At 69.4% G+C, this 55,283-nt stretch carries 55 protein-coding genes and 1 pseudogene (1 of these 56 only partly in view); 15 read left to right on the top strand and 41 right to left on the bottom strand.

Features of this window, described 5'->3' with window-relative positions:
• On the top strand, positions 1-748 hold the 3' portion of the coding sequence (locus tag ACIBQ1_RS54500) for a carbohydrate ABC transporter permease (protein ID WP_397290660.1). 62 nt of this gene lie to the left of the window's left edge; 748 of the gene's 810 nt are visible here — the last part of the coding sequence; its start codon lies beyond the left edge, outside the window; its stop codon occupies positions 746-748.
• A gap of 37 nt (positions 749-785) precedes the next feature.
• Positions 786-1,799: a LacI family DNA-binding transcriptional regulator gene (locus ACIBQ1_RS54495; RefSeq protein WP_397290658.1), complete on the top strand. Its 1,014-nt coding sequence runs from the start codon at positions 786-788 to the stop codon at positions 1,797-1,799.
• A gap of 189 nt (positions 1,800-1,988) precedes the next feature.
• Here the strand turns inward: ACIBQ1_RS54495 and ACIBQ1_RS54490 are convergent, their stop codons facing one another.
• Positions 1,989-2,291, bottom strand: a complete 303-nt coding sequence (locus ACIBQ1_RS54490; RefSeq protein ID WP_397290656.1) for a hypothetical protein — start codon at positions 2,289-2,291, stop codon at positions 1,989-1,991.
• 332 nt (positions 2,292-2,623) lie between these two features.
• Here ACIBQ1_RS54490 and ACIBQ1_RS54485 point away from each other — a divergent pair, with 332 nt between their 5' ends.
• The gene (locus tag ACIBQ1_RS54485) at positions 2,624-4,000 is read left to right on the top strand and encodes a serine hydrolase domain-containing protein (RefSeq protein ID WP_397290655.1); all 1,377 of its coding nucleotides are present in this window, start codon (positions 2,624-2,626) and stop codon (positions 3,998-4,000) included.
• Positions 4,001-4,040: 40 nt separating this feature from the next.
• On the opposite strand, the gene ACIBQ1_RS54480 is transcribed toward ACIBQ1_RS54485, so the two are convergent.
• From ACIBQ1_RS54480 to ACIBQ1_RS54440, 9 genes are all read right to left on the bottom strand, one after another.
• Positions 4,041-5,300, bottom strand: a complete 1,260-nt coding sequence (locus ACIBQ1_RS54480) for an RNA polymerase sigma factor (protein WP_397290653.1) — start codon at positions 5,298-5,300, stop codon at positions 4,041-4,043.
• Positions 5,301-5,358: 58 nt separating this feature from the next.
• A complete protein-coding gene (locus ACIBQ1_RS54475; protein WP_397290651.1) occupies positions 5,359-5,733 on the bottom strand; it encodes a YciI family protein in 375 nt (124 codons plus the stop codon).
• A 36-nt stretch (positions 5,734-5,769) separates the two neighbouring features.
• On the bottom strand, positions 5,770-6,435 hold the full coding sequence (locus ACIBQ1_RS54470) for a DUF998 domain-containing protein (RefSeq protein ID WP_397290649.1): 666 nt from the start codon (positions 6,433-6,435) through the stop codon (positions 5,770-5,772).
• A 121-nt stretch (positions 6,436-6,556) separates the two neighbouring features.
• Entirely contained in the window at positions 6,557-7,900 is a 1,344-nt protein-coding gene (locus ACIBQ1_RS54465; RefSeq protein WP_397290647.1) for an FAD-binding protein, read from the bottom strand.
• A 108-nt stretch (positions 7,901-8,008) separates the two neighbouring features.
• Positions 8,009-8,695 (bottom strand): nucleoside/nucleotide kinase family protein, encoded by a 687-nt coding sequence (locus tag ACIBQ1_RS54460; protein ID WP_397290645.1) that lies wholly within the window; start codon positions 8,693-8,695, stop codon positions 8,009-8,011.
• Positions 8,692-9,561 carry a sugar phosphate isomerase/epimerase family protein gene (locus ACIBQ1_RS54455; protein ID WP_397290643.1) on the bottom strand — a complete coding sequence of 290 codons (870 nt, stop codon included), beginning with the start codon at positions 9,559-9,561 and terminating at the stop codon, positions 8,692-8,694. Before ACIBQ1_RS54455 ends, ACIBQ1_RS54460 begins: the two co-directional genes overlap by 4 nt.
• 25 nt (positions 9,562-9,586) lie before the next feature.
• A complete protein-coding gene (locus ACIBQ1_RS54450) occupies positions 9,587-10,342 on the bottom strand; it encodes an ATP-binding cassette domain-containing protein (protein WP_397290641.1) in 756 nt (251 codons plus the stop codon).
• Positions 10,339-11,313: an ABC transporter permease gene (locus ACIBQ1_RS54445; RefSeq protein WP_397290639.1), complete on the bottom strand. Its 975-nt coding sequence runs from the start codon at positions 11,311-11,313 to the stop codon at positions 10,339-10,341. Before ACIBQ1_RS54445 ends, ACIBQ1_RS54450 begins: the two co-directional genes overlap by 4 nt.
• Positions 11,314-11,367: 54 nt before the next feature.
• On the bottom strand, positions 11,368-12,420 hold the full coding sequence (locus ACIBQ1_RS54440; protein ID WP_397290637.1) for a substrate-binding domain-containing protein: 1,053 nt from the start codon (positions 12,418-12,420) through the stop codon (positions 11,368-11,370).
• Between the two features lie 132 nt (positions 12,421-12,552).
• On the opposite strand from ACIBQ1_RS54440, the gene ACIBQ1_RS54435 reads away from it, so the two are divergent.
• Positions 12,553-13,761 carry an ROK family protein gene (locus ACIBQ1_RS54435; RefSeq protein WP_397290635.1) on the top strand — a complete coding sequence of 403 codons (1,209 nt, stop codon included), beginning with the start codon at positions 12,553-12,555 and terminating at the stop codon, positions 13,759-13,761.
• 167 nt (positions 13,762-13,928) lie between these two features.
• Here the strand turns inward: ACIBQ1_RS54435 and ACIBQ1_RS54430 are convergent, their stop codons facing one another.
• Positions 13,929-14,528, bottom strand: a complete 600-nt coding sequence (locus tag ACIBQ1_RS54430; protein ID WP_397290633.1) for a dihydrofolate reductase family protein — start codon at positions 14,526-14,528, stop codon at positions 13,929-13,931.
• The gene (locus ACIBQ1_RS54425; protein ID WP_397290631.1) at positions 14,525-15,352 is read right to left on the bottom strand and encodes a metalloregulator ArsR/SmtB family transcription factor; all 828 of its coding nucleotides are present in this window, start codon (positions 15,350-15,352) and stop codon (positions 14,525-14,527) included. Before ACIBQ1_RS54425 ends, ACIBQ1_RS54430 begins: the two co-directional genes overlap by 4 nt.
• 166 nt (positions 15,353-15,518) lie before the next feature.
• On the opposite strand from ACIBQ1_RS54425, the gene ACIBQ1_RS54420 reads away from it, so the two are divergent.
• On the top strand, positions 15,519-16,835 hold the full coding sequence (locus tag ACIBQ1_RS54420) for a cellulose binding domain-containing protein (RefSeq protein ID WP_397290629.1): 1,317 nt from the start codon (positions 15,519-15,521) through the stop codon (positions 16,833-16,835).
• Positions 16,836-16,958: 123 nt separating this feature from the next.
• On the opposite strand, the gene rplK is transcribed toward ACIBQ1_RS54420, so the two are convergent.
• Complete coding sequence (gene rplK / locus ACIBQ1_RS54415) at positions 16,959-17,384, bottom strand: 50S ribosomal protein L11 (RefSeq protein ID WP_397290627.1); 426 nt, start codon at positions 17,382-17,384, stop codon at positions 16,959-16,961.
• A 45-nt stretch (positions 17,385-17,429) separates the two neighbouring features.
• Between rplK and ACIBQ1_RS54410 the strand changes: the two genes are divergently transcribed.
• Positions 17,430-18,323 carry a MerR family transcriptional regulator gene (locus ACIBQ1_RS54410; protein ID WP_397290625.1) on the top strand — a complete coding sequence of 298 codons (894 nt, stop codon included), beginning with the start codon at positions 17,430-17,432 and terminating at the stop codon, positions 18,321-18,323.
• A gap of 95 nt (positions 18,324-18,418) precedes the next feature.
• Here the strand turns inward: ACIBQ1_RS54410 and ACIBQ1_RS54405 are convergent, their stop codons facing one another.
• From ACIBQ1_RS54405 to ACIBQ1_RS54370, 8 genes are all read right to left on the bottom strand, one after another.
• Positions 18,419-19,399: an ABC transporter ATP-binding protein gene (locus tag ACIBQ1_RS54405; RefSeq protein ID WP_397290679.1), complete on the bottom strand. Its 981-nt coding sequence runs from the start codon at positions 19,397-19,399 to the stop codon at positions 18,419-18,421.
• Positions 19,400-19,407: 8 nt separating this feature from the next.
• Positions 19,408-20,388 (bottom strand): ABC transporter ATP-binding protein, encoded by a 981-nt coding sequence (locus ACIBQ1_RS54400; RefSeq protein ID WP_397290623.1) that lies wholly within the window; start codon positions 20,386-20,388, stop codon positions 19,408-19,410.
• The gene (locus ACIBQ1_RS54395) at positions 20,385-21,248 is read right to left on the bottom strand and encodes an ABC transporter permease (protein WP_397290621.1); all 864 of its coding nucleotides are present in this window, start codon (positions 21,246-21,248) and stop codon (positions 20,385-20,387) included. Before ACIBQ1_RS54395 ends, ACIBQ1_RS54400 begins: the two co-directional genes overlap by 4 nt.
• Complete coding sequence (locus tag ACIBQ1_RS54390) at positions 21,245-22,222, bottom strand: ABC transporter permease (protein WP_397290619.1); 978 nt, start codon at positions 22,220-22,222, stop codon at positions 21,245-21,247. The genes ACIBQ1_RS54395 and ACIBQ1_RS54390 overlap by 4 nt, the downstream gene beginning before the upstream one ends.
• Positions 22,204-23,751 carry an ABC transporter substrate-binding protein gene (locus ACIBQ1_RS54385; protein WP_397290617.1) on the bottom strand — a complete coding sequence of 516 codons (1,548 nt, stop codon included), beginning with the start codon at positions 23,749-23,751 and terminating at the stop codon, positions 22,204-22,206. The genes ACIBQ1_RS54390 and ACIBQ1_RS54385 overlap by 19 nt, the downstream gene beginning before the upstream one ends.
• Before the next feature lie 233 nt (positions 23,752-23,984).
• Positions 23,985-25,448: an ankyrin repeat domain-containing protein gene (locus tag ACIBQ1_RS54380; protein WP_397290616.1), complete on the bottom strand. Its 1,464-nt coding sequence runs from the start codon at positions 25,446-25,448 to the stop codon at positions 23,985-23,987.
• Between the two features lie 249 nt (positions 25,449-25,697).
• Positions 25,698-26,849 (bottom strand): sensor histidine kinase, encoded by a 1,152-nt coding sequence (locus tag ACIBQ1_RS54375; RefSeq protein ID WP_397290614.1) that lies wholly within the window; start codon positions 26,847-26,849, stop codon positions 25,698-25,700.
• Positions 26,846-27,502: a response regulator transcription factor gene (locus tag ACIBQ1_RS54370; RefSeq protein ID WP_397290612.1), complete on the bottom strand. Its 657-nt coding sequence runs from the start codon at positions 27,500-27,502 to the stop codon at positions 26,846-26,848. Before ACIBQ1_RS54370 ends, ACIBQ1_RS54375 begins: the two co-directional genes overlap by 4 nt.
• Before the next feature lie 120 nt (positions 27,503-27,622).
• Between ACIBQ1_RS54370 and ACIBQ1_RS54365 the strand changes: the two genes are divergently transcribed.
• From ACIBQ1_RS54365 to ACIBQ1_RS54355, 3 genes are all read left to right on the top strand, one after another.
• On the top strand, positions 27,623-28,702 hold the full coding sequence (locus tag ACIBQ1_RS54365) for a serine hydrolase domain-containing protein (RefSeq protein WP_397290610.1): 1,080 nt from the start codon (positions 27,623-27,625) through the stop codon (positions 28,700-28,702).
• A 35-nt stretch (positions 28,703-28,737) separates the two neighbouring features.
• Positions 28,738-30,183: a S41 family peptidase gene (locus ACIBQ1_RS54360; RefSeq protein ID WP_397290608.1), complete on the top strand. Its 1,446-nt coding sequence runs from the start codon at positions 28,738-28,740 to the stop codon at positions 30,181-30,183.
• 596 nt (positions 30,184-30,779) lie between these two features.
• Positions 30,780-31,835, top strand: a complete 1,056-nt coding sequence (locus ACIBQ1_RS54355; RefSeq protein WP_397290606.1) for an NBR1-Ig-like domain-containing protein — start codon at positions 30,780-30,782, stop codon at positions 31,833-31,835.
• Between the two features lie 55 nt (positions 31,836-31,890).
• Here the strand turns inward: ACIBQ1_RS54355 and ACIBQ1_RS54350 are convergent, their stop codons facing one another.
• From ACIBQ1_RS54350 to ACIBQ1_RS54330, 5 genes are all read right to left on the bottom strand, one after another.
• On the bottom strand, positions 31,891-32,850 hold the full coding sequence (locus tag ACIBQ1_RS54350) for a SpoIID/LytB domain-containing protein (RefSeq protein ID WP_397290604.1): 960 nt from the start codon (positions 32,848-32,850) through the stop codon (positions 31,891-31,893).
• Positions 32,851-32,886: 36 nt separating this feature from the next.
• The gene (locus ACIBQ1_RS54345; RefSeq protein ID WP_397290602.1) at positions 32,887-33,777 is read right to left on the bottom strand and encodes a peptidase inhibitor family I36 protein; all 891 of its coding nucleotides are present in this window, start codon (positions 33,775-33,777) and stop codon (positions 32,887-32,889) included.
• 56 nt (positions 33,778-33,833) lie between these two features.
• Complete coding sequence (locus ACIBQ1_RS54340; protein ID WP_397290600.1) at positions 33,834-34,679, bottom strand: peptidoglycan-binding protein; 846 nt, start codon at positions 34,677-34,679, stop codon at positions 33,834-33,836.
• 368 nt (positions 34,680-35,047) lie between these two features.
• Positions 35,048-35,692: a response regulator gene (locus ACIBQ1_RS54335; protein ID WP_397290598.1), complete on the bottom strand. Its 645-nt coding sequence runs from the start codon at positions 35,690-35,692 to the stop codon at positions 35,048-35,050.
• Entirely contained in the window at positions 35,689-36,816 is a 1,128-nt protein-coding gene (locus tag ACIBQ1_RS54330; RefSeq protein WP_397290596.1) for a sensor histidine kinase, read from the bottom strand. The genes ACIBQ1_RS54335 and ACIBQ1_RS54330 overlap by 4 nt, the downstream gene beginning before the upstream one ends.
• Before the next feature lie 112 nt (positions 36,817-36,928).
• On the opposite strand from ACIBQ1_RS54330, the gene lgt reads away from it, so the two are divergent.
• Complete coding sequence (lgt, locus tag ACIBQ1_RS54325) at positions 36,929-37,747, top strand: prolipoprotein diacylglyceryl transferase (RefSeq protein ID WP_397290594.1); 819 nt, start codon at positions 36,929-36,931, stop codon at positions 37,745-37,747.
• A 67-nt stretch (positions 37,748-37,814) separates the two neighbouring features.
• Here lgt and ACIBQ1_RS54320 read toward each other — a convergent pair whose 3' ends face one another.
• From ACIBQ1_RS54320 to ACIBQ1_RS54305, 4 genes are all read right to left on the bottom strand, one after another.
• The gene (locus ACIBQ1_RS54320) at positions 37,815-38,528 is read right to left on the bottom strand and encodes a DUF998 domain-containing protein (protein WP_397290592.1); all 714 of its coding nucleotides are present in this window, start codon (positions 38,526-38,528) and stop codon (positions 37,815-37,817) included.
• Between the two features lie 271 nt (positions 38,529-38,799).
• Complete coding sequence (locus ACIBQ1_RS54315) at positions 38,800-39,795, bottom strand: AraC family transcriptional regulator (protein ID WP_397290590.1); 996 nt, start codon at positions 39,793-39,795, stop codon at positions 38,800-38,802.
• A gap of 686 nt (positions 39,796-40,481) precedes the next feature.
• Positions 40,482-40,676 carry a hypothetical protein gene (locus ACIBQ1_RS54310; RefSeq protein WP_397290588.1) on the bottom strand — a complete coding sequence of 65 codons (195 nt, stop codon included), beginning with the start codon at positions 40,674-40,676 and terminating at the stop codon, positions 40,482-40,484.
• 240 nt (positions 40,677-40,916) lie between these two features.
• Entirely contained in the window at positions 40,917-41,471 is a 555-nt protein-coding gene (locus tag ACIBQ1_RS54305) for a M56 family metallopeptidase (RefSeq protein WP_397290586.1), read from the bottom strand.
• Between the two features lie 11 nt (positions 41,472-41,482).
• Between ACIBQ1_RS54305 and ACIBQ1_RS54300 the strand changes: the two genes are divergently transcribed.
• From ACIBQ1_RS54300 to ACIBQ1_RS54290, 3 genes are all read left to right on the top strand, one after another.
• Positions 41,483-41,839, top strand: coding sequence for a hypothetical protein (locus ACIBQ1_RS54300; RefSeq protein ID WP_397290584.1), 357 nt, complete (start codon positions 41,483-41,485; stop codon positions 41,837-41,839).
• A gap of 86 nt (positions 41,840-41,925) precedes the next feature.
• A complete protein-coding gene (gene dnaE / locus ACIBQ1_RS54295) occupies positions 41,926-45,480 on the top strand; it encodes a DNA polymerase III subunit alpha (protein WP_397290582.1) in 3,555 nt (1,184 codons plus the stop codon).
• Complete coding sequence (locus ACIBQ1_RS54290; RefSeq protein WP_397290580.1) at positions 45,477-45,818, top strand: DUF6300 family protein; 342 nt, start codon at positions 45,477-45,479, stop codon at positions 45,816-45,818. Before dnaE ends, ACIBQ1_RS54290 begins: the two co-directional genes overlap by 4 nt.
• A 149-nt stretch (positions 45,819-45,967) precedes the next feature.
• Here the strand turns inward: ACIBQ1_RS54290 and ACIBQ1_RS54285 are convergent, their stop codons facing one another.
• The 6 genes from ACIBQ1_RS54285 to ACIBQ1_RS54260 all read right to left on the bottom strand — a co-directional run bounded on the left by ACIBQ1_RS54285 (position 45,968) and on the right by ACIBQ1_RS54260 (position 50,445).
• Positions 45,968-46,702 carry an alpha/beta fold hydrolase gene (locus tag ACIBQ1_RS54285; protein ID WP_397290578.1) on the bottom strand — a complete coding sequence of 245 codons (735 nt, stop codon included), beginning with the start codon at positions 46,700-46,702 and terminating at the stop codon, positions 45,968-45,970.
• Positions 46,696-47,499 carry a TetR/AcrR family transcriptional regulator gene (locus ACIBQ1_RS54280; RefSeq protein ID WP_397290576.1) on the bottom strand — a complete coding sequence of 268 codons (804 nt, stop codon included), beginning with the start codon at positions 47,497-47,499 and terminating at the stop codon, positions 46,696-46,698. Before ACIBQ1_RS54280 ends, ACIBQ1_RS54285 begins: the two co-directional genes overlap by 7 nt.
• A gap of 153 nt (positions 47,500-47,652) precedes the next feature.
• Entirely contained in the window at positions 47,653-47,994 is a 342-nt protein-coding gene (locus ACIBQ1_RS54275) for a hypothetical protein (protein ID WP_397290574.1), read from the bottom strand.
• Positions 47,995-48,029: 35 nt separating this feature from the next.
• Positions 48,030-49,196: a hypothetical protein gene (locus tag ACIBQ1_RS54270; RefSeq protein WP_397290572.1), complete on the bottom strand. Its 1,167-nt coding sequence runs from the start codon at positions 49,194-49,196 to the stop codon at positions 48,030-48,032.
• A 4-nt stretch (positions 49,197-49,200) separates the two neighbouring features.
• Positions 49,201-49,515: a hypothetical protein gene (locus ACIBQ1_RS54265; RefSeq protein ID WP_397290571.1), complete on the bottom strand. Its 315-nt coding sequence runs from the start codon at positions 49,513-49,515 to the stop codon at positions 49,201-49,203.
• A gap of 597 nt (positions 49,516-50,112) precedes the next feature.
• The gene (locus tag ACIBQ1_RS54260; protein WP_397290681.1) at positions 50,113-50,445 is read right to left on the bottom strand and encodes a hypothetical protein; all 333 of its coding nucleotides are present in this window, start codon (positions 50,443-50,445) and stop codon (positions 50,113-50,115) included.
• On the opposite strand from ACIBQ1_RS54260, the pseudogene ACIBQ1_RS54255 reads away from it, so the two are divergent.
• Positions 50,398-50,707, top strand: a pseudogene (locus tag ACIBQ1_RS54255) (DUF6192 family protein). The gene ACIBQ1_RS54260 and the pseudogene ACIBQ1_RS54255 sit on opposite strands and share 48 nt — an antisense overlap.
• Positions 50,708-50,782: 75 nt before the next feature.
• Here ACIBQ1_RS54255 and ACIBQ1_RS54250 read toward each other — a convergent pair.
• Together ACIBQ1_RS54250 and ACIBQ1_RS54245 are read right to left on the bottom strand one after the other, a co-directional pair.
• On the bottom strand, positions 50,783-51,100 hold the full coding sequence (locus ACIBQ1_RS54250) for a hypothetical protein (protein ID WP_397290569.1): 318 nt from the start codon (positions 51,098-51,100) through the stop codon (positions 50,783-50,785).
• A 360-nt stretch (positions 51,101-51,460) separates the two neighbouring features.
• Positions 51,461-51,721 carry a hypothetical protein gene (locus ACIBQ1_RS54245; RefSeq protein ID WP_397290567.1) on the bottom strand — a complete coding sequence of 87 codons (261 nt, stop codon included), beginning with the start codon at positions 51,719-51,721 and terminating at the stop codon, positions 51,461-51,463.
• Positions 51,722-52,301: 580 nt separating this feature from the next.
• On the opposite strand from ACIBQ1_RS54245, the gene ACIBQ1_RS54240 reads away from it, so the two are divergent.
• Positions 52,302-53,162, top strand: a complete 861-nt coding sequence (locus tag ACIBQ1_RS54240; RefSeq protein ID WP_397290565.1) for a hypothetical protein — start codon at positions 52,302-52,304, stop codon at positions 53,160-53,162.
• A gap of 340 nt (positions 53,163-53,502) precedes the next feature.
• Here ACIBQ1_RS54240 and ACIBQ1_RS54235 read toward each other — a convergent pair whose 3' ends face one another.
• The 3 genes from ACIBQ1_RS54235 to ACIBQ1_RS54225 all read right to left on the bottom strand — a co-directional run.
• The gene (locus ACIBQ1_RS54235) at positions 53,503-54,000 is read right to left on the bottom strand and encodes a tetratricopeptide repeat protein (RefSeq protein WP_397290563.1); all 498 of its coding nucleotides are present in this window, start codon (positions 53,998-54,000) and stop codon (positions 53,503-53,505) included.
• Positions 54,001-54,275: 275 nt separating this feature from the next.
• The gene (locus tag ACIBQ1_RS54230) at positions 54,276-54,680 is read right to left on the bottom strand and encodes a hypothetical protein (protein WP_397290561.1); all 405 of its coding nucleotides are present in this window, start codon (positions 54,678-54,680) and stop codon (positions 54,276-54,278) included.
• A gap of 107 nt (positions 54,681-54,787) precedes the next feature.
• Positions 54,788-55,283: FG-GAP repeat domain-containing protein (locus ACIBQ1_RS54225; protein ID WP_397290559.1), on the bottom strand; the 496-nt coding region annotated here is incomplete at its 5' end.

Raw genomic sequence — 55,283 nt, 5'->3', positions numbered from 1 at the left:
CTACTACATCGTCGTCAACACGTTCAAGACGCAGCGGGAGACCTCGGCCTCGCCGCTCGCGCCGCCGACGAGCCTCTACCTCGGCAACTACGCACGGGTCTTCGAGAGCACGCCGATCCTGCAGTCCTTCCTCAACACGCTGTACGTCACCGCCGTCTCCATCGTGATCATGCTGATCATCGGGTCGATGGCGGCGTACGCGATGCTGCTGCGCAAGACCCTGGTCAACCGGGTGGCCGGCGCACTGCTCGTGATCGCGTTCCTGGTGCCGGGGCAGGCCACGCTCATCCCGGTCTACCGGATCCTCGTGCGGCTGCGGCTGGTCGACAGCCTCGAAGGGCTCATCTTCCTGTACGCCGCCGGCTCGATCTTCTGCTACTTCCTCATCCAGGGCTACCTGCGGTCGCTGCCGATCTCGATCTTCGAGGCGGCGCGCATCGACGGGGCGGGCCCGTGGCAGATCTACTGGCGGATCGTGCTGCCGCTCATCCGGCCGATCCTCATCACGGTCGGCGTGTTCCAGACCATGTGGATCTGGAACGACTTCATCACGCCGAACGTGTTCATCAGCTCGCCCGACAAGCAGACGCTGGTCCTGCAGGTCTACAAGGCGGTCGGGGAGTTCGGAGTGGACTGGCCGGCGTTCATGACGCTCAGCGTGATCGTGCTGACCCCCGTCGTGATCTTCTTCGTGGCGATGCAGCGTCACATCGTCAGCGGGCTGCTGCGGGGGAGCGTCAAGGGTTGACGCGTGAGAGGATGCGGGCCGTGCGGGTGATCAGGGAATGGTGACGATCCAGGACGTGGCCAGGGCCGCGGGCGTGTCCGCGATGACCGTGTCCCACGTGCTCAACGACCACCCTCATGTCAGGAGTGAGACGCGGGCCCGCGTGCTGCAGGCCATCACCGACCTCGACTACCGGGTCAACGTGGCGGCACGCAACCTCCGTACCGGGCGGACCGGCACGATCGGGCTCGCCGTGCCCGAGGTGGACCGGCCGTACTTCGGGCAGCTTGCGGCCGAGATCATCGCGGCGGCGGCCCGGCACAACCTCAAGGTGGCCATCGAGCAGACCGGCGCCTCGCGCGAGGGCGAGCTGGACGCGCTCGCCCTGTCGCGCAACCGCCTCTACGACGGGCTCATCCTCAGCACCGTCGGGCTCGGGCCGACCGACACCGACCTGCTCAAGGTCGACTACCCCATCGTCATCCTGGGGGAGCGCATCTTCGACGGGCCCGTGGACCACGTCGCCATGCCCAACGTCGAAGGCGCCCGCGCCGCCACCGCCCACCTGATCGAGCGGGGCTGCCGTCGCATCGCGCTCGTCGACGGCGGCGCCCAGGGCGAGGAGATCAACGTCTCCAGCCTGCGTTACGCCGGTTACCGCGAGGCGCTCGACGAGGCCGGCATCGCGTCGGACCCGCGGCTCGTGGCCCCGACCCCGCAGTTCACGATGGAGGGCGGGGCCTGCGCGGCCCGGCGCCTGGTGGACGGCGGGGTGGACTTCGACGGCGTGTTCTGCGTGACCGACACGGTGGCGATCGGGGTGCTGCGCGGGCTGGCCGACCGGGGGGTACGCGTGCCCGGCGAGGTGAAGGTCATCGGTTTCGACAACATCGCCGAAGGCGCCTACACGGTGCCGTCCCTGTCGTCGATCGACCCCGACCACCAGCTGATGGCCGGCACGGCCGTCCGGTTCCTCGTCAAGCGGATCACGGAGAAGGGCAAGAAGCGGGAGGTCGCGCGCGAGTTCGTCAGCCGCTTCACGGTCGTGGCCCGCGAGTCGACCGGGACATGAGGCCGTTGACATGATTGCGCACCGTACGTAACGTTAATTATGTCCAGTCGCTAGCGAATATATATTCATAGCCCTCTCGTTGGCCCCCACGCAGGAGAGAGCATGCGCGCGTGAGGTGACCGGGCTCGGGGCGGGCTTCCTCCGAGCGTGGTGGGGGTCCGAGGGACCCCCACGAAACGTCGTATCGGGTCAGTCCTCGCCACGATAGGCGCGCAGCTCGCGGCGCGCCTGGCGACGGCTGCGGCGGCGCTCTTCGCGACGGAAGTCGTACCACTCCCGGCCCCCGCTGATGGGGCCGCACTCGAACAGGTAGTGGTCGGTGGCACCCCAGTAACAGCCGCCGATGGTGCGGTTCAGGGACGCGCTGTCGGAGGTGATCTCGTCCGGCAGCGTGCAGCCCCCGAATCGATGATCATGTACGGGCCGGCACGTCACCATCGGGACGTCGGCCATCCCCACCCACCAGGGCCGGGTCTTGTCGGTCCTGCTCATACGGTCACCTTTCGGCTCCGTGACGCCCCTGGCTGGGGCCGTCATAAGACCGGGTGCACCGTGATCACCTCCGACTTCGCGTACGACATGCGGCTTGATCCAACGCTACCTCGCGCGAGCGGAGAGGATGGCGGAATGTCCCGCGAACGGCTGCGAGCCACCTTCGACACGGTGGCGTCCTCCCAGGAGCCGCTCACCCGGCACTGGCCGGCCGTGCTCACAGTCGGCCGCCGCGGCGGGGCGTGACAGCGCGCTGTCAGACCCGTGTCAGCGGCGGCGGCCATCGTCCTACGTGCACGCCAGAAACGTACGAGGACGAAAGGGCGAGGGCGATGTCGCAGGAGAAGCTGTCGGAGTTCGTCGAGGTGACGGCCGAGGAGTTCGGGATTCCCGGCGTGGCCGTCGGGGTGCTGGCCGGGGGCCGGGAGTTCCGCGCCGCTCATGGCGTGACGAGCCTGGACAACCCGTTGCCGGTCGATGACAGGACGCTGTTCCATGTGGGCTCGGTGACCAAGACCTTCACCGCGACCGCGCTGATGCGCCTGGTAGCGGAGGGCAAGGTGGAGCTGGACGCGCCGGTGCGCCGTTACGTGCCCGAGCTCATGCTCGCCGACGAGGCCGCCGCCGCGCGGATCACCGTGCTGAACCTGCTCAACCACACCGCCGGGCTCGACTGGAACCTGATCGACATCGAGGAGGGGGACGGCTCCCTGGCCGCGTTCGTGGCGCAGCTGTCCGGTCTGGCGCTGATCGCGCCGCCCGGCGCCCGCGCCTCCTACAGCCAGGCGGGCTACAACCTGGCCGGCCGGATCATCGAGAACGTCACCGGCCTGAGCTACGAGAGGGCCATGTCCGCGCTGGTCCTGGAGCCGGTCGGGCTGTCGAACACCTTCTTCGAGCTGGACGACGTCATGGTCCGCCGCTTCGCCGTCGGTCACAACCGCGATGAGGACGGCGCCCTGAGGTTCGCGCAGCCGTGGAAGGCGTGGCGGGCCGGCCTGCGCGGCAACGACCCCGGCGGCGGCATCGCCTCCTCCGTCAGCGACCTGCTGGCCTGGGCCCGTTTCCACCTGGGCGCGGCGGAGGGGGTGCTGCCCGCCGAGGCGCTGCGGCGCATGCAGGAGCCCACGGTCGAGCTGCGGGCCAGCACGCTCGGCGACGCCGTCGGCATCTGCTGGTTCCTGCGCGAGGTGGACGGGGTGCGCACCATCGGGCACGGCGGGTCCGGCAACGGCCAGTTCGCCGAGCTGCTCATCGTGCCCGAACGCGACTTCGCCGTCGTCTCGCTGGCCAACGCCGGCCCGGACGGCTACCGCTGCAACGAGGCCGTCGTGCGCTGGGCGCTGGAGCACTACCTGGGCGTGGTCGAGCGGGACCCCGAGCCGATCCCGTACGACCACGCGCGGGCACGGGAGGTCGCCGGCCGCTACGAGATCGCCGCCATGAACCTCGACCTCGCCACCGACGGCACCCGGCTCACCCTGGAGGTCGGGATCAAGCCGGAGATCCGCCAGGCGTCGGAGACCGAGATGCCCCCGGACTACCCGCCGGCCGCCATCGGCTTCCTGCCCGGCGGCGGCGACGAGTACATCGTCACCGAGGGCGGGCTGAAGGGGCAGCGTGGTTTCTTCACCCGCGACGAGGGCGGCACGGTCGTGGGCGTGGACCTCGCCGGCCGGCTGTTCGGCCGGACCACGACCACGTCCTGACCGACAGCCGTTCAGGCTGCCGGGCGACCCGAGGAGGGCGTCAGGGTGACAGCGTGGCGGCGCGCTCCAGGAACAGGTCGCGTTCGCGGGCGTTCCGGGTCAGCCCGGCCGCGCGCCGGAACTCGGCGGCCGCCTCCTCGGCGCGCCCGAGCCTGGCCAGGAGGTCGCCGCGGACGGCGGGCAGGAGCGCGTACTCCCGCAGGGCGCGCTCGTCCCGGAGGGTGTCGGCGATCTCCAGCCCGCGCGCGGGCCCGTACGCCATGCCGATCGCGACCGCCCGGTTCAGCTCGACGATCGGCGAGGGCGTGAGGTGGGCCAGCAGCCGGTAGAGGGCGGCGATGCGTTCCCAGTCGGTGGCCTGCGGGGTGAGCGCGCGGGCGTGGCACGCGGCGATGGCCGCCTGCAGCCCGTACGGCCCGAGCGTGCCCAGCTCCTCGGCCCGGCGCAGCGCGTCCAGGCCGCGGCGGACCAGGAGCCGGTCCCAGCGGCTGCGGTCCTGGTCGAGCAGGAGGATGGGCGAACCGTCGCGGGCGGTCCTGGCCGGGATGCGCGAGGCCTGGATCTCCATGAGCGCGAGCAGGCCGTGGACCTCGGGTTCGGCGGGCATGAGGCCGACCAGGACGCGGCCGAGGCGCATGGCCTCCTGGCACAGCGACGGGCGGATCCAGTCGTCGCCGGCGGTCGCCGCGTACCCCTCGTTGAAGATCAGGTAGATGACCTCCAGGAGGGAGGCCAGTCGCGCCGGGAGTTCGGCGGGCGGCGGCAGCTCGATCGGGATCTTCTGCTCGGCGAGGGTGCGCTTGGCCCGCGAGATGCGCTGCCCGACGGTGGGCTCGGGGACGAGGAAGGCACGGGCGATCTCGGCGGTGGACAGGCCGCCGAGCAGGCGGAGGGTGAGCGCGAGCCGGCCTTCGGCGGGCAGCGCGGGATGGCAGGAGGTGAAGATCAGGCGGAGCAGGTCGTCGCCGATGTGGTCGTCGAGGGCGTCGTCGAGCTCGGCTTCCGCGGACTCCTGGCGGAGCTCCAGGTCCCGGCCGAGCTCCTGCAGCTTGCGCTGGTAGGTGTCGCGACGGCGGAACTGGTCGATGGCCCGATGCCTGGCGGTGAGCGTCAGCCAGGCGCCCGGATTGTCGGGTACGCCCTTACGCGGCCACTCTTCGAGCGCGGCCACCAGGGCGTCCTGCGCCAGCTCTTCGGCGAGCCCGATGTCGTTCACCAGGCGGGCCAGGGCGGCGATGACGCGGGCGGACTCGATCCGCCAGACCGCCTCCACCGCTCGGTGCGAATCAGCTACCGTCATGCGTCCTGAATACAGCATCCGGCCGCGGACCGCGTCCGCGACCGGATGGAGCGCCGGGTCAGGCCGGCGGGGCGAAGTCCTCGGGGCCGAACAGCCGCAGCACGTCCGATTCGCCCTCCCAGCCCGGCCACAGGTCACGGTGGAGCTTGAGGAAGCGGGTGGCCCACTCCACGGCTTCCTCCTTGCTCCTCACCTCGTAGAGTGCGTAGCTGATCAGTTCCTTGGCCTCGGCGAACGGGCCGTCGCTGACGGTCAGCCGGCCCCCGCTCACCTCGACCCGCGCCCCCTCGGAGCTGGGGGCCAGGCCGCTGGTGTCGAGCAGGGTCCCGGCCTCGGTGGCCTCCTGGCCGAGCTTGAAGATGGCCTCCATGAGGTCGGCCGGCGGGGGCCCGTCGGGCTGGGCGGCGACTCTGAGCGTGATCAGGTAGCGCATCGTGAACTGCCTTTCTCTATGGGTCGGAAGGGGAAGTCAGGCGGTGTGGCGGGACAGGTTCAGCGACAGTAGCGACAGCCAGCCCCAGACCGCCACGATGCCGGCGACGAACAGCAGGTTGGCCCAGGCGACGCCGCCGCCGGAGGCGATGCCGACGAACGAGCCGAGGAAGAGCGTGCCGGTGACGCGGGAGTACAGGGCCCAGCCCCTGCGGCCCTCGCGGGACTGCCGGGAGGCGATGACGTAGCAGGCCGCGACCAGGCACAGGAATCCGACGCCGCCGGCGGCCAGGTGCAGGATCCCTGACAGGGTGACCGGGCCGGGGCCTTCCGGGGTGCCGGCGGGGAAGCCCATCGCGGGGTCGGCGCGGAAGATCGCGGCGCCGATCATGCTGGCACCGAACGCGCCGACCAGGATCGGCGCCCAGCGGGCGCCCCGTCCGGGCGCCAGGGCGCGGCGCAGGCCGGCGGCGGCGGCGATGGTGGCCAGGGCGGTGATGACGAAGTTGGCGGTCTGGATCCAGCCGAGTTCGCCGTTGGCCAGGAAGCTCCACGGGTGGCGGGCCAGGTCGAAGCCCTCCCGGGTGAACGCCTGCGCCAGGGCGACGGTCACGTAGAACGGGCCGGCGACGATGCCGCAGCCGAGGAGCAGGCGCTGGACGGAGATCGTACGGGCGGATGAGTGGGCGAGCTGCTGGGTCATGGTCGTCAACCTCGTATCGGCGGGGCCGGCCCGTCCGGCCCTCTGGATACGCTGCGAACGAGGAGAGGCGGTTTCGACACGCGCCCGGAAGAATTTTCAAGATTTTCTTCGACGCGAGATGTCAGGGCGAGTCCGGGAACATCCCCTGCCCGGGGGTCAGCAGATGACGCCGATCGAAGCGGGCCTTCGCGTTCTCGACGGCGGGCCACGACGGGCCGTAGTGGTCCTTCCAGTCGGCCTGCGTGAGCGCGACGGCGCTGACCGGATAGAGGTGCCCGCCGACGGCGCGGACCCGGTCGTACGCCGTGCGGTTGGCCTTGACCAGCCTTTCCGTCAGCGAGGGGTCGTCGGCGGGGAAGCGGACGAAGCCGAAGAGGAACGCGACCTCCCCCTCCGGCAGCCGCATCAGCGGCGTGCGCGCACGGCCAGGGCGGATGGGGTAGAGCAGGACGCGTCCGAACTCGCCCAGGTCCTCCTGGCGCAGGTCGGTGAGGAGCTCCGCGACCAGGTCGTCGGCGGACGCGTCCGGGACGAAGGAGTACAGCCAGGGGTGGGGATCGTGCCAGGTGCCCGCCGCCCGCAGGTTGCTCTCCAGCTTGCTCAGCCGCCGGAACAGCTCCGGATACGGCAGGTCGACACGCTCGGCCTGGGCGCGGAGGTCGGACAGGCCGGCCAGCGTCTCGTCGTCATCGGGTGGCGAGTCCGCCGCGTGCCAGACCCCTGCCTCGACCACGTGCTGCCGGCCCGACGGATGCGGCCGGATCGCGCCTTCCAGGTAGTCGACGCGGTCCGTGGACAGCAGGCGGCGCTGGTCGGCCGTCATCGCCCGGTGGTCCGGGTAGAACAGCGTGTGCAGGCGGACCAGTTCCGGGGCGCGGACGAGCCGGAGGACGGCCCGCGTGATGATCCCGTACTGGCTGAGCCCGGCGCGTACGGCGTCGAAGAGGCCGGCCTGCCGGCTCGCCGAGCACGTGACGATCTCGCCCTCGCCCGTCACCACCTCGAGTTCGACGACGTTGCAGCTCTGGAAGCCGTGGCGGAACGTCATGCCGCCCACGCCGCCCGCGGAAACGGTCCCTCCGACCGACAGGTCGAGATAGTCGGTGAGCACCGGCGGCGTGAGCCCGCGAGGCAGGGTGGCGTCGAGCACCGACTGCCAGGTCGCACCGCCGCCCACGGTCACGCGATCGGCTTCCACCGCGTGCACGGCGCCCAGCTCGCTCATGTCGATCACGAGACCGCTCTCGGCCTGCGCCCGGCCGTAGACGGAGTGGCCCTGCCCGCGCGCGGCCACCGGCATCCGCCGCCCGGCCGCCCGGCGCACCGCGGCGGCCACGTCCTGGGCCGATCCCGGCCGGCACACGGCCGCGGGCCGCCGCCTGATCAGGCGCCCGAAGTCCGCGCTCGCGGCATCCAGGCTCTCCGGATCAGAATCGGTGGCGTACGGCCACGCTTCCTCGCTCATCCCGTCCCCCCGAACCGAGCGCCCGAACCGAGTGCTGTCACTCACGGTTACCATAAACCGCCGGTGCGCAACTCGGCGGCCATGCGGACGTGGCGGCCCCTCTGAGGGTCACATGCCGCCGGGGTGCTCGATCGACCGGATGACGGCGTCGGGGACGATCAGGTCGGCCTTCGGCCTGGTGGCGGCGATCAGTTCGGCGTTGCGCTCGTCGACCTCCTCCACCCAGCTCACCGCGTGGTCGCGCGGCTTGCCGAAGCGCACGTGCCGGGTGACCAGCCGCCGCAGGCGCTCGGCGGAGTCCAGGTCGCAGTACCAGACCTCGTCCAGCCAGGGCCGTACGCGGGCCCAGTCGCCCGCGTCGAACAGCAGGTAGTTGCCCTCGGTGATGATCAGGCGGGCGGCGCGGGGGATCGGGATGCTGCCGGCGACGGGCTGCTCCAGGTCGCGTTCGAAGGCGGGAGCGTAGACCACGTCCTCCTCGTCCTCGCGCAGGCGGCGGAGGAGGGCGGCGTAGCCGGCGGCGTCGAAGGTGTCGGGGGCGCCCTTGCGGTCGCGGCGGCCGAGCCGGTCGAGCTCGACGTCGGCCAGGTGGAAGCCGTCCATGGGGACGTGCGCCACCCAGTCGGCGGTGAGGCCGGGGGGTGGCTCCTGGCGGAGCAGGCGGGTGAGGGTCACCGCGAGCGTGGTCTTGCCCGCGCCGGGGCTGCCGGTGATGCCCAGCAGGGCCCGCCGGCCGTCCCGGACGCCGGCACGGGCGCGGGCCAGGAGGTCGGCCAGGCTCTCGGAAGGCGTCATCGGGCCCGGCTGGTGTGCAGCTGGCCGGCGATGAAGGCGCGGGCGTGGCGGGCGAGGTCCTCGCCGTCGTCCCACAGGTTGCGCCAGATCGCCAGGTCGTTGGAGAGCCCCTCCATCACCACCGCGGAGGAGAACGACTCGAAGGTGATCGGCCCCTGGTACCGGATGTCGCCCAGGGCGTGGAAGAACGCGGTGAAGTCCAGGTGGCCGGAGCCGAGATACCCGCGGTGGTTCTCCCCGATGTGGACGTAGCCCAGCCGGTCGCCGACCTCGCGCACGGGGCGTACGAGGTCGTCCTCCTCGATGTTCATGTGGTAGGTGTCGAGGTGGATCAGGACGTTGTCCTCGCCGATGTCGTCGGCCAGCCGCAGCGCGTCCCGGGCGGTGTTGATGACGTTGGTCTCGTACCGGTTGCAGATCTCCAGGCCGAGCGTCATGCCGTGGCCGCTCGCCTCCTGGGCCAGGCGGCGCAGCACCGCGACCACGTTGCGCCGGCCCGCCTCGGTGAGCGGGCGGCCGTACTTGCCGAGCGCGCTGTAGAGCGCGCCGGTGAAGTGGGTGCCGCCGAGCCCGCGCGTGACGGCCAGGGAGTCGTGCAGCAGCTTCTCGCCGCGCTCGACCACGGCCGGGTCGTCGCTGGAGACGTCGGCGTCGAACGCGAGGCCGCGCGAGCAGGCCACGCCCAGCCCCGCTGCCCGCAGGGCCTCGCGCGCCGCCGCGACGTCGAGGTTCACCGAGTCGTGCAGCGAGAGTTCCAGCAGGTCGAAGCCGGTCGCCTTGGTCTTCTCGATGGCGTACGCCAGCGAGGCCGGGCTGGTGTCCCCGACCCAGACGAGAGCGTGGACGCCGATGGGGTTGGTGGTCATCTGGATGAGCTGCCTTTCTGGGGCGTCAGTTGCTGAGCGCGCCGGTGATCAGGGCGACGATCTCCTCGCCGGTGGTCTCGGCCGTACGCCGGCCGCCCACGCACTGCCCGGCCCGCATCACCCAGACCTGCTGGCTGAGCCGCATGACCTGGGCGAAGTTGTGGCTGATGAGCAGGACCGCGTGGCCCTCGTCGCGCAGTTTGAGGATCAACTCCTCGACCCGGGCGGTCTCCTGCACGCCGAGCGCGGCCGTGGGCTCGTCCATGATCACGAGCTTGGAGCTGAACCCGGCGGCGCGGCAGATCGCCACGGCCTGGCGCTGGCCGCCCGAGAGCCGGCGTACCCGGGACTTCACCGCGGGCACGTTGACGGCGAGCGTGGAGACCATCTCGCGGGCGCGGGCCTGCATGGCGCGCCGGTCGAGCAGGGCGATCGGGCCGATCCTGCGGACGATCTCGCGGTTGAGGAACAGGTTCTGCCACACCGTGAGGTCTTCCACCAGCGCGAGGTTCTGGTGCACGGTCTCGATCCCGGCCTCGCGGGCGTCCTCGGGGGAGCGGAAGTCGACCTCGGCGCCGTCGAAGACGATGCGCCCGCTCTGCGGCCGGTGGATGCCGGAGACGCAGCGGACGAGGGTGGACTTGCCGGCGCCGTTGTCGCCGACCAGCGCGGTGATCTCGCCGCGGCGCAGGGTGAGGGAGACGTCGGCCAGCGCGCGGACGCTGCCGAAGGCCAGGGAGACCCCGTGGGTCTCGAGCAGGGGAGTGCCGTTCTCGGTCATCGCTGGAACCTTGTGAGCAGGGCGGCCAGCACCACGACGACGCCGACGGCCAGCGGTTGGTAGAACTGGGAGACCCCGAGCAGGGTCAGCCCGTTGACCAGCGCGACCAGCAGCAGCGCGCCGATGACCGGGCCGATGATGGTGCCCCGCCCGCCGAACAGGCTCACGCCGCCGAGCACGACCGCGGCCACGGAGTTGAGCAGGAAGGAGGTGTTGGAGGCGGGTTCGGCCGCGCCGACGCGGGCGACCAGGAGCAGCGCTCCCAGCCCGGCCAGCGCGGCGCTGATGGTGTAGACGGCGACCTTGATCCGCCGGGTGTTGATGCCCATCGCGTTGGCCGACTCCGGCGAGCCGCCGGTGGCCAGCACATAGGTGCCGAACCTGCTGTGGAACAGCACCACGTGCGCCACGATCGCGACCACGATCGCGATCAGGAACGAGTAGCCGAAGATCCCCACCCGCCCGGTGGACAGGGTGAGCAGCGCCGGGTCAATGATCGTGACCGGCTTGCCGTCGGAGAGGATCAGCGCCAGGCCGGAGGCCGCCGAGAGCATGCCCAGCGTCACGATGAAGTCCGCGATCTTCCCCCAGGCGACGATCAGGCCGTTGGCCACGCCCGCCACCGCCGCGGCGAGCACGCCCGCCACGCAGGAGAGCGCCAGCCCCCACTGCGCCGTGTACGCCTGGCCGAAGACCACCGCGCCCAGCGTCATCGCCGAGGCGATCGACAGGTCGATGCCGGCGGTGGCGATCACGAACGTCTGGCCCACGGCCAGCACGATCAGGATCGCGGCGGCCAGCAGCATGGAGGTGATGTTGCCGGGGCTGAGGAAGGTCGGGTTGAGCGCCTGGAACACGATCACCAGGACGACCAGTCCGACCAGGGCCGCCCACTCCGCCCAGAACCCGACGTCTTTCAGCCTCGCGGCCCAGTGCTCTCCGTCACGGGCCGCGAGCGTTGCGTTTGCCATGTCTGTCACTCCTCGTCCCACCGGGCCGGACGGCCGGGCAGGACGGCATAGGCGCTACTTGATGAGGGACGGGAACGGGTCGTCGTAGCTGCCGAACGGCTTGGGCGTGGCCGCCAGCGCCTTGTCCGCGTTCTCCTTGGTGACCAGCTCGACCGGGGCCTTGACGTTGGCGGGCAGCGTCTTGCCGGTCGCCGCCGCCTGGCACGCCTCGACGCCCATCAGCCCGATCGCGTACGGGTACTGGGCGACGGTGCCGTCCAGGGTGCCGGCCTTGACCGCGTTGAGCGCGTCCTTGACGCCGTCCACGCTGATGACCCTGACCTTGCCGGTCTTGCCGGCGTTGGCGACGGCGCGTGCCACGCCCAGCCCCATGTCGTCGTTGGCGACGAAGAACCCGGCCAGGTCGGGGTGCGCCTGCAACACGTCGGTGGCGGCGGTGAGCGCGGTCTGCCGCTCCCAGTTGGCCGCGACGGTCTGCACCATCTTGACCTTGGGCCCGAGGCCCTGCTGGAAGCCCTCGACCCGGGCGCCGCTGGTCACGTCGCCCGCGATGCCGCCGATGGCCGCGACGTTGCCGCCGTCGGACAGGAGCTCGGTCATGCGCTGCCCGGCCATCTTGCCGGCCTCGACGTTGTCGGTCCCGATGTACGTCGCGAGCTTGACGTTCGCGCTCTTGGCCGCCGCCGCGTCGATCGGGCTGTCGATGTTGACCACGGTCTTGTTCTGGGCGGAGAGCTGGGCCAGGCCCTGGACCAGGTTGGTGCCGGAGATCGGGTTGATCACGTAACAGGAGAAGTCCTGCCCGGCCAGCCCGTTGAGCTTGTCCGCCTGGCCGGTCGTGTCCGTGATGGCGTTGGCCGCCTGGACCGTGACGGGCACCTTGGCCGTGGCGGCCTGGTCGTCCATGCCCTGCTTCATGGTCTGGAAGAACGGGTTGTCCAGGCCCTTGATCACAGCGGCGATCTTGGGGGTCGCGGTGCCTTCCCCGCCGGCCGCGGGGGTGGCCCCGGTGGTCCCGCCGGAACCGCAGGCAGCCAGCGCGAGCGCGCCCGCGGTAAGAACCGCGCTGAGGGCCGCGGCGCGGCGACCTCGGGTGTTGGCCATCATCGGATGCCCCTTTCAGCGTCGATGGCATGACCGTAACCAGTGTTTCCGATAGATTGCAACACCTCTTTCGACTTTTTATGTCGAAACATGGCTAACTTCCGTCTAGTGGGAGACATAGCTAAAGTGACCCCTATGGATGCACCGAGCCTGCCCGGTACGCGGCTGGGAGCCAGCTCAGGCGAGATCCTCAGCCTGTTCCGCGACGCCCCCGACGGCCTGACGAAGGCCGACGTGATGCGCCACACCGGCCTGTCGCGAACCACCGTCAACCAGCGACTCGACGGCCTGCTGGCGGCCGGCCTGCTGATCCCCGCCGAGGAGGAGGCGCGCACGCGTGGCCGCCCGGCGGGCCAGTTCGTGGTCAACCGCGACCGCGGGGTGCTGCTGGTGGCCGACATCGGCGCGACCGGACTGCGGACGGCCCTGTGCGACCTGGCCGGCGAGGTGCGGGCCGAGCGCGAGGTCCGCGCCGAGGTGACGGCGGGCCCCCAGGCCATCCTCACCATCGTCGACGACCTGTTCACCGAGGTCCTCGCCGCGGCCAGGCGCAAGCCGGACGAGGTGCTCGGCATCGGGCTCGACGTGCCGGGCCCGGTGGACTTCGAGAGCGGGCGGGTCGTCAGCCCGCCGATCATGACCGGCTGGGACCGCTACGACATCCCCGGCTGGTTCCGCACCCGCTTCGAGTGCCCCGTCCTGGTGGACAAGGACGTCAACGCCATGGCGTACGGCGAGCAGCGGCTGCGCTACCCGGACGTGCCCCACCTGCTCATGCTCAAGATCGGCACCGGCGTCGGCACCGGTCTCATCGCCAGCGGCAAGGTGCACCGCGGCGCCGACGGCGCGGCCGGCGACGTCGGCCACATCCAGGTCACGGTGGACGACGTGGCCGAGCCGCCCATCTGCCGGTGCGGCAACGCGGGCTGCGTCGAGGCGTACGCCGGGGGCTGGGCCATAGTGCGCGACCTGCGCGAGGCGGGCCGCGACGTGACCACCGTGGACGACGCCGTACGGCTGATCCGCAGCGGCGACCTCGTCGCGGTGCGGCTGGCCCGGCGCGCGGCCCGCATCCTCGGCGGCGCGATCGCCGACACGGTCAACCTGTTCAACCCGCGCGTCATCGCCATCGGCGGGCAGCTCGCCCACACCGACGAGCAGCTCTTCGCGGGCATCCGCGAGATCGTCTACCGGCGCTCGCTCCCGCTGGCCACCCGCAACCTCCAGATCGTGCGCAGCGATCTCGACCCGCACGCGGGCGTGCTCGGCCTGGCGCAACTGCTGGTCGACGGCATCTACACCCCCGCGCGGGTCCAGCAGCTCGTGGAAGGCGCGGTGGCCTAGCAGCCTGCGCGATCTCGCGCCCGTGACCCGCCCGCGCCTGTACGACAGTGCCTATGAAGGAAGACGACCTCCAGGCGCAGGGATGGGCGAATCGGCCGGTCCGGTCTCGACGGTCGCCGGCTCGGTGGCGAGACCGGCGGCGCAAGATTTCCGGGACGTTGCGGCCGTCAGCGCGCGCGGTCGTAGACCATGGCGATCTCGCCGAGCTCACCGGTCTCCTGGTGCGTGAGCGTCCACTTCGAAGCCGGCAGGCCGTCGTCGAACAGTCGCCGCCCGCCTCCCACGATCTCGGGGCAGATCATGAGATAGAGCCGGTCGAGCAGGTCCGCCGCGAGGAGCGCCTTGATGACGCCGGCGCTGCTGTTGACGAGGATGCCGCCCTCGCCGGTGGCCTTGAGATCGGTGACGACGTCCGCGGCGGGGGCGTTCACCACGCGGGTGCGTTCCCACGGCGCCTCGGTCAAAGTGGTCGACAGGACCACCTTCTCCGTGTCGACCAGCCACTTCGCGTATCCGCGGTCACGCGGGTCGGCGTTCTCGTCCTCGGCGACCGACGGCCAGAACCCCAGGAAGCCCTCGGCGTTGAGCCGGCCGAGTACCGCCGTCGTCGCGCCCTCCCAGATGCGGGCGAGGTGGTCCCGCGCGACCTCGGTGACCGCGTACGGGACGATCGCGCCCAGGTCGCCGCGGCCGCCGGGGCCGCTGTAACGCCCGTCGAGGGTGATGCTGATGTTCGCGGAGACCCTGCGGCCGGTCGAGTCGGTCATGACTGTCGTTCCTTCCCATCGGTGGTGCGCTGAGATGCGCCGACGGCCTCGGCGAAGTTGTCGAGCACCTGGCCCCAGCCGGTTTCGATCCCGGCGATGTAGGGGACGGCCTCGACGGTCGTTTCGGTGATGCGCAGGACGAGCCGCAGCCGGGTGCCCTCCGGGGCCGCCGCGAGGCTCAGGTCGTAGTGGCCGGTGAACGAGATCGCCCCCGCCGCGTCCAGCACCGAGAGGTCGAACACGAGGTGCTCGGGCTCCTTCGCGGTGTGAACGCGTCCCTCGGAGCGGTAGCGCCCTTCGGCGTCGCGGTAGTCGAGGACGGCGCGGCCTCCCGGCCTCGGCTCCAGCGCGCAGTCGGTGACCGTCATCGACGGCGGCGCCCACCAGGACGCGAGCAGGTCGGAGTCGACCCAGTGCCGCCAGACGACGTCCCGGGGCGCGGCCAGCAGGCGCTCGAACGAGAACGTGCGCCCGTCCGCCCACCGCTCCCGGTCCGCGACCGCGGAATCCGCCTCGATGGTGGCGCGGTAGCGCGCGATGACGTCCCGCTCGCCCGCGTGCGCCTCGGCGGTCTCGGCCAGCTCCCGCAGCCGGCGCTCAAGGGCCTTCAGCGGCGCCGTCTCGACTGCGTAGACGCGGCGTTGCCCCAGCGGGAAGACCGTGACGAGGCCGGCGCGGGCGAGGGTCTGGAGGTGCTTGGTGGTCTGCGGCTGCCGCAGGCCGGTCAGCTCGGCCAGCTCGCCGACAGACCGGGGGCGCTCGGTGAGGAGCTCGACGATGCGCCACCGCGCGCCGTCGCCAAGTGCTGATGCGATCTGCTCCATGGCCCAAAGTATTCACTTCAAAGAATATTCTTGTCAAGGAATATCTTCGAGTCGATGAAAGTTACAAGGTCTCCGGCGTGTTTCCCCAGGTCGCGAGCGCCTCTACTTGACCGGGCCGCCGCCGCGCGGAAAGAGTCGTTCCGAACCTTCTGGGGTTGGGAGTCCGATGAGTTACCTTCGTCGCCGCTGGCTGGCCATCCTGCTTCCCGGTCTCCTGGTCGCGCTGTGCGGCCTGGTGCCCTTGATGGAGGAGTCCGCCGGCGCGGTCAGCGACCCGCCCGGCCCCGTGACGGGAAACGCCACCTACTTCGACGGGCTCGGCATGCCGTACGGCGGCTGCGGGGTGCCCCAGGCCAACCTCGACTCGCAGGACTTCGTCGCGCTCAACGTCTACAACACCCCTGGCGACTACACCTTCTATCCCCGGCCGCTGACGGGGGCCGACCTCAGCAAGGCCGGCTTATGGAACAACGGCCTGAACTGCGGCCGCTACGTACAGGTCGAGATCGCCGACTTCTGCACGGGCACCAACGACGGCGCGCAGAACCAGCCGTTCTGCCGCGGCGGCTCCTGGGTCTCCGACGCCTACAACGGCGCGAAGCTGACCATGCTCGTCGCCGACAGCTGCGGCGACTCCAACGGCTGGTGCCGCGACGATCCCTACCACCTGGACCTGTCCAAGGACTCGCTCAACCGCTTCGTGAAGAACGGCGCCCCGATCGGGGACATGTATCCCGGCCACTGGAACAACCGGCACGTCACCTGGTCGTTCGTCCCCGCGCCCAACTACAGCGGCGACATCAATATCGGATTCCTGCAGGGCGCTCAGGTCTGGTGGCCGGCGATCTCCGTCTCGCACCTGGCCAACGGCATCCACGGCGTCGAGTACTTCGCCAACGGCGCATGGCGGACGGCCCAGATGAACGGTGACATGGGCCAGTCCTACGTCATCGGCGGGATCACGTCGGGCTCCGGCCAGTTCCAGATCCGGGTACGGGACGTCACGGACACGCTGATCAACGGCGGGCGGGTGTACAGCTTCACGCTCCCGTCGGCCTGCAACCCGCAGTGCGGCACGCCGTACACCAAGGTCGGCTACACCACCTCGGACGGCTCGACCTCCACGCCCACGCCCACGCCCACGCCCACGCCCACGCCCACGCCCACGCCCACGGGCGGCACCGGCGCCTCCTGCGACGTGAACTACCAGGTCGCCAGCTCCTGGCAGGGCGGTTTCACGGCCAACGTCACCGTGCGGAACACGGGCACCACGACCTGGAACAACTGGACGATCACGTGGACCGCGCCGTCCGGCGTGAGCCTGGTCAGCGCCTGGAGCTCCACCATCACGGCGTCGGGCGCCACCTGGACGATCAGGCCGCCGACCTGGGCGACGAGCCTCGCGCCGGGCGCGACGGCCACCTTCGGCTTCCAGGCCAACGGCCCGTCCACGGCCGGCCCGAGCAACATCACCTGTTCCTGATTAGACGGTTCGGCGCGCCGGCCTTCGTCGCCGACCCGCACCTCGGCGTGATCGACACCCCGAGCGGCCGGGTCGAGCTCCGCACCGCCGTCGGCATCACCCGCGGGTTGTCATCGCTTCGGTCTAGTCGCGGAGGGTCAGGCCCATGGAGCGGGCCGTGCCGGCGACGATCTTCTCGGCCTGATCCAGGTCGGCGGTGTTGAGGTCGGGGAGCTTGGCCTGGGCGACCTCGCGGAGCTGGGCACGGGTGATCCAGCCGCCGCTCTGGTGGCCGGGACGCGGGCTGCCGCCGTCGAGCCCGGCGACGCGGCGGATCAGCGAGGCGGTGGTCGGCTGCTTGGTGACGACCTCGAACGACCTGTCCTCGTAGACGGTGATGACCGCGGGGATCACGAACCCGCGCCGGTCCTGGGTCTGCGCGTTGTACTGCCGGCAGAACTCCATGAGGTTGATGCCGAGCGGGCCGAGGTCCTTGCCGACGTTCGCCGGGCCTGCCTCGCCGGCCTGAATGTGCAGGGTGACGACCCTGGCTACCTTGTTCTTCGCCATGCCGGTTAGGCTAAAGTCTCCAGTTACTGGAATCTCAAGGGAATTATGAGCTACACGATCGGCCGCTTGGCGAAGCTGACCGGCCTGCCGGTGAAGACGATCCGGTTCTACTCGGACGCGGGCGTGCTGCCCGAGCGCGAGCGCACTCCCGCCGGTTACCGGATCTACGGCGACGAGGATCGGGCGCGGCTGGAGCTGATCCGCACGCTCAGGGAGATCGGGGTCGACCTGGCCACGATCCGCTCGCTCGGCGACCGCCGGTTGAGGGACGTGCTCGATCTTCACCTCAAGGCGGTGGAGACGCAGCTCAAGTCGCTCCAGCGGACCAGGACGGTGCTCAGGGCGACGCTCGCGCGGGACGGCGATCCCGCCGAGGAGGATCTGCAGAGACTCCACGCGCTGGGCCGGGTCGGCGCGGCCGAGATGGAGCTCCTGCTGGACGAGTTCGTCGACGAGGTCGGCGGCGACATCGAGGCCCGGCACGAGTGGCTGACCCAGCTGCGCGACGCCATGCTCCCCGAGCTGCCCGAGGAGCCGACCGCCGCACAGCTCGACGCCTGGCTCGAACTGGCCGAGCTGCTCGCCGACGAGGACCACCGCGAGAGCCTGCGCCGGCAGAGCAGCGACTTCTGGAGCGAGGAGAGGGACTTCGACGCCTGGCACGAGATCAACGCCCAGGTCCTGCGGGAGGCGCTGACCGCCGCGCAGGCGGGCGTCGAGCCCGGCTCACCCGAGTCCGAGCCGATTCTCGATCGGGTCCTGGCGCTCCTGGGGCAGAGCCGCGAGGAGATGCTGCGCGTGTTCGACGAGCACGACCCGCGGGCGGCCCGGCTGTGGGAGCTGGTGGCGATCATCGAGGACAGGCCCTGGCCGTCGGAGCCCACCGTCGCGTACGGCTGGATCGAGGCGACGTTGCGTCGTCTGACGCGCACCGGCTGAGGCACGTGCAGACCGTGGTGCCCGGCAGCGGAGTCTGGAACCGCGCGCAGCTCCGCCTGCACGTGGGACGCCGGCGCGACGCGGATCGACGACAACTACCGGACTTTCGTCTCGGTAATGCTCTCCTCGGGGAAATGGCAGGCGACGCGGTGTCCCGCCCCGGTCAGCGCCGGCTCTTCGGCGGCGCATCGCTCCCGGGCCTTCCAGCAACGGGTACGGAAGCGGCAGCCCGACGGCGGGTCCGCCGGGCTGGGCACGTCACCGGCGAGCACGATCCGCCGCCGCTCCCCCCGCTGCGACGGATGCGAGATCGGCACGGCCGAGATGAGCGCCCTGGTGTAGGGGTGGGCAGGCCGGGCGAAGATCTCCGTACGCTCGCCCTCCTCCACGATCCGGCCCAGGTACATGATCGCCACCCGGTCGCACAGATGCCGCACGACCGACAGGTCATGCGAGATGAACAGGTAGGCCAGGCCCAGCTCGCGCTGCAGGTGGGCGAGCTGGTTGACGACCTGCGCCTGGATCGAGACGTCCAGCGCCGAGACGGGCTCGTCCAGCACCAGCACGCGCGGGCTCAGGGCCAGCGCCCTGGCGATGCCGACGCGCTGGCGCTGGCCGCCGGAGAACTCGTGCGGGTAGCGGTTGGCGTGCTCGGGCGACAGACCCACCAGCTCCAGCAGCTCGCCGACCCGGCCCCGGCCGCCGTCGCGGTAGCGGCCCTGGGTGCGCAGCGGCTCGGCGACGATCTCGTGCACGGTCAGCCGCGGCGACAGCGACGAGTACGGGTCCTGGAAGACGATCTGGATCTCGCCGCGCAGCGGGCGGAGCTCGGCGTGCGACATGGGGGCCAGGTCGCGCCCGCCGTACAGGATGCGGCCGGAGGTGGGCTCGGTCAGGCGCACGACGAGCCGGCCCGTCGTGGACTTGCCGCAGCCGGACTCGCCGACCAGCCCGAGCGTGCGGCCGGAATGCAGCGCCAGGTCCACGCCGTCCACGGCCCGGACCGCCCCGGTGCGCCTGCGCAGGACCCCGGTGCGGATCGGGAAGTGCTTGGTCAGGCCCTCGGCGGCCAGCATGGGTTCGCTCACGCCGGCTCCTCGTGGAAGTGGCAGGCCGACAGGTGACCGCCGGCCACCGCGACCGGTTCGGGACGGTTCGCCCGGCAGGCGGCGCGGCCGGCGCCGAGCGCGCAGCGCGGCTCGAAGGCGCAGCCGGGCGGCGGTGTCAGCAGGTCGGGCGGGCTGCCCGGGATCGGCACCAGTTCCCCCGCCGCCGGCTCCAGGCCGGGCCGGCTGGACAGCAGGCCGCGGGTGTAGGGGTGGCGGGGCGTGGTGAAGACCTGGTGCACGTCGCCGTGCTCGACGACGCGGCCCGCGTACATGACCGCGACCCGGTCGGCCAGCTCGGCGAGCACGCCCAGGTCGTGGGTGATGAGCACCGCCGCCGCACCGGCCTCCCGCCTGGCCGTGTTGAGCAGGCCGAGCACCTGGGACTGGACGGTGACGTCCAGCGCGGTCGTCGGTTCGTCGGCGATGAGCAGGTCGGGCTCGTTGGCCAGGGCCATCGCGATCATCGCGCGCTGGCGCATGCCGCCGGAGTACTCGTGGGGGTGGCGGCCGTACCGGTCGGCGGGGTCGGCGATGCCGACGGAGGCCAGCAGCTCCAGCACGCGGGCCCGCACGGCGGCGCGGCCGAGGCGCGGCTGGTGCAGCTTGACGGCCTCGGCGATCTGGGCGCCGACCGGGACGACCGGGTTGAGCGCCGTCATCGGGTCCTGGAAGATCATCGCGATGCGGCGGCCCCGGATCCGCCGCAGCCGGCGCGCGGGCAGGGCCAGCAGGTCCTCGCCGTCGAAGCGGACGCTGCCGCGCACCACCCGCCCCGGCGGCCGGACCAGGCCGAGCACCGACATCGCGGTGACGCTCTTGCCCGAGCCGGACTCGCCGACCACGCCGAGGATCTCGCCCGGCGCCACCTCCAGGCTGACTCCGTCGACGGCGCGCACCACGCCGTCCTCCGTGGGGAACTCGACCGCCAGGTCGTCGACCGCGAGCAGCGGCGTCATCCGCGGGCTCCCTTCGGGTCCACGGCGTCGCGCAGGCCATCGCCGACGAAGTTCACGGCCAGGACGGTCAGCGCGATGGCCAGGCCGGGCGGCAGCCACAACCACGGCATGGTCTGGATGAGGGTGAGGTTCTGGGCGTCGGTCAGCATGTTGCCCCAGCTGGCCCGGGGTGGCTGCACACCGAGGCCGAGGAAGGACAGCACCGCCTCCAGCAGGATCATCTGCGCCACCAGCAGCGTGCCGACCACCGCGACCTGCGACAGGACGGCGGGCAGCACGTGCCGGCCGATCACCGTCAGCCGCCCGGCGCCGAAGGCGCGCGCCGCCTGGACGTACTCCTGCTCGCGCAGCGACAACGTCAGCCCGCGCACCACGCGGCAGGCGGTCGGCCAGTTGCACGCGGCGAAGACGAGCACGAGCATCGCGGTGCCCGGCCCGAGCACGCCCGCCAGCACGACGATGACGACCAGCGGCGGGAAGGAGAGCACCACGTCGGCGGCGCGCATGACGACGGCGTCGACCGGCCCGCCGAACATGCCGGCCAGGGCGCCGAGCAGCGTGCCGAGGGTGGCCGCCGCCAGCGACGACAGCAGGCTGACCAGCAGCGAGACCCGGCCGGCGTGCACGAGCCTGGCGAACACGTCCCGCCCGGTGGAGTCGGTGCCGAGCAGGTGCGCCGCCGACGGCGGCTCGCGGAAGGCGGCCAGGTCCACCGCGTTCGGGTCATGCCCGGCCACCAGCGGCGCGGCCAGCGCCAGCACGCCGACGGCAGCGAGGAACACGGCGCCGGCCGGCGCCATGCGGTTGCGCAGGAAGCGCCGGGCGGCCGGCGAGCGCGACAGGGCGGGGGCGGTGGTCATGACAGGCTGATCCTCGGGTCGGCCAGCGCGTAGAGCAGGTCGGCGACGAGGTTGCAGACCAGTACGAGCACCGCGACGAACATCGCGAACCCGATCACCACCGGGTGGTCGAGCTGGCCGATCGAGCTGATGGCGAGCTGCCCCATGCCCGGCCAGGCGAAGACCTGCTCCAGGGCGACCGCCCCGGCCAGCAGCTGGGGGATGTAGATCATCACGACGGTGATGAGCGGGACCAGCGCGTTGCGCAGCGCGTGCCGGATCAGCACCCGGCCGGGACCGGCGCCCTTGGCCTCGGCCGTACGCACGTAGTCGGCGCCGAGCTCCGCCAGCAGCCCGGCTCGCACGTACCGGGTGAGCGGCCCGGCGATGGACAGCCCGAGGATGGCCGCGGGCAGCACCAGGTGGGCCAGGATGTCGGCGCCGCCGCCGTCGCCCGGCGTGGACATGCCGGAGGACGGCACCCAGCCGAGCTTCAGCGAGAAGAGGTAGATCGCGGCGATGCCCAGGAAGAAGCTGGGCACCGAGATCGTGCCGAGGCCGGCGACCGTGGTGGCGTAGTCGACGGCGGTGTTGCGCCGGACCGCGGCCAGTGTGCCCGCGGCCACCGCCAGCGCCAGGCCGATCGCCAGGGCGGTGCCCATGAGCAGCACGGTGGGGCCCATCCGCTCGCCGAGCACCTCGGTCACCGGGCGGTGGCTGACGAAGGAGTAGCCGAGGTCGCCACCCAGCACGCCGCGCAGCCAGATGCCGTACCTGATCAGGACCGGCTCGTCCAGGCCGAGTTCGGCGCGCTTGGCGGCCACGAACGCCGGGCCGCCCGAGGCCAGTTGCTCGGGGTTGACCATCATCCGGACCGGGTCGCCGGGCGCGGCGCGGACCAGGAGGAAGACGGCGACGCTGATGAGCAGGAAGACGGCGGCGTTGACCAGGAGCCGGCGTACGAGGTAGGCGAGCATCAGCCGGCCAGGGTCCACTCGTCGGCGTTCCAGAAGCCGGCGGTGAAGTCGCCGCTGGGCTTGAAGCCGCGCAGCCGCGAGCTGCTGGCCCACAGGGTGTCGGGGCTGTACAACCAGAGGTACGGGACCTGGGCGTTGTCCTTGCTCGCGGCCTCCTGGTAGAGCTTGGCGCGCTGGTCCTGGTCGGTGCGGGCGTCGGCTCGGGCGGTGAGGGCGTCCAGCGACCGGTCACAGAAGTTGCTGACATTCGCGCCGGCGGGGTAGAAAGCGGCGCAATTGACGATCGTGGCGCTGCTGGTGGGGTCCACGGCGTAGGTGCCGCCGCCGTAGAGCACCAGGTCGAACGTGCGCTCCTCGAAGGATTCCAGCAGTTCGGCCACCTGCACCTGCTTGAGCTCGACCGCCATGCCCACCGCGTTCAGCGCGCCCTGCGCCACCGTGGCCGCCACGTCGCGGTCTCGCTGGCCGGGAACCCACGACAGCGTCACCTTCCCGCCGGCCCGCCAGCCCGCCTCGGCCAGCAGCGACCTGGCCTTGGCCGGGTCGTACGCGTACTCCTCCAGAGTGCCGGGCAGCGCCCAGGAGGTGACGAACGAGGAGTTCTGCACCCGGCCCTTGCCGGCCAGCAGCTTGGCGACCAGCGCCTCGCGGTCGATCGCGTGGAGCATCGCCCGCCGTACCCTGGGGTCGGCGAAGCGCTGGTCGCTCTGGTCGACCGCCAACCTGATGAAGCCGGAGCCCGGCTTGGCCGTGACGGTGACGCCCTTGAATGCCTTCACCACCTGGAGGTCGGTCGGAGAGATCTGGACCAGGTCCATCTCGCCGGTGCCGAGTTGCGCGGTCGCCACGTCCGAGCTGATGGGTTTGAGGAAGATCCTGGGGATCGCGACAGGTTTGCGGTAGTGCGGGTTGGCGGCCAGCTCCACGTACTGGTCGGTCTTGTGGCTCACGAAGGTGTAGGGGCCCATGCCGACCGTCGGGTGGTTGAAGAAGGCGTTGCCCGCGATCTTGTCCACCGGCTCCCCGCCGAGCACGTGCTCGGGCAGGATGAAGGCGAACGGTCCGGCGATCAGGCTGAGGAAGCCGATGTTCGGCCTGGCCGGCCTGATCACGAACGTGGTGTCGTCCGGGGCCTCGAAGGCGGCCCCGGCCAGCTTGCCCGCCATCGCGCTGCCGGTCCTGGCGTCGGCCAGCAGCTCGTAGGTGAACAGCACGTCCTTGCTGGTGAACGGCGCGCCGTCGCTCCACTTCAGCCCCCGGCGCAGGTGGAAGGTGATCCGGTCTTTGCCCACCTCCCACCGCTCGGCCAGGCGCGGCGCGTAGGCGTAGGAATCGTCGACGGTCAGCAGGTTGTCGTAGATCAGCGTCATGACCTGCTGGTCGGGGCCGCTGGGCGGATCCAGCGGGGAGAAGCGCTTCGGCTTCTGGTACAGGTAGATGTTGATCGCGTTCTGCGGCGAACCCTGGGCGGGGGTGTTGGTCGGGTCGGAGCAGCCGGCGGCGAGCACGAGGACGACGGCGGCCAGCGCGCCTGACAGGCGGTTCATGGGGGCCTCCCTGTGGAGGGCTGGGGGTGCGCCGGCACGCTTCACCAGCGCGGGGCAGGACCGGGCACGGAGCCTCCCGAAAACCTCATGTGCAATGAGTAATCAAAAAGATACTCTCAGTGATGCAAGGTCGGCGCAAGCCCCACATCCGGCCTCCGGCCAGGCACTGCCAGGCTCCGCGGCCAGGAGCCGCTCGGCACACTCCGGGCCTGCCGTTTCCTGTCATGCCGGCATCAACCGTGGACGGGTCCGCGGTTCTCCGCAACGGCTCGCAGGTACGCCGCCACGCGGTGCTTGGCGCCGTACTCGGCCCAGCCGAGCGGGGTCGCGTCGTGGTCGGTGTCCTTGATCATGGGGTCGGCGCCGAGCTCGATCAGCGTCCTGGCCGTCTCGACGTCATCGTTCCAGGCGGCCTGGTGCAGCGGGGTGGCCCGGTGCGCGTGGTTCACGTCGAAGCCGAGCCCGGCGAGCAGCCGCACCGCCGCGGGCCTGCGGTGCTCGGCCGCGCGGTTGATGAGTTCCGGGGATCGCGCGAGGGCCCGTTCCAGCACGTACGGGCCGAATCCGGCCACCGCGTCGGCGTCGGCGCGCATGCAGGCGGCGGTGAACGCGTCCATCTCGTCCAGGACCACCGAGGCCCCCGCGGCGGCGAGGATGTCCGCGACCTCGGTGTGCCCGTTCAGCAGGGCAAGCTCGTAGGGTGTGCGTCCGCCGTACGCCGGATGCTCGCCGAGGCCGTTCGCCTCGGCGCCGTGGGCGAGCAGCAGCCGGGCTCGCCGCGGCCCGCCCCGCAGTGCCGCGGTGGCCAGCTCCTCGCGCAGCAGTTGCCGCGGGGACTGCAGCGTCGGGCCCAGCAGGGCATGCCACGGCCCGCCCGCACCCTGGCCCAGGCCGAACTCCAGCAGCAGCTCAAGATGGGTGGTCTCGTCGGAGAAGGAGCCGCCGAGCCCCAGGTTGTAGAGGGTCTGGCTGTCGTTGGGGCTCGCGCCGGCCTCCAGCAGCAGCCTGGCCAGCGCCAGGCCCTGCGGATGGGGTGGCTGGTCGCCCTCCCCGCCGCCGAACGCACCGGTGAGCGCGGTGAACGGCGAGGTCAGCCCGTCCCACAGGAAACCGGTGTCGGGATCGGCGCCGTGATCGAGGAGGAGCCGGGCCGACTGCACGGAGCGGCCGGGAACCTTGAGGCGCGCGTAGACCAGGTACAGCAGCGGGTCCCACCCGTAGGGGCCGCCCTGCGCCCTGGCGAGCCCGGGATCTCCGGCCAGCGCATCGGCCAGGGCGTCGGCCGAACCGGTGGCGGCCATCGTGAAGATGCTCGCGGTGGCCAGGTGCGGATGCCGGGCCAGCAGCTCGTCGGCCTCCTCGGTCCGTCCCGGGTAGTCCGAACCGTAGGTGAGGCAGGCGAGCCGCAGGAACTCCTCGGGCAGCTCCTCGCTCGGCGCGACCTGGTGCGGCGAGCGGGAGTAGCGCTTGACGGCGCCGATGTGCTCCTTCAGCCTGGGCCAGCTCGCGAAGCCGTACATGCGGGCGGTGACGAGCTGCGCGTCGGACAGCCTGAGCGTCTCCGGCGGCCGGGGATGGAACTCGGCGACGAGCCCGAGCGCCTCCGGGACCTGCGCCTTCACGTACTGGAGCAGCGTCTTGGCCTGCTTGCGGAGCCGTTCGAGGCTGGGGTTGTCGGGCAGGCGATGGATGGGCACGAGGGCCTCCTTTCCGTCTGGCCTGGTGTCCGCATGATCAGGCCGGAAAAGAGGTCGGGCCGGGTCGTTCGCTGAGCGTCAGGTGGGCTTGACCCTTCCCGCGGACCGGGCGCGCCCTGAGCGCGCACCACCCAGCCTACGTCGACAGCCGTGCACTTTGGCGGCACCCACGACCTCATCGGGCCCGGGAATGCTTCCGTCCGATGCCGATCACGTCAGCCTGGCTCAGCCGCCCGCCTCACCGGGTCCTCATCGTGGGCCGCTCCCGCCGGCGCGGCTCTGCGGGAGGTCGACGGCGACGTCGAGGCCGCCGCCGGCCCGGGCGGCGACCGCGACCCGTCCCCGGTGGGCGAGGGCGACCGCGCGCACGATCGACAGTCCCAGCCCCAGGCCGTCGGTGCGGACGCGGGTTCCCTGCCCGTGCACGAACGGTTCCAGCAGCGTCTCCACCGCATCAGGCGGGATCGTGCGGCCGGTGTTGGAGATCCGCAGGACGGCCCGCCCGCCCGCCGTACCCGTATCGACGACCAGCTGCCCGCCTGCCCGGTTGTAGCGAAGCGCGTTGTCGACCAGGTTGCCGATCATCCGTTCGAGCAGCACGGGTTCGCCGCTGACGGGCGCGGGCCGGAGCTCGGACCGTACGGCGACGTCGGCGGCTGCCGCTCGCGTTCCGGCGGCATCCAGGGTGGCGGCCGCGACGGCGGCCAGGTCGACCGGTTCCCGCGCTCCGAGGCCGGCCTGACTGCGCGCCAGCAGCAGCAGCCCGTCCAGGACGCGCTGCATGTGCTCGACGGCGCCGCGTACGTCCCCGGCCATCGCGAGCAGCTCGGCACGGCTGGGCCTTCCGTCCAGGGTGACGTCGATCGCCGTCCGCGCGGTGGTCAGCGGCGTACGCAGCTCGTGGGCGGCGTTGGCGGTGAACAGCCGCTGGCTGTCCAGGACCCGGTCCCGCTCGGCGACGCCACGCTGAATGCGGTCCAACATCCCGTTGACCGTGCCTGCCAGCGCCGACAGCTCGTCAGCGGGGGCGGTGACCGGGACCCGCTCGGTGAGGTTCTCGGCCGACAGCCGCCGGGCGGTGGAGGAGATCACGCGGATCGGCCGCAGCACCCGGCCGGCCACCAGCCAGCTCAGGACGGCGGCCAGCGCGGTCACCACGATGAGCGCCAGACCGGCCTGAGGCAGCAGCGCGGACAGGGTGTCGGCCTGCACCCGGTCGGCCAGAGCGCGCAGTCCGTCCTGCGGTGGCGTGTCCGGCGAGGGATCGCCGGCCGGGTCCAGGTGGGTGAAGATCGCGCGCCGCCGCATCAGCAGGTAGGTCAACCCGGTCAGGGCGGCGCCGGCGGCCAGCACCAGGGCGGTCTGCAGCAGAGCGAGCCGGGCCCGGGCGGTCAGCCTCACGGGCCGATCCGGTAGCCCGCGCCGGTGACGGTCTCGATCAGCGGTGGCTCGCCGAGCTTGCGGCGCAGCGTGCCGACGGTGATCCGGACCGCGTTGGTGAACGGGTCCGCGTACTCGTCCCACACCTTGTCCAGCAGGGTTTCCGCGCTGACCACGGCACCGCCGGCGGCCAGCAGCTGCTCCAGCACGCCGAACTCCTTGGGCGTCAGGCGCAGCAGCCGCCCGTCCCGCTCGGCGCTACGCCGGGCCGGGTCCAGAGCCACGTCGGCGGCGCGCAGCACCGGCGGGCGGGCCGGTGCGCTGCGCCGTACCAGGGCGTGGACCCGCGCCACCAGCTCGGAGAACGCGAACGGCTTGCCCAGGTAGTCGTCCGCGCCCAGCATCAGCCCGCCGACCCGGTCCTCCACCGCGTCGGACGCGGTCAGCATCAGCACCCGCGACACCCCCCGCTGGGCGAGCCGGCGGCACACCGCGTCGCCGTGCACGACCGGCAGGTCCCGGTCCAGGACCACCACGTCGTACGGGGTGATCTCGCACTTGTCGAGAGCGGTCCGGCCGTCGAGGGCGACGTCGACGGTGAAGCCGTGCTTGCGTAGCCCGGCTTCGATGTACCCGGCGAGGGGTTGCTCGTCTTCGACCAAGAGCACGCGCATCCGGGCAGTATCGCAACGCCCGCATATGGACCACATATGGTCCGCCGATCGGCCACCGATCGGTCCCGGCCGATAGATGTGATCACCCTCGAAGTCCCTCTCGGGAAAGGGTGATCGATCATGACGACCACGCGCCGGCTCTCAGCGGCAGTCGGAGTGGTGTGCGCGGCGCTGACGTTGAGCGTCCAAGCACCCGCCGCCGCCGACCAGGTCAAGCTGGGAGACGTCCAGCAGGCGATGAAGGACGTGGCGAAGACCGACGGCGTGGTGGGCGCCATCGGAGAGGTGTACGTCGACGGCAAGCGGGTGGGCCAGGGGACGGCGGGTTCACGCCTGCTCAATGGCAAGGGCGGGCGCATCCCCCCGGGTTCCCGCTATCGCATCGCGTCCCAGACCAAGCTCATGGAGGCCACGGTCATCCTGCAACTGGTCGCGGAGGGCAAGCTCGGCCTGGACGACAAGCTCAGTGACGTCCTGCCCGAGGTGGCCAAGAACGACTACGTTGATCGGGCCGCGGAGATCACCGTGCAGGATCTGATCAGGCACACCTCGGGCATCCCCGACTTCATCGAAAGCGGGAAGTTCGACGTGTTCGACTTCACCACCGCCTACCAGCCGATCGACCTGGTGAAGGCCTCACGTACCGTGCCCCGCCAGGGCGACCCGGGACAGTACCGCTACTCCACCACCAACTACGTCCTCCTCGGCATGATCATCGAGAAGGTGACCGGCCACGATCGGGCCGGCGAGTTCAAGCGGCGCCTGTTCACCCCGCTCGGCATGAAGCACACCTATCTGGCCACCAAGGTCTCCGACCAGATCAAGGGGCCGCACGGACACGGCTACTACCCCGACGCCAAGGGCAGGCCACGCGACGTCGACCGGCTCAACGCCACCATCGGCGCCGAAGGGGCGATCTCCACCGCGCACGACGTCGGCGCCTTCTACCGCGCGCTCTACCAGGGCAAGCTGCTGCCGCCGAACCTGCAACCGCCGCGGCCGCGGCCCAACCTGTGCGGCGGAACGGTCGCGTCGGCCGCGGGCGGCATGCCCGGGATCAACTCCATCACCTTCTCCTCGGTCGACGGCCGGACGCAGTTCGCGGTGGCTGCCACGCTGAAGATCGACAACGAGAAGGCCATGGCCGTCGGTGACGCCATCAACAAGGCCGCCGAGGCCGTGCTCTGCCCCGGTCAATAACCGGGGCCATCCATGAGTGAAGGAAATCCATCAGCGTGAAGCATTCCCTCTTAACCGCGCTGGCCTGCACCGGCATCCTGACTCTGGCGACGTCCGGCGCCGCGGCCACCGCGCGGCCCGCGGCAGCCGCGGCGAACGAGACGGCTGCACGGACCGAGGCGGCGGCGTGCGACTCCAAGCCGCCGGGCCAGCCCGTCGCCACCGGCCTGAGCACCATCGAACAGGCATACGACTGCATCTTCACCGCCTTCTACGGCCGCGGGCGGCTCGACCACCGGATGGTGCTCGCGGCCGGGTTGGCCGGGCTCACCGAGGAGCTGAACCGCCGCGGCACCGACCGCCCCGACGCCACCATGCCGCCGCTGACCGGGAACCGCACGACCGACCTGGGCGCATTCGCGGCCGTCTACGAGCGGGTGATGGCCGGTCTGCCGGCCGACGCCGCGCTGCGGCAGGCCGCGGCCGGGGCGACGATCAAGGGCATGGTGGGCAGCCTGCACGACAATCACTCGCAGTGGCGCCGCAGAGCGCAGCTGCCCGGCAAACCGGGCGACGTCTACGGCCTCGGCTTCACCACCTCGCCCGGCTATTCGATCACGTACCGGGCACCGCAGAAGGCGGTGGCGCCGCTGTTCGTCAATGCCGTGCAGGGCGGCCCGGCCACCGCCGCCCGAATTCGTCCAGGCGAGATCGTGCAATCCGTCAACGGCGCGCCCGTCTTCGTGAACGGCGTCCTGTCCAGCGGCGCCATGAACCTGCTCAACCCCGAATACTCCGGTGACCGGCCGGACCCGGTGCGGCTGGCACTGCTCGACCCCTCCACCGGCCGCGTCAGGAAGGCGACGCTGCGGCCGAGGGTGTTCGCGCCCACGACGCGTCCCGTGACGGCCCGCCGGCTCGATGGCGACGTGGCCGCGATCAAGCTCGCCAACTTCCAGCCCGGAACCGCGGACCAGGTCCTGGCCGCCATTGCCGGACTGCGTGAGGACAAGAAGCTGCGTGGCGTCATCCTCGACCTGCGCGGCACCAACGGCGGCTCGCCCGCCGAGGTCGTCAAACTGCTCAGCAGCTTCGTACACGGCAAGGTGCACAGTTACGACTGCGCCCCGGACGACACGTGCACGCCCAACCGCACCGACGACGCGGTCCCGCTGCTCGGCCTGCCCCTGACCGTGCTCACCGACGGCATCTGCGCCTCGGCTTGCGACGCCTTCTCCGCCGCGGTCAAGGACCTCAAGGTCGGGCCGCTGATCGGATCACGCACGTCGGGCATGGTGTCGGGATCCGCCCGGATGTTCGCACTGGACGACGGGAGCACCCTGTCGCTGCCCGCGGCCTACCAGGTGGGCGCCGACCACGAACTGATCAACGGCATAGGCGTGGCGCCCGACCACTACCTGCCGATGACCGCGAAGAACCTCCGCGAGGGCCGCGACCCGGCGATGGCCAAGGCCCTGTCCCTGCTTCCCCCCACCCGGTAGGAGCACGCTCGGGGCTGGACAACTGTCGGCTGCCTTACGGATTAAAAGCCGACAGAAATTATCTCGGGCCTTTCGCGCGCATTAAATGCATCGCTCCGTCGGCAAATGTCGGTGGAAGCCTAAAATAGGCGATCATAGGGCGGATGGCGTTCCTTGACCGTTCATATTTACAGTAGATCTCGCAGCCCGCCGGAGGTTTGATCAGGCACTCGACCGGTGCCGTTCGCCGCTTGGCCCGAGCCGCTCCGTTGCGTACTGTCCCGTCCCCGGTCACGGACCCGGGGCGTGAACATACGCCGCCGAGACCGGCTCGGCCAAGGGCGTTCAGGTCAACGTGGAGGCCCGGCAGCGCCCTGACTCATGGGTGTAATCTTCTTTATTCATCATTATTGGGTGGGGGCAGTGGCCCGGGTGGCTTCGTGGTCTCCTTTGGCGCGTTATACCAGGATACGGGCCTGTTCGGCTTGGTATGCGGTCGTTTCGGGGCGCAGCGGGGATGGACCGTACGGCTTATTGCACATTCGTCGCGTCTGGCATCGAGTCGATTCCTCCCGTTCGAGTTGAGTGAAGACCGTGGGTGCTGTTACCTTCGCACGGTGGACGACAAGCGTGCACGGGCGGAGATAATCGAGGAATTCGCGGCGACCCTGCGGGAGTTACGGAACGCGGTCGGTAACCCACCTTTCCGTGAGATGTCCGGCCGGTCGGGGGCGATTTCTCACACGACGTTGCATGAAGCCACGAAGGGTAACCGGCTCCCGAGTTGGGAGACCACCGTCGAATTCGTCAAGGCGTGTAACGCAGACCCGGCCGCGTACCGCGAACGCTGGGAGAACGCGAACCGGACGGTCAGATCGGCGAGCGCCGGGAATCCCTCGATGGGCGTGGACACCTCGGTGGAGCGTCCGTCTGATGGACTCGCGGCCTCCGCCGCGGGCGCCGTGGAGCTTCGTACCGTGCACCTCGCCGGCGGGTCGCAAGCGCCCCGGCCGGCCGGGGAGCTCTCGGCATTCGTGCGTACGCCGCCGCCTTCGCCTGACGGGTTCGCGGGCGACGTCCGGCCTCCGTTCCCCGCGCCGGGGAGCAGGGGGCGATCACGGCTGGCCCGCCCGGCCGCGTTCGCGGCAGCGGCCGCCATCATGGGGGCGGCGGTCGTCGTCGTGGTCGCCGTCAATCGCGGCGCCACGCCCGAGGGACACAACCTGAACCCGACCGGCAGCCCATCGATCGCCGCGCCGTCCCCGGCCGATTGCCCGGTGCGTTCGACCAACCCGCCTTGGGCCCCGCCGTTGTACAAGGGTGATGCGGCCGCGTTCATCGAGGACGTCACGCTGGCCGACTGCACGCGCGTCAGTCCCGGCCAGACCATGACCAAGATCTGGCGCCTCAAGAACGCCGGGGCCGTGCCGTGGAAGGGATATTCGCTGCGTCGCCTCGACCCCACGCAGCAAGCTGATCACTGCCAGACCATCTCCGACGTGCCGATCAAGGACACGAAACCTGGCGAGACAGTCGACATCCAGACCGTCATCACCACGCCCAGGAAGCCGGGCTTGTGCTACGTGCGATTCAAGATGGTGGACGCTTCGGGAGCGGTCGTCTTCCCCGGAAGCCGGCCGATCAACTTCCAGATCATCGTCGACGGACGCTAGTTCCCCGCCGTGCGCGGCACGGCGGGGAACCAGGCGTCGGACGGGCTCAGGGGGTTCAGGAGCTGAGAACGATCCCCGTGTAGTAGTTCTTGAGGATTCTGGAGTAACTCCAGCCCGCTCTGGCCTTGTCGCGGGAGCCGTACTGCGACATCCAGTCACCGTCGACCCAATTGCCGCACGCAGTCGTCGTGGAGCAGTACTGGGCCCGGAAGATCTTCCCGCTGCGGGTCAGCCGGGCGCCCCAAGTCGCGTCCACCGCGGCGTTCGTCACCGCCTTCGCGGAGCCGGGCTTGTACACCTGGCTCGACGTGTGGTCGTAGACGTCGAAGCACCGGCCGTCTGACGTCTTGCGGTTGGAGTGCAGCGCCCAGTACCAGCCGAAGTTCTTCACGGCCATCGCCCCGGCCTTGAGGGACTCACTCGGCCAGCTCGTCACCCACTCGTTGGGCAGGACGTTCTTGACGTAGGTCTTGAAATCCACCCGCTCCACGCGATCGAGGGACTTCCGATACACGAGGATCGTCGTGGGCAGCTTGCTGTCCGTGCCGTCGGTCTTGCACCCGGTCGGCGTCGGCGTCGGCGATGTGGAGCTCAGGAACTGGTGCGAGGCGTTCTGGTTCTTGAGGCTGGGGTTCAGGTTGCCCTTGGCGCCCGCGGCGAAGTCCTGGTAGGTGCCGGTGTGGCCGCTGTTGAAGTAGACGCGGACGGTTTTGCTGCTGCGGTTCCAGACGGAGGCGGCGGCGTTCTTGATGCATTTGCCCTTGCCTTCGCCGGCGCCCTTGAAGTCGTAGCAGGTGGGCTGTGTGGTGGAGTAGTCGTCGATCGATCCGGTGAAGTCGGAGACCGATCCCTGGTTGTTGCTGTTGAAGTAGTAGCAGAACTCACCGCTGTCACAGATTCCGTCACGGCTCGCGGCCGAGGCGGGCGATGCGATGGCGAGGACCGTCCCGCCGATCGCCATCGCGGCGGTCGCCGCGGCGAGCCGCGAGATCAGTCGGACAGTTCGTAAAGGCACAGTTGTCTTCCTCATCTTGTCGGTGGCCGCGAAGCGTTATCGGATGCTGTAACCCTGGGAGTTCCAGAACGAGGTCGGGTTCGGGTTCTCCAGGTGCGGGTCGCCGACGCTCTTGGCCGCACGCGTGACCCGTCCGGGGCGCATCTCGACGTGGGTGTGCGCGGATGAACGGCTCGACACTCCATGCCACGACTCGGTGGCGATGACCTGGCCGCGGCTGACCTGCTGGCCCACGCGCAGGGAGGACACCGGAGCGGAGTGCAGGTAGATCACCGTCTTGTTCGACGCGGCGTTGTAGACGGCGATCGTGGAAAGTCCGGCCCTGCCGGTGGATCCGCGTACGACGTTGATGACCTGGCCCGCCACCAGGTTGTAAACATTCGCGCCCAGGCCGCGGACGATGTCGATGCCTTCGTGCCGGCCGGGGGTGGAGGTGTAACCGTCGAAGCCGCAGGTGATCGTGCCGCTGGCCTTGTAGAGCGAGGTCGTCATGTTGCTGCGCGTCGATGACGACGGGCTGAACTGGTGCGAGGCGTTCTGGTTCTTGAGGCTGGAGTTCAGGTTGCCCTTGGCGCCCGCGGCGAAGTCCTGGTAGGTGCCGGTGTGGCCGCTGTTGAAGTAGACGCGGACGGTTTTGCTGCTGCGGTTCCAGACGGAGGCGGCGGCGTTCTTGATGCATTTGCCCTTGCCTTCGCCGGCGCCCTTGAAGTCGTAGCAGGTGGGCTGTGTGGTGGAGTAGTCGTCGATCGATCCGGTGAAGTCGGAGAGCGATCCCTGGTTGTTGCTGTTGAAGTAGTAGCAGAACTCGCCGGTATCGCAGACACCGTCGCGGTTCGCGGCCGAGGCGGGCGGTGCGGTGGCGAGGACCGTCCCGCCGAGAGCCATCGCGGCGGTCGCCGTGGTGAGGATCCTGGTCAGCGTTCTCATGCTGTTCTCCTTCTGTCTGCGGACTGTTTGCGGAGTCTGGGTTTCGGATGGGGGAGTCAGCGGCGCTGGTACTCCTCCCAGGTACGGATGGCCACCTTCGGGCCGTCGTCCGGGCCACGGCCGGAGAGCCCGTTCAGGCCGAGGTAGTAGTCACCGATCTGGTGCTGGGCCTGGCCGGAGAGGCTTGTGTCGCTGATGGCGGTGGCGTGGATGTGCCACGGCCAGTCGTCCTGCTGGGGGTTACGCAGCCATGCGGCGAAGCCGACAAGGCGCAACGCGCGGACGGCCGCGGTGCGGGTGGCGGAATTCATCCCCTTGACCGAGATGTCGACGACGCCGCCGCCATCGTGGGTGCCCTTGGACGTGGGGTCGCCGCCGGGGTTGTACGAACCCTGATCCAGCTTGAGGTCGCGGCCGAACAGCCGCTTGGCCTCCGCCAGCATGCTTCGCGTGCGGGTGTTGATGACGAAACCGCCGCTGGACACCCGGGCACCCGGGTCGATGACGTTGGTGATCTTGAAGCGGCCGGCGCCGAGCTTGGTGAGCGACGTCTTGCCGGGCATGCCGTTGGCGTCGAGACCGGTGAGGCCGAGCGACTTCTGGTAGTTCGCGTAGGCGGTGACCGTTGTGGTGCCGAAGTAACCGTCCACCCACTTCGCGTCGAGCAGGCGCCGGTCACTCAGCGCCTGCTCGACGAGGAGCACGCTGGCCTTGGCACCCGGGGTCAGCGTGTTGTCGGGCCGCCGCGGGTCGATCTGGGCCGCCTTGACGGTGGCTTCCATGTTCACGCTCGGAAGGGCCTCAGCGTCGGCCGCCTGCGCCGCCGACGCCCCGTACACTCCAGTCAGCGAAGTGAACAGGACGGCCGCCGTGAGGGCAGCGGCGGATGAGGGCAGCTTCATCGTTACTCCTGATTCAGGGGGCTGGGGCGATTCCCGTGTGGCGGGATCCAACGTTTCGGTTCCGCTGGCGTGTCCGCTACAAGATCGGTGTTGTCAGCCTGTTCGACAGGCTTCTCTGGACGTTCGTACGCGCCGTTCGACAGGTGATCCGATGGCGGGAAACACCAGCTCAGACCGGTTATGGCGCGGTACGCGGGCGTGCGTTCGCCCACGACGACCCCACAGCTGCCCGAGGCGGCCGCTTACGAGGCTCCCGAACGTTCCGCGGACGGCCGGCAGGTGGCCGACGGCCGGCTCCGGCACAAGGGACCGGGCTTTGCGCGAGCGCCGGCCGCTCTGCTCATGGCGACGAACAACTCAGCGAGCGACTAGCCGCCAAGGCGGATGATCCCCCGCGTGGCCGCCACGGTCACGGCGGCGGTGCGGTCGTCGACGTCGAGCTTGGCGAAGATGTGCAGCAGGTGGGTCTTGACCGTGGCCTCGCTGATGCACAGGTGGGCGGCGATGGCCTTGTTGCTCATCCCCTGGGCGACCGCGCCCAGGACCTCGATCTCCCGGCCGCTGAGGGCGCCGGGCGCGTCGGTGCGCGCCCACGACAACACCCGGGTGGCGATTGCCGGCGACAGGGCGCTCTCCCCTCGGGCCGCCGCCCTGATGGCGTCGAACAGCTGCTCCCGGTGGGTGTCCTTGAGCAGGTAGCCGATCGCTCCGGCGTCGATGGCACGGGAGATGTCGCTGTCGGTGTCATAGGTGGTCAGGACGATCACCTTGGCGCCGGGGTCGTGCTCGCGGATCCGGCTGATCGCTGTCGCGCCGTCGAGCTCGGGCATCTGCAGGTCCATCAGCGTGACATCCGGCCGCAGGTCACGCGCCAGCCGTACCGCGTCCGAGCCGGAGACCGCCTCGCCGACCACCTCCAGATCGTCCTGGGTGCCGAGCATCGCCCGGATGCCGTCACGGACCACCGGGTGGTCGTCGGCGATCAGGACCCGGATCTCACCCCGCGCGGTCATCGCGCCACCGCCGGGAGGCTGGCCACGACCGTGGTGCCCTCCCCGGACGCGCTTTCCACGAGGAGCGTGCCGCCGAGCTGCTCCATCCGCTCAAGCATGATCAGCAGGCCGTGGCCGGAGGCGGTCCGCTCGGGATCGAAGCCGTCGCCGTCGTCGTGGACATCCAGCACGACCAGGTCCTCCATGTACGACAGGGTCAAGGTGACCTGCTCGGCGCGGGCATGGCGGCGCGCGTTGGCGACCGCCTCCTGCGCCACGCGCAGCAGCTCCGCCTGGACCTGGGCTTCCAGCGGCCGGAGCGCGCCGGTGATCACGGTATGCGCCTCGATGCCGGTCTCGTCGGACAGCCGGCCCGACAGCCGCCGCAGCGCCTCCGGCAGGCCGCCGTCGTCGAGCTCACCGGGCCGCAGCGCCCGCACCACGCGGCGGCTTTCCGCGAGGTTCTCCCTGGCCGCCCGCAACGCCTGGGTCAGGTGCCGGTCGTCCGGCAACCGCTCCTGCGCCGCCTCCAGCAGCATCACCACGCTGGCGAACCCCTGGGTCAGGCTGTCGTGGATGTCGCGAGCCAGCCGCTGCCGCTCGGCGGCCACGCCCGCCTGCCGTTCGGCCGTCGCCCGCGCCTCCTGGGCGGCCTGCAACTGGTCGATCAGCTCCTTGCGCTCGGCGCTCTGCCGGGCCACCGAATAGAAGTATCCGGCCGAGGTGGCCGCGCTGATCGCGATCAGCGCGGTGATGGCGATCTCGGTCCAGGTGATCGACCCGCCTTCGTGGTAGCTGTGCCACAACCAGCCCCCGGCGCACGACAGCACCGCGACCAGCCCGACGCGTACGGCGTCCATGCAGTACGGAACGAGCACGCTCAGGCAGACCACCAGGAAGGACGAGTCGATCGCGAACAGCCCCAGCCAGAGCAACCCGCCGCCGACCACGTACGGCAGGGGCACCTCCCCAGCAGGAGGCGTGCGCAGCACGAACCACACCGCATACCAGGCGGCCAGCCCGGCCACGAGCGCCACCGGCAGGGCCTGCCCCACCTCCATCAACGGCCCGGCCGAGGTCAGCACCAACCACGAGGCGAAGAAGGCGTGCTGCCACCGGCGCCGGGACCGCTCCCAGGACTCCACAGCACCGACGATAATCAGCCAACCGCCGCTCCGGCATCAACCAGTCGACTGACCCGGCGATCGGTGTCCCGCTCGATGTGCGCGCGGCGGCACCGGAGCCAGACTCGACGGTGTGACAGCCATCCCCAGCCCGTCCCAAGCCGTCTGGTACCTCGGCCCGCTGCCCATCCGCGCCTACTCCCTGCTCATGGTGCTCGCCGTCGCCGTCGGCATCTGGGTCACCCAGCGCCGCTGGACCGCCCGCGGCGGCGAGCGTGGCACGGTCGGGGACATCGCCACCTGGGCCGTGCCGTTCGGCGTGGTCGGTGCGCGGATCTACCACGTGGCCACCGACTGGCAGCGGTACTTCGGCCCCGGCAAGGACCCCCTGCGCGTCTTCGCGATCTGGGAGGGCGGGATCAGCATCTGGGGCGCCGTCGCCGGCGGCGCGCTGGGCGCGTGGCTGGCCTGCCGCCGGCGCGGCATTCCGCTGCGCGACTTCGCCGACGCCGTCGCGCCCGGGATCGCCTTCGGGCAGGCCATCGCCCGCTGGGGCAACTGGTTCAACCAGGAGTTGTACGGCAGGCCGACCACCCTGCCCTGGGCGCTGGAGATCGACCCCGCCCACCGGCCGCCCGGCCTGGAGTCCACGGCCACCTACCATCCGACGTTCCTCTACGAGTCGCTGTGGAACCTGGGAGTGGCCGGGCTCGTCCTCTGGGCCGAGCGGCGCTTCCGGCTCGACCGCGGCCGGACGTTCGCCCTGTACGCCGCGGCCTACACCGCCGGCCGCGCCTGGATCGAGTGGCTGCGCATGGATCCCGCCCCTCTCATCCTGGGGCTGCGCTTCAACGTCTGGACCGCGCTGCTGGTCTTCGGGGCGGCGGTCGTCTACCTGACCGCCACCCGCCGGACGCCGGCCACCGCCTCCCGGCCTGCGGGACGAGGTTGAACGGACTCCCGGCGCCCGTCGGCAACCGCGCTTGCCCTGCACGGACGCGTACGTCTTCGCTGCCCGATCAACCGGTTGTCGCGTCAGATGACGTGCCATGCTCAAAGGTCTCCGCGCTCAGGAGCCGGAGCGCGAGAAGACCCTGCCAGACACCGAGGATGACGGTGGGCATCCGCTCGAACAGCCCGGCCGGCGAGGTCCCCCCGTCCTGACCGCCGGCAGCCGAAACGCCGGCGAAGAAGAGCATGAAGAACACGACGGCAAGGGCGCCCGTCGCGATCGAATAGGAAGCCCATCCGCGCCACTGGTCGCGGGCAAAGCGCCTCGCCAGCACGAAACAGGCTGCGGGGAGGGCGATGAATACGATCAGACTCGTGAGGTTGTGGATGGAACCGCCCAGGCTCGCCACGGCGGGCGTCGCCGTTGGGTAGCCGAGGATCGGGTCCGTCACGAAAGGACCGATGGCGATAAGGCCGAGTCCGACTACGAAGAACAGGATCGGTCCCCATAGGGAGCCGGCCCCCGTCCGTAGAACGCGCCTGAGGCCCACCGCGAAGCACAGCGTGAGCGATCCGTAGAGCATGAAGTTGACGATCTGTATCCACCCTTGATCGCCCAGGCTGAGCATGCTGATGGTGTGATGCCAGGAGCTGTACCCGGGACGGGCGGCCCCGGCGATGAGGTACACCGCCACGAAGACCACCGGGCCGATCGCGCCCGAGAGCAGAAGAAGTTTGATCGTCAGTCGCTGACCCGCGGTGCCAGCCTGCGGCGGTGCCATGCCGGTTCTCCTTGTGAGTTGCCCTGCCAGAGCGCACGAATGTCTTGCTGACCGAGCGGGCACCGTTGCTTCCGGCAGCGGCTGGGCACGCCGACGACGGACAGGCGGCATCACCGCCGGTGCGCGACAGCGATGGGTGCCCGCCCATCCGACATGTGCGGCACTCGACCTCTTCGAGGCCTGCGGGAGTAGTCTTCAACCTCAACTTTGGCTGAGGTCAACCCGTACCGCGCCGGCCAACTGGCCTGCTCAGGTGGAGCGGCTGCCAGGCTTACCGGTGTCCGTTCCGGGTGCTGGACGGCGGCCGGCCGTAGGCCTGCCTGTACAGGGCCGCGAACCGGCCGAGATGGGTGAACCCCCACCGGAGGGCCACATCCGTGACGGTTGTCTGGCTGCCCGTCTCGGCGATACGGGCCAGATCGGCGTGGGCGTGAGCCAGCCGTACGGAACGGAGATAGGCCATCGGGGTGGTCCGCAGATGCTCGCGGAAGCCGAGCTGGAGGGTGCGGACGCTGACCCTGGCCGCGGTGGCGATGTCGGCAAGACAGATCGGTTCGCCGGCATGATCTTCGCAATAGCGGGTCGCACGCCGAAGAGCGGCAGGGGTCCACGGGGCGGGGGGCTCGCCGAGTTCGTGGGAGTAATTGTGGGGCTGGGAGGAGAGCAAGGTTTGCAGCAGGAACTGCTCGAAGTGATGCTCGGCCAGCTTCGAGGCCGCGAAGGGCAGCGTACCGCCCGTACCGACCGACGACAGCATTCTGAGCGCGTGACCGAACGTGCTGGTGGCATCCACCCCCGGTTCGAACCGCAGTCGCTCCTTGGGAGGATCACCCAGGGAAGCCTCAAGCGCCTCCTCCATGAGCGTCGACGGAATCTGCGTCAGCATTACTTCGTGATCGAGGCTCCAACGCATATCGATCTTCTGCTGGGGACCTAGGAGGGAGATCGGTGCGGTGACGTCCCCCCCGTTGAGCGTCACCTCGCCGGCCCCCCGCAACGGCATGATCGCGTAGAAGTTAAACGACTCCGACGACCCGGTACGAATCTCTGCCCCGTATGACGCGGTGTACAGAGCGATCTTTCCCCTGTGGAGAAGCTGGTATCGAGCGCCGTGCGAGTGCGGATGCGACTTGATAATCCGAAGGTAGTAAGATGGGGTATGTTGCTCTAATAGTTCTCGCAGCTGATCGACATCTGCGGTAACAGCTGGGTGGTTTATCGATGGGCCTGAGGTGCACCCCAACCCCCGTGAATTCAAATCTTTCATCGTGCTGATTCCCCCTGCACACTCTGCCAACTGCCACGTCGACGCGGGCAGTCGCGCCTGGTACTCGGTATGGAGGCTGCGTCGATCTGGTCGTCGATACGAGTCAGGGGGCTGAGTTCGGCGGCATGATGACGTGAATTCCGGAATGCGCATATCCATGTCATCTCCACGGCGGCAGGACCATGGACTCTTCTCCCCGTGGTCAGCACATTAGCGATAGATCGCGATATTGTAAATGTGAATCCGGACATTTCTAAGTACTTTTAAATAAATCACGCCTTGGCGGGTTGTAGATAACCTTGCCCCTCGACTCGCAGAACCCCTGGTGCCTGCGGATGCGCCCTGCCGAGGGCCGAAGTGGAGGATTTCCGCTACGCAGGTGCCACCCGTCGGTTCACCACCCTCCGACCTGCCAGACCGCGACCCCATGGCACCGGACGCACCCCGGCCAAGCTCTACCACCGGGCGTTTTGCCGTCGCAACTGAAGACGCTGCCGGCCGTGATCGGCATGTCGCACGAGAGGCAGCCGTGGTGCCGCTCGCAGGCCCTGCTTGGCCGGGCACGCTGCAGTTGGTGCGGACGTCCCGATTCATCCGGGTCCGTGAGGATGTGTGCCAACGCGCGCGGCCTGAGTTCGGTGAAGAGTCAGCCAGCTCCTGGACGTTGAGCCGGTCCCGCCTGAATGTCACCGCCAGCGCCGCCAGCCCAGCGTCCGCCCGCTCCGGATCCCGGCGGACGGCGTCAGCAGCAGCCGTGTGTAGTCGGTGGCGCGTGTCCGCACCTCCTCGATCGTGGGAGCCAACCGGTCGTGCATCGGCACGAGCGTGGTCACGGCGGACGGCCCATCCCGCAGCAACCGTCCGACGATGCCGTCCAGCACCGCCGCGCGCTCCAACCGGCCCGTGGCGACCAGGTCGGCGATGACATCGATGTGGAAATCACTGAGAACCCAGCCCAGGCCGCCCGACTCCCAGATGCGCGGCGCGAGATGGCCGAACAGGGGATCGGCCTCCCGGGCACGAGGGCAAGCTCGTCATCCACTCGCTCACCGACGACGGCCGCACCCTGCCGGCCGCCCTGACAGGAATGTCCGTCCCGGCCACGCCGCGCTGATCGCCGGTCAGAGGATGGCGGCAAGGACCGCCTGCCCCAGGCACATCATCAGACCGACCGCGGACAGCAGGCCGGCGAGCGAGGCCAGCGACCGGGCCCGCGACGGGCGACGCCGCGGCGGCGGGTCGCCGAGGAGTTGGGCCAGCCGCGCCTGGGCCGCCCCGTTGAAGGCGGCCGTGCCCGGCGCGGCGGCACCGGCAATGGGACCGGCGGCGACGGACACCAGCGCCGCGGCGACCGCCTTACGGCCGCAGCGCTTGATCGCGAACCGGTCGGCGGCGACTTCCGACCGCTCCACCTGGCGCTCGGCCCACCAGGCGGCCAGCGGCAGGAAGAACAGCACGTCGCCTGCGGCACGGGCGAGCAGCCGGCGCAGCGGGTCGCGCCGGCGCGCATGCGCGCTCTCGTGCAGCAAGATCGCGTCCAGCTCCGGTCCGTCCAGCCGCCGCGTCACATAGACGCGCGGGCGAAGCAGGCCCGAGCAGAAGGCGGTGCGGTCCTCAGGCCGGAACGAGCTCGTCGGCCTGGCCGTGGACGGCAAGACCCTGCGCGGCAGCCGCACCAGCGAAGGGCGTGACCCACCTGCCGGCCGTCACCCGTCACGGCCCCCAGATCGTCGTGGCCCAGCGGCAGGTCGCGCCCAAGAGCAACGAGATCCCCACGTTCGCGCCCACGCTGCTGAGCCGGCTCAAGGCCCTGCCCTGGCGCGAAGCGATCCTCAACGACCGCGCCGACGAGACCCGGTACGGCCGCCGCGAGATCCGCCGCATGAAGATCTGCACCGGCACCGCACCCCGCATTCTGGCCGGCCTCCGCAACCTGGCCATCGGCGTGGCCCGGCTGATCGGCTGGACCGACATCGCCGCCGCCACCGACCACTACCGCAGCCACCCCGCCGACGGCCTTCAGCTACTCGGTTTCACAACATGAGAACGCTTCGGCCTTGGCCCCAACAGGCACAGAAGAAGGAATAGGCTCAGGCGAGGATTTGGGCCGCGCCGGGAGTTGGGGGACTGGTGAGCAAGTCGTTCGTGCACCTGCATGTTCACACCGAGTACAGCATGCTCGACGGGGCAGCGAAGCTGAAGCCGCTGTTCAAGGAGGCCGAGCGGCTGGAGATGCCGGCGATCGCCATGAGCGACCACGGCAACATGTTCGGTGCGTACGAGTTCCAGAAGGTCGCGGCGGGCTCCCCGGTCAAGCCGATCATCGGTATCGAAGCGTATGTGGCCCCGCACAGTCGGTTCGTGAAGAAGCCGGTGTTCTGGGGACAGCGTGCCGAGACCGGCGTCGCGGACGGTGAGGGCGGCAAGGACGTCTCCGGCGGCGGCCGGTTCACCCATATGACCATGTGGGCCAAGGACGCGGACGGGCTGCGCAACCTGTTCCGGCTGTCGTCTCTGGCGAGCTTCGAGGGCTACTACTCCAAGCCGCGCATGGACCAGGATCTGATCTCGCAATACGCGGGCGGGATCATCGCCACGACGGGTTGCCCGTCCGGCGCGGTGCAGACCCGGATCCGGCTGGGCCAGTACGACGAAGCCGTCAAGGTCGCCGGCGAATACCAGGAGATCTTCGGCAAGGAGAACTACTTCCTGGAACTGATGGACCACGGCATCAGCATCGAGCAGGAGGTGCGGGAGGACCTGCTGCGGCTGGCCAAGCAGCTCAACATCCCGCTGCTGGTCACCAACGACTCCCACTACGTGACCGAGGACCAGTCCGACGCGCACGACAGCCTGCTGTGTGTCGGCGTGGGCAAGAACAAGGACGACCCAAACCGGTTCCGGTTCAACGGCTCCGGCTACTACCTCAAGCCGGCCGACGAGATGTACCGCCTGTTCCCCGAGCTGCCCGAGGGTTGCGACAACACGCTGCTCGTGGCCGAGATGATCGGCGATTACGGCGACGTGTTCGCCCAGGTGGACCGGATGCCCGACTACCCGGACGTGCCCGAGGGGGAGACCCAGGAGTCCTGGCTGCGTAAGGAGTGCGAGGCCGGGCTGGCGATGCGGTATGGCACCCCGGTCCCCGCTGAGGTGATGGAGCGGTACGAGACCGAGATGAAGGTCATCGGCCCGATGGGATTCTCCTCCTACTTCCTCGTCGTTGCCGACATCTGCAAGTACGCCCGCGACAACGGCATCCCGGTCGGGCCCGGCCGTGGATCGGCGACCGGCTCGATCGTGGCCTACGCCACCCGCATCACCGAACTGGACCCGTTGGAGCACGGCCTGCTGTTCGAGCGGTTCCTCAACCCCGAGCGGATCAACCCGCCCGACGTCGACCTCGACTTCGACGACCGCCAGCGCGACCGCATGGTGTCCTACGTCACCCAGAAGTACGGCAGCGAGTACACCGCGCAGGTCAACACGTTCGGCACGATCAAGGCCAAGGCCGCCGTCAAGGACTCCAGCAGGATCCTCGGCTACCCGTTCGCGATGGGCGACAAGATCACCAAGGCGATGCCGCCGGACGTCATGGGCAAGGGCGTCCCCCTCGCGGACATGTTCAACGAGAGCCACCCCCGCTACAACGAAGGCACCGAACTCCGCACCCTCTACGAGAACGACCCCGACGTCAAGAAGGTCATCGACACCGGCCGCGGCATCGAAGGGCTGATCCGCGGCACCGGCGTGCACGCCGCCGCCGTCATCCTGTCCTCGACCCCGCTGCTGAACCTCATCCCCATGCACATGCGGGACAAGGACGGTGTGGTCATCACAGGGTTCGACTACCCGTCCTGTGAAGACATGGGTCTGGTCAAGATGGACTTCCTGGGGCTGCGGAACCTGGGCATCATCGACCACGCCATCAAGATCATCAAGCAGAACCGCAGCATCGAACTCGACACCCTGACGATGCCGCTCGACGACACCAAGACCTACCAGCTCCTGGCCCGCGGCGACACGCTCGGCGTGTTCCAGCTCGACGGCGGCCCCATGCGACAGCTCCTCAAGCTCATGGAACCGACCCGGTTCGAGGACATCGCCGCCGTGCTCGCCCTGTACCGGCCGGGCCCGATGGCAGCCAACGCGCACACCAACTACGCCCACCGCAAGAACGCCCGCCAGGACATCGAGCCGATCCACCCCGAGCTCAAGGAAGCGCTCGAACCGATCCTCGGCCCCACCTTCCATCTGCTCGTCTACCAGGAGCAGATCATGGCCGTCGCCCGCGAACTGGCCGGCTACACCCTCGGCGGCGCCGACCTGCTGCGCCGCGCCATGGGTAAGAAGAAGAAGGAGATCCTGGACGCCGAGTTCGCCAACTTCCAGGCCGGCATGCGCGGCAACGGCTACAGCGACGAGTCGATCCAGGCACTGTGGGACGTCATGCTGCCCTTCTCCGGGTACGCGTTCAACAAGTCCCACACCGCCGGGTACGGCCTGGTCGCCTACTGGACCGCGTACCTGAAGGCCAACTACCCCGCCGAGTACATGGCAGCCCTGCTCACCTCCGTGGGTGACGACAAGGACAAGGCGGCCGTCTACCTGGCCGAGTGCCGCAAGATGGGCATCCAGGTACTCCCCCCGGACGTCAACGACTCCCACCTCGACTTCGTCGCGGTCGGAGACACCCAGGTCCGGTTCGGCATGGGCGCGGTCCGCAACGTCGGCGAGAACGTCGTCGACGGCATCGTCAAGGCCCGCACCGAGAAGGGCCGCTACACCGACTTCAACGACTTCCTCGGCAAGGTGCCGCTGACCGCCTGCAACAAGCGCGTCATCGAATCGCTGATCAAGGCGGGCGCGTACGACTCCCTCGAACATCCCCGCAAGGGCCTGCTCATGGTCCACGAGCAGGCCGTCGATTCCGTCATCGACATCAAGAAGAACGAGGCGCACGGCCAGGACTCGCTGTTCGGCGGGATGGACGACACAGGCGACGACGCAGCGTTCACGATCGCCATCCCCGAAGGGGAGTGGGACAAGAAGACCAAGCTCGACTTCGAACGGGAGATGCTCGGCCTGTACGTGTCCGACCACCCGCTGGCCGGCACCGAGCGGCTCCTGGCCAGAAACCGGGACACCACGATCGCAGACCTGCTGGACAGCGGCCGCGACGACCGCGGCGACGTCCAGGTGTCCGGCCTGGTCACCAAGGTGGACAGGCGGGTGAACAAGGCGGGCAACACGTGGGCCATCCTCACGGTCGAGGACATGGACGCCGCCGTCGAATGCCTGTTCTTCCCCCGCAACTACGAGCTGTACGGGCCGGAGCTCCGCCCGGACATCGTGGTGTCGGTGAAGGGGCAGATCAACAACCGGGATGGCGCCATCTCGGTCTTCGCCCAGGAGATGACCCTTATCGACGTCTCTGGTGTCAACAGCGAATCCGGCGCCCCCATCACTCTGCTCCTGCGGGAAGATCGCATTACTCCGAATCTATTGGAAGAACTGCGGCAGGTTCTGAAGATGCACCAGGGCCAGGTGCCGCTGCACGTCAACGTGATGCGAAGGGCAGGAAAGACGATGGTGATGGCGTTGCCGGAGTGGCCGGTCAACGCCGCGCCGAGCTTCGCAGCCGACATCAAGGCGCTGCTCGGTCCGGAATCGATCTCACTGTGACGCAGCGGATCGACGTCGTCACCACCGACGACGCGCCGGCGTGCCCGCGTTGCGGCTGCGAGGCGCTGCTGTGGGCGCGCATCCCGCACGGCTGGACCAACACAGCCGGTGAGCGGGTGGAGAGCTACAGCGGGGGCGTGCTGTGCCCGGCGTGCGACGCGCAGACGCCGCACGCCGCCGCGCTGATCACCTGGTTCCACGTCAATGGGCAGGCCGACGACGAGGACACCGAGTTCGTGCAGCTGCTCGTGGCGTGGGCGACCAGCGTGCTCATGACGGAGCTCAACGAGCAGGCGCTGGAGGACGAGATCGAGCAGTGGCGGCGCGGGGCCCTCTGAAGCCGAACCCCGCCACGCCGACAGCGCTTTCGTCAGCGATTGCAGGATCTCCAGCCGTACACCTGGCGGGCGTGCTTGCCGAGGTCATGGAGCGGGTCTCCACCGCGGAACAGCGGCAGGTGCTGCCTGATCAGGTGGCGATCAGCTGATCAGCGATCCCGCAGGCAGGCCAGCGCGTCGGGGGCGAACCGCTTGTCGGTGAAGGTGCCGCTGTGGCTGCGGCCCGGGTAGACGACCAGCTGAGCGTCGGGGATGCCGGCCACCGTCTGCCTGGCCAGGTCCAGCGGGTAGACGACGTCCTTCTCGCCGTGGATGAGCAGCGTCGCCGCCTTGATGTCGGCCAGTCGCCCGCGCAGGTCGAAGCCGTCCTCGGCGTTGAGTACGGTCGCCGCGTCCGTGTGGTCCTTGGCACCGTCCGCCAACCACAGCAGCCCGGAGAGCAGCCGCCGCCCGATCGGTGATTCGGTGACGACCTCGGCCAGTGCCGGGCTGGGGCGCTTGCCCTGGCGAACCCTGTCGATGTACGCCCGCTGGGCCCGCTTGCCGACTGGGCCGAGGGTGGCCGCGGTGCCGCCGAGAACCAGCCGATCCACCAGGTCGGGATGGTCGGCGGCGAGTTGGAGGGCGATCGACCCGCCGGTGGATATGCCGAGTACGTTGGCCGGCCCCTTGATCGCCCCGACATAGAGGGCAGCCAGTTCGGCCATGGTCGTGGTCGGCGGCAGGCCCGGCGGACGGTTGAGCAGGTGAACGGTGAAGTGCTCGGTGAACGGCTTGATCAGCCGCATGGTGGACCAGAGGGCGAGTCCCTTCGGGTTGGCGGCCTCGGGGGTGTAGAGCAGCACGACCAGGGGAGGGCCGTCGCCGATCGTCAGATTCAGCATGAGGTGATCCCCTCCGTCACGGCGTCGATCAGGCGGTCCATGACCGCCGGGTAGATGTCGGGCCCCAGGTGCTCGGCGTGCAGCGGGGTGAGCAGCACCGCGCGGAGCACGCCGAGCAGCACTTGTGGGTCGCCTTCCAACCGCGTATCGATGAACTCCAGCAGGTCACCCATGGGCCCGCCGCCCGCGGCGGCCATCCGCTCAGGAGTGAGCCGGGCGGCCACGGCGGCCATCTCCTCGGGGTGGGCCATCAGCCGCCGATACAGCGGGTTGGTGTCGAGCTCGGCGACCGTGGCTCGAAGGAAACGCCGCAGAGCGTCGCGGGTGTCGGCGCCCTTGTGCAGGCCCTCGTCGATGACCCGCCTTCTGACCTCCTCGCTCTGCCGTAGGGCGGCCTCGAAGTACAGGTCCTCCTTCGAGTCGTAGAAGGAGTACAGCGAGGCCTTGGCGATCCCGGCGGGAGCGGTCAGCTCCTCGATGGACGTCTTGCGCAGACCCTGGATCGAGAACAGGCGGGTCGCGGTGTCGAGCAATTGCTCGGTGATCCGCGCCCGCTCTGCCTCGGAGAAGACCGGAGACATCTCTCTCCATATGAACAGCTTGTTTATTTGTTCATATGGTAGCAGCCGGACCCTGTCCGGTGGCAGAACTGGCGCAGAGCCGGGGGTGGTGTCGTTCTTGGCGTACCAGCGCATCGTGATCTGGGCGCCGTCGTTCGTGGTGGCGACGTAGTCGTGTGTGGTGACGTCCTCCGGGATCGGCTGGGCCTTCCCTGACGCGTCAAGGATCGGTTCCACATGGCGCGTCGTGCGCCGATGTCGCCGACGGCCGGCGGGGTCATGCCGGCCATCGCTTCGCCCATTGGGGCCATGGCTTCGGCGACTTCGGGATCCAGGGTGAGGGACATGTTCGGTTCCGTTCGATTCAAGCCCAGTGAGGGATGGGAGGGGTCAGGCGGTCGGCGCAAGGACGACGAGAGCGTGTTCGAGGGCGGGCTGCAGCACGTTGTTGCGCTGGTTGGCGTAATCGATGTAGCCGCCTGCGCGTCCCTGAAAGAGAGGCCGGCCAGGGTTCTTACCAGTTGCGTGGCGTGCCAACAGTGTCGCCAGTTCACGGCAGATGGGCACGGCGCGCTGCCTCTTACCCTTCGGGTAGGGCCTGAGCTGCATCGCCGTCTTGAAGATCGGCTTGATCGCGCCCCGGTAAACCTTCGCCGCCGTGGCGGGGGAGAGCGTCCCTGAGTCCGGCGGCAATGGCCTGGGAGAGCCTGCGTCCCGCCACAGCCGCAGCACGCCAGGCGCTGAAGAAGAGCCGCACCCATCGCCGGTTACTCGGCTGTGAGGCCTGCATCGTTGAGTCGCTTGATGAGGCTGGGCTTGCCCTGGTGTTGTTCCCGGAGGTGGGTGAGGCGCTGGGTGAAGGTGCGGACGTGCTCGTCGCGGATGGCCAGGGCGTGCAGGTCGCGCAGGAGCTCGACGGCTTGGTCGTATTCGCGGGGCTTCTTGGTGTCGATGGAGGCCTCCACCACGTCCCACGCCGCTTCGAGGTCCTGGGCGAGTTGGTTCAGGCGGAGCTCCCTGGCCTGCTGCCGCTCCTGTTCCCTGCGGGCCTGCTCTTCGGCGCGCCGGGCCGCCTCCTGCTGCTCACGTACGTGGCGGCGGGCAGCAGCGGCGTCCAGCAGTTCGGCGACCGTCCGCCCCGTCTCCACCGCCTGGCCGGTGATTCCGCCGCCGAACTCGCGCAGCAACTCCCACCGAACCCTCGCGCCGTCTTCCTCGATCACCCGCAGCAGCAGCGCGTCCTTGCGCTTGGCGGGCAGAGCGCCGATCCAAACGGCCAGGGCCTTTTGATCGTGCTGTACGGGTTGCGCCGACGGGCTGGCTTCGACGGCGGCCGCGAGGAGATCGTCGTCCAGGCGCAGGAAGTCGGCCAGGGCCCGCTGCGGCGCGCTGAGCGAACCCAGCCCCGGCGGGACGGGCGGCTCCAACTCGTCCTCCTCCTCGTAGTCGAAGGCGTCCTCGTCGCGCTCCCATGTCCCGTACGCCGACAGCCAGGCCAGATAGAGCGGCCGCAGGTCACCGGCGGCCAGTTCGGCGCGGATGCCGACGATCGCCGACAGCGAGCGTTCGACGTCGTCCTCCCAGTACTCCTCCTCCGCCTCGCTGGTGAAGTCGAGGACGAGGTGTCCGCCGCTGGTCCAGGAGCTGATCTGCTCGCCCACGCAGTAGCGTTGGGCCTGCTTGGGATCGAGCACGGTCTTGGGCAGGCGCAGCATGATCCGGTGGGTGCCCCAGTTGGCCAGGTACAGGTGGGCGTCGTAGTAACGCTCCACCAGGCGGGACGGGTCTCCGCGGAAGTCGCCCCAGTGGTATTCGTTGGTGAAGCTGGTGGCGGTGATGTGGGCCCGGGTGGACAGGGCACGCACCTCGGCCTGCTGCTGGTCGGTGAGCGGCCGGTCGATGGCCAGGAACTCGTAGTACTGGTATCCACTCACGCTCTCACCCGGCCCAGTGGCGGAAGGCATGAATCCATTCGGCTCCGGCCGGTGGCGGGTCGGGCAGCGGCAGATCGAGGATGCCGATTGCCTGCTTGTGCTCGCCACGGCGGCAGATCGCCACGATGCCACTCCCCGCCAGGAAGTCGATCGCGGTGACGGTGACGTGCAGTCCGAGCACGGTTGTCTCGAACGGGACCACCAGGTTGTCACCGATCATCACATGGAAACCGGAGAGCTGCTCATCATCATCGTAGGCGTCCACGATCGCCTGCTCGATCAGTTCATCCAGATGATCGTCAGGGGGGCGGCGAGTCACAGAACCACACGATACTCCCGCGAGGAATCCTGATGATCACATTTGGGCAGAGGGAATGCTGGACCATCAGGGCTGCAGGTCTGGTACGCCCGGCGCGCGATCCCGGCCTGATAGGTGTAACCGGCTCGATGATGAGGCCATCTCGTCAACGAGTGTGTCGAAGGCGTTGCGCATGGCCTCACCACAGTTGTCTGCCACGATGGCCGCTTCGATGATCACGCGGGATGGCCGGTGTCCGGGTCGTACAGATCTTCAACGGACAGTCGATCCCCACCGAGGTGGGTTCGCATCTCAGTGGCAACCCTCAAGATACGTTCGGCTCTGCCAGCGGATTCAGAGCGACGTTCCAGCGCATCCGGACGACGTTCGGAGCAGCGGCCATCGTGGATGGGTGCAACTCTTCCTCGGTGAGTTCCTGAACTGGGGTTTTGTGATCATGACCGTTCGGTCGAGGAACCGCCTTCTACTGTGAGTGCCGAGTGTGAGGCGGCGGTAGCGGTGGGCTCGTGACTGGAGGAGCCGGCACGGCGTGAGGCGGTGGTCCGAGCGCGGATCGCCACGTGGGAGTCACGGCTGGAGGGCGAACTCGACCGGTTTTCACGGCTGCCGATCACGCGTGAGACGGGACAACGTGCCCCTGCGCATCGCCGTCTTCAGCCGATCCAGGGCGGCGGTGTGGCGGCGTTGCAGGTCGGAGATGAACGCCGCCGGGCCGCGCGGATTGGACGTGGCCTCGTAACGCACGTCCCGGTTGTCGTCGAAGTCGGCCGGCAGGTCGGCCCTGGGGTTGTGCCAGGTGTTGCCGCCCTCCACCCGGATCTCTCGCCGCTGCCTCGGATCGAGCGCAGTCGCGATCTCATCGAGCTGGTCGGCGCGTGCTCGGTGTTCGTGGCCGCGGTGGGCCGGGTACTGCCGACGCCGTGGAGGCACGCCTTCACCCCCGAGGAGAAGACCACCGTGGCATGCAATCGCCCGGGTGCTCGCGACCGCCGACTGGTTGGAGACGGCTGTCGAGCCCGGCTATGTGAGCCTGGACGAGGGCCTGGTCCGAGTGCTGCGCGGCGAACAGCGCCGCGCCGTGCAGGGGTCTGGCCGATCAGGCCGAGGTCGTCTCGCTGAAAGGCGACAGTCACCGGCTCAGGGACCGAGACCTCGGCCGTGTCTCCGCGGCCAAGAACAGGACTTCGGGTGATTCAAGGTTCACCCGGAACAGCCGGGTTACGATCGAGCCGGAATTGATACCGCGACCGGATGGGCTTGTGGTGGCTCAGATCGTTTGATATCCGACCGATATCGGCGATGAGGTGCTGCTGCATTGGGCATTTGATTTAACGGAATTAGCCACCCAAGGGCCGTACACCGTGGTGTAGCTACCGCTACTATTCTGGCAGAAGAGCACGACCCGTGTCTGAGTCACTCCGGTACCGCTGCACAGTGCCCAGCCGGTGCCGCCGAGAACGCCAATCTGCGCGCTGGTGCTGCAGGTCGCTGCCTGGGCGGCAGTAGTCGGTGACATTAAGGTTGTCGCGGCGGCGACCGCAGCCACCGCGGCCGCCGAAACGCCGAACTTCTTGATACGGCCCATTAACTACCTCCTTCGGTGTCGATCTCTACTGCTTGATCGTAGTCACACCTTTGGTGGATATCCATAGGGGATGGTATGCAATTTGAGCGAGCGGTTTACGGGCTGGCCGCAGGGTTCACAAATTGTAGTCCGGAATAGGGAACGGTCTGTCAGTGAGGGTATTCGTCCTGGTTGCGCTGGTGGTGGATGCACTGGTTCTCGCAATCGACATGAAAAGATCCAGTACTCGTCGAAACTTTTGTTGGCGATCTGGGCACAGGATAGGGAGCACGGCGAGGTCCCGTGAGCGGGCCTTTTCCGTGCTCCCCTCCTCCGAACCACGCAGGCAACCTTCGCTGCAGCACGTAGCTCTCCAGTGACCTACGCCGCGTTCGTCACAGGGGTCGTATGGATGACGTCGTGGCACGCGTTGCAGACCACGAGGGTCTTGCGGTGCATCTCGGCCATTTTCGCCGCCCAGACGGGTTGGTCTGCCCCGGGTTTCCCGAGGCTAGCGAGTTTGCGGACCTGGTGGACGACCACCTTGCCCGGGTCACCGCATAGCTCGCACCGCCGCGTCATGAGCCGGTGGATCAGCTCCTTTCGGGGGCGCAGGGGCCGGGCGGCGACCAGGGCGGCCATGCGTTCGCGATAGGGCTTCTCGCCGGAGGCCAGGCGGGTGCGGAAGCGCTCGCGATGCCGGGGTGGCGGCCTGGCGGTTGGCTGGGCGCAGCGCCCCGGGCCGCATCACGATGTCCTTGCCGTCGGTGCTGAGCACCAGTAGCTCTCGGCTGCCGAGCGCGGCAGCGGGACACAGGCGGCGCGCTCGATCGAGACTGAGGCTTGCCGCCGGGGAAGCGGCTCGCAGGACCGCACGTAAGGTGAACAACGCCCGCCCTGGTACGTGACTCACATGTGTCCCACCGTGACTCACGATCAGACGACTCGACTACAGAATCGTGGGAAACCCCAGGTCGGATTGGTAGGGCGCCAGGGGCTCGAACCCGGAACCTACGGATTAAAAGCCGATTCTGGTCGCGAGCGCACTGTGTCACCGTGAAGGTGACGGACCCCGCCTCGAAGAGGGCCGCCAGCCCGGCCGCCGCGGCGAGCTCAACAGCGTCATCGCCGGCCAGCGGGGTGCGGCAGACGCCGGACCGCCTTGTCCACAGAACGCGGTTCGGGGAGCATGCTGCCGAGCGGCCCTCACTACTGTGCCCGCATGGGAAAGAAACGAAGGCGGAAGACCCGCCGGGGCGATGTCATTGGTATGGCATTACTCCTGGATGAGCTTGATCTGGCTACCATGACGGCGTCCTACCCGTCATTCGAGTTCGACAACTACGACCAATATCTCGCCGTATGCGAGCAAACCATGCGCTCCATGCTCGGGGCCGGCCACAGAGTCATGATCGGGACTTTCATCCCCGCCGAATACTCCGAATACTGCCAGGCGGAGGAGCTGCCGCCCGACTCGGCTACGAGCAGGGCTCGATACGCCCTGGCGGTGTGCGAGGATGAGCCCTTCCCATATCGGGGCGAGCCCATCGCCGAATTCGTGGCCTCGCTCGCGCATCGAGAACGGCTCCGGACGCTCAGCATCCGGACAATGGATCTGCTGGACCCTCTGCCGCACGGAGAGGTGCTGGAAGCGGAGGAATATACTGCCGACCTGCTCGCGTGGCTCTCGACCCACGTGGGTCCCGGCCCGCACAGGTTCACCTGTCACGTGGGCGACGGAGCACATGACCCCCTGGAGGTTGTCGCAGAAGTCGAGCTCGAGAAGAACTCGGTGAGAGCCATGAGCACGGAGATCATGGCCTTGTCCCTGATGCTGAGCTTCGCCCGGGCTGCCAAGGCCGGGGGCAGCGTCATCATGCGTTCCTTCACCTTCAAAACCGATCCGGTCAGCGGATCGCCTGTAAAGATCGTCCGAGGCTGGGCCATCGTGGAAGGAGTCCTTCGTCCCCTGACGGCCACCGAGATCATGAAGGCTTCGCGCACCGATCCGCGCACCGGAGATTCTCTACCTCCCGAGCCTGCGGTCGAATACGTCGACTCTCACGAGCCTTTCGAACAGTGAGTGCTCGGTGCCCTCTTGCTCTTGCTTTGGTCTGTCATGGCGCGTCAGCCATGTGGTGTGTGGCCCGCCGACGCCGCGGAGCCGACGGCCGCGATCATCGCTTCTCATGATTGCGGCCGTCCGCGCGACCGTGGGGGCGAGGCCCGGAGAACCGCCGTGACTAGGGCAGAGCCGGCCGTAGGATGGGCGTTCTATGGACTCCTCCGCCTCCGTGACCAGGTACGCGAGCTGCGCGGCCAGGGCGGCTCGCCCAAGGAGCTCGCGCGCGCTCGGGATCACCCGTCAGCGGCGGCCCCGCTGATCCGCGCGGTCATGGCCGAGGCCTGGTCTGACCAGCCGCTCAGCGAGGTGGTGGGCTGCTGGGTCGGGGGTAGGTGTGGGCGGCGGGTCGTGGGACGATGCGGCATTCACCCGGTTGCGCACGGGGTGACATGGCGGTGCTGCGGGAGCGGCGGCCGCTGGCGTTGGAGAGCCGTCGCAGCGATCCCGGAGCGAGCGGGCGATGAGACTCATCGAAGCGCCCCTGCCGGTAGTAGACGTGCACCCGGTTGTTGCGGACCACGACCGATCCCACAGGGCGTTCGGCGTCGTCGATGAGCATGAAAGCGGACTCCAGATAGCCGAGCGCGTCGTCGAGACGGCCCACGATCGTGTTGATGACACCGAGGTTGTTGAGGGCTCCGGCCTTCCTTCGGAGCAGGCCCGCGCGGTCCCAGTCGGTGAGAGCTGTCTTCAATTGCGCGATCGCGGCGTCGTGGCGGCCCTGGTCTCGGTAAACCCAGCCGAGAAAGCTGCGGAGCTGGGCCTTGTCCTCCCATGCCGCGATGCGATCGGCCACCTCGATGGCGTGCGCGTAGATGTCGGCCAGTTGGGTGTGCCAGCCCTGGTAGCAGAAGGGCCAGTGGAGTCCGATGGTCAGGCCGATGGCGGTCGCCGGGTCGGGGCCGTCCAGCGCCTGCTGCGCGGCGGCGAGCAGGTTGTCCCGCTCGTCCTGGATCCATCGTTCCGCTTCGGCCGGGTCCTTGAAGGGAGTGTCGGGCAGTTCGACGGGGCAGAGTGGTAGGGCATCGCGGCCGAGCAGGGGCAGCAGGTGGCGCAGGGCTTAGGCCGGGGTCAGTGGGTCGAGTCCGGGGTGGATCCGTGCAGGTTGAGGTAGATGACGCCGTCGGTGAATCGGGCGGTCATGGCGTGGGCGACGCGAACGGTCAGGGCGGATTTGCCGATGCCGCCGGGTCCGTCGATCACGGTGAGGGCAGGCCCGTCGGCGGAGTCGAGCGCGGTGCGCAGGCGGTCGATCTCAGTGGCGCGGGCAATGAAGGCCTGAATGTCGGCGGGCAACTCGGCCGGGATGTACGGCTCGCTGACCGTGACCTGCTGGGCCGGGGTGGTCAGGTCGAGGACAGGGTCCTTGACCAGGACGGCCTGGTGCAGGCTTCGCCGTACAGAAGGAAGCTGCGCTGCCCACGGCAGGTTGGCGGCGTGGACCTGCGCGCGGCAGTGCGGGGAGTGGCGGAGCATCTGTAGGGGGCAAGGCCCGCACACAGGTTCTCAGCTGATGGCGCCCCAGGTGAGAGACAGACCGGTGGCGGCACGTTCGGTGCAGATCTCATCCGGGCCGGAGGCCCTCAGAAGTACGGTGACCAGCCGGAGCCGATCGCGGTGGCGGGGCCGAACTTGTTTCCGCCCTTGCCGTTCCAGATGTAGAGGGTTCCGGTCTCGTTGTGTACGGCGCCTATGTCGGTGTTGCCGTCCTCGTTGACGTCGCCCAGTGACATCAGCGTGTTCTCGTACGGCTTCCAGCCGGGCCCGAGTTCGATGGCGCCGGTGAAGTTGTTGGCGCCCTTACCGTTCCAGACGTGGAGCGTGTTGCTGTCCTTCTTGACCGCGATCAGGTCGCTGATCCCGTCGCCGTTGAAGTCGCCGGCGATCGGCCGGGTGAAGGCGGTCCAGCCGGAGCCGATCGCGGTGGCGGGGCCGAACTTGTTTCCGCCCTTGCCGTTCCAGATGTAGAGGGTTCCGGTTTCGCTGTGTACGGCGCCTATGTCGGTGTTGCCGTCCTCGTTGACGTCGCCCAGTGACATCAGCGTGTTCTCGTACGGCTTCCAGCCGGGCCCGAGTTCG

It is taken from the genome of Nonomuraea sp. NPDC050153, from assembly GCF_044460125.1.
Lineage (GTDB): Bacteria > Actinomycetota > Actinomycetes > Streptosporangiales > Streptosporangiaceae > Nonomuraea.
Note: the sequence above shows the minus strand (reverse complement) of the source record. Positions and strands in the feature narration are given on the sequence as shown.

What these genes read in the sequence shown, in the direction of transcription:
- ACIBQ1_RS54245 (WP_397290567.1), bottom strand. Translation starts at nt 51,721, where the DNA reads ATGGCCGCCCTGGTCGCCGCCCGGCCCCTGCGCCCCCGAAAGGAGCTG.
- ACIBQ1_RS54400 (WP_397290623.1), bottom strand. Translation starts at nt 20,388, where the DNA reads ATGACGCCGCTGCTCGCGGTCGACGACCTGGCGGTCGAGTTCCCCACG.
- ACIBQ1_RS54410 (WP_397290625.1), top strand. Translation starts at nt 17,430, where the DNA reads ATGAGCTACACGATCGGCCGCTTGGCGAAGCTGACCGGCCTGCCGGTG.
- ACIBQ1_RS54480 (WP_397290653.1), bottom strand. Translation starts at nt 5,300, where the DNA reads ATGACGGTAGCTGATTCGCACCGAGCGGTGGAGGCGGTCTGGCGGATC.
- ACIBQ1_RS54285 (WP_397290578.1), bottom strand. Translation starts at nt 46,702, where the DNA reads ATGCTGAATCTGACGATCGGCGACGGCCCTCCCCTGGTCGTGCTGCTC.
- ACIBQ1_RS54250 (WP_397290569.1), bottom strand. Translation starts at nt 51,100, where the DNA reads ATGGGCCGTATCAAGAAGTTCGGCGTTTCGGCGGCCGCGGTGGCTGCG.
- ACIBQ1_RS54420 (WP_397290629.1), top strand. Translation starts at nt 15,519, where the DNA reads ATGAGTTACCTTCGTCGCCGCTGGCTGGCCATCCTGCTTCCCGGTCTC.
- ACIBQ1_RS54475 (WP_397290651.1), bottom strand. Translation starts at nt 5,733, where the DNA reads ATGCGCTACCTGATCACGCTCAGAGTCGCCGCCCAGCCCGACGGGCCC.
- ACIBQ1_RS54440 (WP_397290637.1), bottom strand. Translation starts at nt 12,420, where the DNA reads ATGATGGCCAACACCCGAGGTCGCCGCGCCGCGGCCCTCAGCGCGGTT.
- ACIBQ1_RS54470 (WP_397290649.1), bottom strand. Translation starts at nt 6,435, where the DNA reads ATGACCCAGCAGCTCGCCCACTCATCCGCCCGTACGATCTCCGTCCAG.
- ACIBQ1_RS54430 (WP_397290633.1), bottom strand. Translation starts at nt 14,528, where the DNA reads ATGACCGACTCGACCGGCCGCAGGGTCTCCGCGAACATCAGCATCACC.
- ACIBQ1_RS54485 (WP_397290655.1), top strand. Translation starts at nt 2,624, where the DNA reads ATGTCGCAGGAGAAGCTGTCGGAGTTCGTCGAGGTGACGGCCGAGGAG.
- ACIBQ1_RS54435 (WP_397290635.1), top strand. Translation starts at nt 12,553, where the DNA reads ATGGATGCACCGAGCCTGCCCGGTACGCGGCTGGGAGCCAGCTCAGGC.
- ACIBQ1_RS54450 (WP_397290641.1), bottom strand. Translation starts at nt 10,342, where the DNA reads ATGACCGAGAACGGCACTCCCCTGCTCGAGACCCACGGGGTCTCCCTG.
- ACIBQ1_RS54385 (WP_397290617.1), bottom strand. Translation starts at nt 23,751, where the DNA reads ATGAACCGCCTGTCAGGCGCGCTGGCCGCCGTCGTCCTCGTGCTCGCC.
- ACIBQ1_RS54315 (WP_397290590.1), bottom strand. Translation starts at nt 39,795, where the DNA reads ATGAAAGATTTGAATTCACGGGGGTTGGGGTGCACCTCAGGCCCATCG.
- ACIBQ1_RS54320 (WP_397290592.1), bottom strand. Translation starts at nt 38,528, where the DNA reads ATGGCACCGCCGCAGGCTGGCACCGCGGGTCAGCGACTGACGATCAAA.
- rplK (WP_397290627.1), bottom strand. Translation starts at nt 17,384, where the DNA reads ATGGCGAAGAACAAGGTAGCCAGGGTCGTCACCCTGCACATTCAGGCC.
- ACIBQ1_RS54490 (WP_397290656.1), bottom strand. Translation starts at nt 2,291, where the DNA reads ATGAGCAGGACCGACAAGACCCGGCCCTGGTGGGTGGGGATGGCCGAC.
- ACIBQ1_RS54495 (WP_397290658.1), top strand. Translation starts at nt 786, where the DNA reads ATGGTGACGATCCAGGACGTGGCCAGGGCCGCGGGCGTGTCCGCGATG.
- ACIBQ1_RS54445 (WP_397290639.1), bottom strand. Translation starts at nt 11,313, where the DNA reads ATGGCAAACGCAACGCTCGCGGCCCGTGACGGAGAGCACTGGGCCGCG.
- ACIBQ1_RS54370 (WP_397290612.1), bottom strand. Translation starts at nt 27,502, where the DNA reads ATGCGCGTGCTCTTGGTCGAAGACGAGCAACCCCTCGCCGGGTACATC.
- ACIBQ1_RS54460 (WP_397290645.1), bottom strand. Translation starts at nt 8,695, where the DNA reads ATGACGCCTTCCGAGAGCCTGGCCGACCTCCTGGCCCGCGCCCGTGCC.
- ACIBQ1_RS54455 (WP_397290643.1), bottom strand. Translation starts at nt 9,561, where the DNA reads ATGACCACCAACCCCATCGGCGTCCACGCTCTCGTCTGGGTCGGGGAC.
- ACIBQ1_RS54405 (WP_397290679.1), bottom strand. Translation starts at nt 19,399, where the DNA reads ATGCTGGCCGCCGAGGGCCTGACCAAGCACTTCCCGATCCGCACCGGG.
- ACIBQ1_RS54335 (WP_397290598.1), bottom strand. Translation starts at nt 35,692, where the DNA reads ATGACCGCGCGGGGTGAGATCCGGGTCCTGATCGCCGACGACCACCCG.
- ACIBQ1_RS54465 (WP_397290647.1), bottom strand. Translation starts at nt 7,900, where the DNA reads ATGAGCGAGGAAGCGTGGCCGTACGCCACCGATTCTGATCCGGAGAGC.
- ACIBQ1_RS54365 (WP_397290610.1), top strand. Translation starts at nt 27,623, where the DNA reads ATGACGACCACGCGCCGGCTCTCAGCGGCAGTCGGAGTGGTGTGCGCG.
- ACIBQ1_RS54240 (WP_397290565.1), top strand. Translation starts at nt 52,302, where the DNA reads ATGGGAAAGAAACGAAGGCGGAAGACCCGCCGGGGCGATGTCATTGGT.
- ACIBQ1_RS54340 (WP_397290600.1), bottom strand. Translation starts at nt 34,679, where the DNA reads ATGAAGCTGCCCTCATCCGCCGCTGCCCTCACGGCGGCCGTCCTGTTC.
- ACIBQ1_RS54395 (WP_397290621.1), bottom strand. Translation starts at nt 21,248, where the DNA reads ATGACCACCGCCCCCGCCCTGTCGCGCTCGCCGGCCGCCCGGCGCTTC.
- ACIBQ1_RS54345 (WP_397290602.1), bottom strand. Translation starts at nt 33,777, where the DNA reads ATGAGAACGCTGACCAGGATCCTCACCACGGCGACCGCCGCGATGGCT.
- ACIBQ1_RS54425 (WP_397290631.1), bottom strand. Translation starts at nt 15,352, where the DNA reads ATGGAGCAGATCGCATCAGCACTTGGCGACGGCGCGCGGTGGCGCATC.
- ACIBQ1_RS54230 (WP_397290561.1), bottom strand. Translation starts at nt 54,680, where the DNA reads ATGCTCCGCCACTCCCCGCACTGCCGCGCGCAGGTCCACGCCGCCAAC.